Below are 56,069 nucleotides of genomic sequence, written 5' to 3' on the forward strand. Positions count from 1 at the left end.
GGCTTTGCAAGTTCATGTATCGGGTGGCCGAACCATACGATCTCGGAGATATCGAGGGCAATCCAATCGTCGTGCGCGGACTGAATCAGGACGACCTCGCGACCATGGTCGGGGTCACACGCACCTGGGTCACATTGATGCTCTCAACCTTCGAGGCCAATGGTCTCATCTGGCGGCGCCGGCACGAGATCGGCATTTACGACATGGATATGCTGAAGCGCTTTTGCGCCACACATCACAAAAAGACTGCCAAATCGCGACGCTGCCGGATGACAGGCTTCGAGCCGAAGCAGAATATCTCCATCCCGTCTTCGGCTCCTGCCCTCCGCGGCGCATGACTCACAGGACTTGATCAAGCCACGAAGGTGATCGTGGCCCGCGCTAGACGTAGACCGACGCCTTTACGTAAGTCCGCACTTCCTGCTCATTGAAGTTGAGCTCTTCGATCCTTGGCCGCAAATGATCCATCGCCTTGTCGAGGTCATCCAGCATGCGCAAAGTCTTGAACGGCTCGTCATATTCGAGGCCCATCGACTGGGCAAGAATCCCGAGATAGTGCTGGACCTCGACATCATAGGTCAGCTGATGCTTGCAATTCTGCCGATAGCATCCGTGATATGGCACGATGATGTCGGTCGCCCCCAGCGACTTGGCCTCCAGGAACATCGCCTGGGTGACATCGGGCTGCACCGTTCCCAATTGCACGACACAATGCCCGCCCAGACCGACTGATCGCGGCGCGTCTAGAATCTCCAGACCCGGCACGGCCGCCAGAAGCGCCTTCATATTCATGCCGTCCCTTTGGCGTGCTTCACCTTCGGGATGATAGTGCAGCGTCACCCGTCGCTCCACGCGATGCTTGAGCAATGGCTTCAGCTTCTCGATATTGGCTCCGAAGATTTCCAGGATGTTGGTATGATTGAAAGTGTGCTGAGCCGATTTGTGCCGGGCAAAGCTCGCGTCGCAATCCGGGCACGTCGATATGACCGTCACCGGCTTGACCTTGCGGAAATTGCTCATGGACAGCGTGGCGATCTGCTTTTCGTAGTCGTTCTCGCCCATGTGCCACTGGAACGAGCCGCAACAGTTTTCCGGGCCGCCAATGGTGGTGAAATCGATATCCAGCGCCTGCAAAATCTTCTGCGCCAGCACGGGAATGTGCGACACGGTCAGAGTCTGGCACGATACATGGAGAACGACTGAACTCGACGGCAGGCCACGCGGCAATTCCGTCAGATAGCTGAACTCGTCAGGCGCGAGGACCTTGCCCAAGATGCGCGGCGGTTCGTAGATAAACGATGCTGGAAATTTCTCGATCACGCTCAGCTCCTTGCGATCCGGCGGGGAACGTCAAACCATGACAAAAATTGTGCCATTTTCGATCTTCACATCTCGTGTTGCGAGTGGACGGTATCCGTGGATTTCCCGGCCATTGCAGTTGAGATCGAAACGCCAGCCATGTAACGGGCACGTCACGATCGAGCCTTCGATATCAGGGCGCTCCATCGCGACGCCGGCATGCGGACACTTGGCGACACAGGCACGCAATTCACCATCGATGCGGCCGACCAGAACATTTTCTTTGCCCGCCACGCGAAGGCTCAGCTCATCCGTCAGGCTGTCCGCTGAACCCACGTCATGCCAAATTCCAACCATCGTCCACTCACTGCTTCGGATTTCCATTCCTTTCAGGATTTTACGCATGCGGTCGATTTCGTCGGTCGACTACTTAACGCTCGAATATGGCGCGCCGGACGATGCTAGAGATCGAGGCCCAGGACTTTCGTCTTGCTGCCGGAGCAGCAGATCATGATCGTGGCTCCTGCCTCTCTTTCCGCTGCGGTCAACACATGATCCCGGTTGTCCGGCACGCCTTCCAGAACGGCGACCTCGCACGATCCGCAGGTTCCTTCGCCGCAGACGAAATCGGCCGGGATGCCCGCGTCCTGAAGCGCCTGCAGGATCGTCACGCCGACCGGCACTTCGATCTCCAGCGCGCTTTGGACCAGCCTGACTGTGAAGCCACCGATCGGACTGTCGTCGGACGATGCAGGCGGTGCAAAATACTCAAAATGGACGTGGGCTTCGGGCAGATGCGCGCAGGCCTCGCGAAATGCGCCGAGCATTCCCGCAGGGCCGCAGCAATACACATGTGTCCCAGCCGCCATGCTCGAGACCGGCCCGAAAATGCCAGCTCCCGCGTCGCGCGGCTCGTCATCGAACAAGAGATCGACGCGCCCACCCGATGTCGCCGCAAGCGCAACAATGGGCGCAACGAAGGCTGCGTTGGCGCGCGAGCGGGCGCCATAGACGAGATGCCAGGGTTTTCCCAGCTTCACGAGACGCTTGATCATCGCGTAAATCGGCGTGATGCCGATGCCCCCCGCAAACAGCAGCGACGCCTCCGCGGTCTCGATCAGCTCGAAATGATTGCGCGGTATGCCGACCTGAAGCCGGTCCCCTACTTTCAGAACGTCATGGATATAGCGGGACGCCCCACGGCTCTCGTCGGCACGGGCGACAGCCACCACGTAGCGCCCCGTTTCCGACTCGTTGATCAGCGAATAGCTGCGGACCAGACCTCCCGGCAGATACAGGTCGATATGCGCGCCGGCCGCGACTGGATGCAGCGTGGACCGATCAGGCAACGCAAGTTCGATCGTCTTGACGATCGCCGACTCGTCGGAAATCCGAACCACATCGACGGTGACAGACCCGTTTTCCGTCATCGGGCTTCTCCAGCGACCGGTGCAACCGGCTTGGCCTCGGGAGCCATTGAGCGCCTGACATTCAGGCGCACGGCAAGCTCACCGACGATCCCCCGCCGAAACATCAGCACCATGATCATAAAGATGATCCCCATGGCGGTTCCGGTCGATTCCGCCAGGACCTTGAGCTGATCGATGCCCGTCCACGCCGCGATGGCGGCCCCCATATCGCCCAGACGGTTCTCCAGCAACACGATCACGGCCGCGCCGACCACCGGCCCCAGCGCGGTTCCGATCCCGCCGACCAGGCACATCAGCACCACGACGCCCGACATGGTCCAGTGCATGTCCGGTAGCGTCGCCAGTCCGAGAACCAGCGTGCTTTTCATCGCCCCCGCCAGGCCGCTGAAGGCGGACGACAGCACGAATGCAAGAAGCTTGTACCGATTGACCTCGTAGCCCAGCGAGATCGCTCGCGGCTCGTTGTCCTTGATAGCTTTCAAGACATTCGCGAAGGGAGAGTTGATCAGCCGGTTGATCGCAACGAAGGATAGCGCAAACAATGCGAGGACGAGATAGTACATTTCAAGCGTCGTCGAGATCGGGATCACGCCGCCCAGTTTAGGGCGCGGGATGCCCTGCAGGCCATCCTCGCCGCCGGTGAACGGCGCTTGCAGCCAGACAAAATACATGAGCTGCGCGAGCGCCAGTGTCACCATCGTGAAGTAGACGCCGTCGCGCCGAATAGCGAGCGCGCCCATGACAAGGCCGATCAAGGCACCGGACAACAGCCCGATCAGCAGTACCATCTCGAGGCCGACGCCGTAGCGCATGACGCAATAGCCGCTGAGATAAGCCGCGCCCCCGAACATCGCAGCATGACCGAATGACATCAGGCGCGTATAGCCAGCGAGGATGTTGTAGGCGCACGCAAAGAGCGCGAAGCACAGAAATTTCATCAGCAAGCCAGGGTAGATCACGGCCGGCGCAATGATGAGCGCGAGCAGGCCCGCGGAATATTTTAGTGTCGAATGCATTGTTTGCGTCCTCATCGCTGCGTGCCGAACAGCCCCGCCGGACGCACCAGCAGGATGAGGCCCATGACCAGAAATACGACGGTGGTCACTGCTTCGGGATAGATGATCCGTGTCAGCCCTTCCACGACACCGAGCGCGAGGCCCGTCACGATCGCGCCCCCAATGGATCCCATGCCCGCGATCACGACCACCGCGAAAACGACGATAATCAGATTCATGCCCATCAGTGGTGAGAGCTGGACGATCGGCGCGGAGAGAACGCCGGCAAATGCAGCCAGGAAGACGCCGAAGCCGTAAGTGAGCGTGACCATGATCGGGACATTGATCCCGAACGCCTCGACCAGCCTCGGATTCTCTGTGGCGGCACGCAGATATGACCCGAGCCGCGTCTTCTCGATCAGCAACCAAGTGCCGATACAGACACCGAGCGATACGCACAACACCCACAACCGATAGCGCGGCATGAACATGAAGCCGAGATCGACGACACCCTCGAGTGCGGATGGCGCTGAAAAGGTCTTTCCGGACACGCCGTAGAAAGCGCGCATCATGCCTTCGAGAAACAGCGCAAAGCCAAATGTCAGAAGCATGCCGTAGAGCGGATCGATGCTGTAGAGCCGCCGCAACGCGAACCATTCGAGAGCCATGCCGATCACCGCAACGCCGACAGGACCGACGATGAGCATCCACCAGTAGTCGAAGCCGAAATAATTGAGCCCCATCCAGGCAGAAAATGCGCCCAGCATGTAGAACGCGCCATGGGCGAAATTCATGACGTGCAGGAGGCCGAAAATGATCGCAAGACCGAGCGATAGAACCGCATAGAAGGCGCCGTTGACGACGCCCAGCATCAGCTGGCTCAAGATGACGGATAACGGTAGGTTGAACAGAGACATGTGCTTCCTTCAGACGCCGAGACGCAGGCTGAGGTCATCCATCTTGGCGGGCAAGTCGGCGCTATCAAAGACATCGACGACCTGTCCATATTCCATGAGATAGAAGCGATCCGTGAGCGGAGCGACGAAGCGAAAGTTCTGTTCGACCAACACGAATGAGTAGCCTTTCTTCTGCAGGATCTGAACGATATCGCCCAATCGCTTGACGATGACAGGCGCCAGTCCTTCCGAAATCTCGTCGAGCAGAAGTAGCTTGGCGCCGGTGCGCAGGATGCGGGCGATGGCCAGCATCTGCTGCTCACCTCCGGACAGCCGGGACGCCGGGCTCGCGCGCCGTTCGTAAAGATTTGGAAATAGTTCGTAGATCTCTTCGACAGTCATCGCCTGACGATCGGAGATGACCGGCGGCAGGAGAAGGTTCTCCTCCGCGGACAAAGACGCGAACATTCCGCGCTCTTCCGGGCAATAGCCGATGCCGCGTCGCGCGATGCGATAAGTGCGGCCCGCGACGCATTCGACTCCATCGATCACCACCGAGCCCTTGCGTGCAACCTCCAAGCCGAGGATCGACTTCAGCGTCGTGGTTCGCCCCGAGCCGTTGCGTCCAATCAGTGTGACCGTCTCGCCTTCATGCACGGTCAGATTCACATCACGCAGGATGTGAGATTCGCCGTACCAGGCATTGAGGCCGGATAGTTTCAACAGACAGGACATTAGTGCTCCGGCAACACGCGTTCGGGAACAGTGGAGCCGATATAGGCCTCGGCCACGCGTTGATCGGCCGACACTTCGGCGAACGTGCCCTCAGCGATGATCGCACCGCGCTGAAGCACTGAAATCCGATCGCAGATGCGCGACACGACCTTCATATTGTGCTCGACCAGCAGGACCGTGCGTCCCTGCGCCACTGTCTTGATGAGATCGGTAATCTCGGCGACATCTTCATGGCCCATACCCTGGGTCGGCTCGTCCAGCAGCAGCAGTTCAGGCTCCATCGCGAGCGTCGTCGCGATTTCGAGCGCCCGCCGCCTACCATATGGAAGACTGCCCGCGACCTGATCCGCAAATTTCAGCAACCCCACTTCCTGCAGCAATTGCTCGGCCCGCGCACGATGATGGTCGAGACGCGAGGCCGGCTGCCAGAAGGCAAATGTGCCGCCGCCGAGACGCTGCAGCCCGACCACGACATTCTGCATGACGGTCAGGCTGCCGAATGTCGCCGAGATCTGAAACGACCTGACCATTCCCTGACGGGACAGCCGCGCGGGCGACTGCTTGGTGACATCGTTTCCATTGTAGAAGATCTGACCGGCCGACGGCGGGAGAAAGCGTGTCAGCAAGTTGAAGCACGTCGTCTTTCCCGCGCCGTTCGGTCCGATCAATGCGTGGATGTGTCCCCGACGAACTTTCAGATTCACGTTATCCACGGCAACGAAGTCCATGAACTTTCGACTGAGCTGTTTCGCCTCCAGCACGATTTCAGATGCGCTCATGACTTCCTCTTCTGGGGCGCGAGTTACCGGTCCGCGTTCAGAGCGCCTTGACGGCCGTGCACTCGATTTCGACGGAGAGCTGCGGCAACACCAGCTTCGAGATGATCAGTACGGTCATCGCAACCAGATGGCCCTCCAGCTTCTGATCGCGAATCTCGCGCATCGCAGCCAGGTCTTCGGCATTGGTGAGATAGAACGTCATCTTGACGATATCCGCCGGGCCCATTCCGCCCTCCTTCAGAACCGCAAGAACATTGTCCATCGCGAGCGCGAACTGGGGGGCGAACTGCTCCGGAATGGTGCCGTCCTTTGCGATGCCGCACTGGCCGGACATGTAGAGCGTCTGGGCATTTCCCTGAACGAGCATGCCCTGGGAGAAGCTCGGCGACGAATAGGTGGTGGCGGGGTTCAACTTCGTAATCATGCTTGTATTCCCTGCTTCGACTCTCGATCTATTTCCACAACGCGCATTTTGTTTCAGACTTTTGCGTGTAGGCCTGCTCTCCCGGAATGGAGCCGACCTTCTTCAGGTAGTCCCAGGAATATTTTGATTCCGATGGCGCCTTCGCTTCCCACACGCCCATATCCGCAATCATGCGGCCATCGGCACGGATGTAGCCGTCGGCCGCGAACATATCGCTGATCCGAGCGGTCTTGAGCTGCTTCATCACTGCATCCGATGCGTCGGAATCGATGTCCCGCACCGCTTTCATATAGGTGAGCGCGGCGGAGTAGTTTCCGGCCTGGGCCATGGTCGCATTCTTCTTCATCACGGCGAAGTAGCGCTTGGACCACGCCCGCGTGGCATCATTCTCGTCCCAGTAAAAATTGCTGGCGATGTTCAAACCCTGGGTGAGATCGAGACCCAGCACGTCGACTTCGGCGATGGACAGCAGCGGGCCGGCCAGCTTCATTGTTTTGTTGAGACCGAATTCGCGAACCGCTTTCAGCGTGTTGATCGCATCATGCCCGCTATTGGCGATGCCAAAGACCTGCGCTCCGGACGATTGCGCCTGCAAGATGAGCGGCGAGAAATCCGGATTGTTCATGGGATGGCGCGCCTCTCCCAGAACCTTGCCACCATTCGCGAGGATTGCCGTCTTCGTGTCCGCGGCGAGTTGCTGGCCGAAGGCGTAATCGACCAGGATCGTGTACCACGTCTTGCCACCTGCCTTGGTCACCCCGGCCCCGACCGAGCGCCCCAGGGCGACCGTATCGTACGCGTAGTGAATGGTGAATGGCGTGCACTCCTCGTTGGTGAAGCGCGCGCTCGAAACGCCGACGGCGAAGAAGACCTTCTTGCGCTCGGCGGCCGCCTGCGCCATCGGCAAAGCAGCGCTCGAGGCCCCGCCGCCGAGGATGACATCGACCCCATCCCTATCGAACCATTCCCGCGCCTTCGAGACAGCGACATCCGCCTTGTTCAAATGGTCGGCGATGACGACCTCGACGCGCTTCCCGTTGATGATCCCGCCCATGTCTTCAACGGCGAGCTTCACGGCTTCGACGCTGCCACGCCCGTCGGCATCCGAATAGACGCCGCTGAGGTCGGTCATCACGCCGATCCTGATGACATTGTCGGATATTTCGGCCTGTGCCTTGTCGATCGTGGCGAACGAATCCACCATCAAAGAGCTACATGCGAGTACGGCCGCCGATACATGCGAGAGCTTCAACATCCACGTTCTCCGACAATCGCGCATTTGCGCTTCCGGTATGAACGCTAACGTGGCCGACAACGCCGTTCCGTTTACTGATTAACCCTCGCATATGCCGCAAAGAGCGACGGGCCAAATCGTCCGGAAAATGCGGCAAATACCCGCTTGAGAAGCCACTTCCAGCTTCATCGCAATCGATCGCAACTTCAGCGTAGAGATGCGGGATTGACGGGCACACCGCCCTTTCGCAGAGCGTGTCCGGAGGTCAATACCAATACAATGACCGGCTCGACCGCGGCAAAGGCCGAGGCGCCTCATCGACAACAGGTCTGCCCGTCAAACCTCGCCCGAAGGGGCCAGCCAAACCCGGGCGAGCATCTCGTCCGGATCGTTTGCGGCCACCGGTGCATGGCAGAATGCCAGATCCAGACTTCTTTGAACCTGAGCCAGATATTGCGAGAAGTCCGTCACGCCGGCTTTCGCGCGACTCAGCATGGTCATCGTGCCACGCTCGAACGGCGTGCTCGACAGTCCCATTCCCTGCAACATCTGCCGCAAAGCGAGGTCCGCTGGAAATTCGCCGCGCAGCGGAAATGTGAGGCGTCCCATGATCACGCTGCCTTCATAGAACAGAACGACATGGGTGGCGTCTGTAAATGCCTTCAGCGCATGTTCAAGCGACTGTGCCGGGATATCCAGCAGCACCGGCATGCCGACATTCTCTGGTTATTGCGTGGCCGGCGGTGCCTCGATCGGCGATTGCGCAACAGCGAGTTCGGAGGACAACAACAGAGCAAAGCCGATCAGGATCACGCGACCGAACTTCATACCGGCCTCAGCCGACACAGGTGCTAGACGCGGGCCATCCAAACCGAGGCACCGCCGCGGCCGTCTGGTCTGGGTCACACCGAGGATTGTCGAAGGGCACATTGTAACGGTGCCATGTCGGACCAAGCTGGCTAATCCCGGACGCTCGCAGCGATGGCCCAGGATTTTCCAATCGAGGACAATGTCGCGGCCGACGGTGGCGAACCTATATTTTTCTTTTATTTCAGTGCCTTGTCCGCATTCAAAAACGCCTCCCCCTACCCATCTGGCCACAGCGGTCGACGCCGCCACACTTCGTCTTAATTTGGTTGAACTTCCCCGCGAGCCTGCGGACTCATACACGCGGCGGGATTCCCTGGCCCGGCTGGAACGATCGCCTGCCACAGGACTTTGAGCTCCATGGTCGAGATGACGACGAGCCATTTGCAGAACACGGCATTGCCGCCCATCGATGACGAAGCTCTCCCGCGCGCATCGCTGCGTCGGGGCAGATCGCCGTTGCAGGAGATCGGCCAGCAACCGATCTTGATCACGGCCGTCGCACTGGTGCTCGTGATTGTCGGCATCGGCAGCATCTTTGCCTGGCGGGCCTATAGCGGCAACACGCCGGAGCCGGAGCGCCTGACCGCATCGCGCCTGCAGCAAGCCCGCGTCGCGCAGGCCTCTGAACAGATCATCGAAAAGACCAAGGGCATCGAGGCGACGCAGCAGCAATCCATCGACCAGTTGCAAGTGGTCCAGGATCAGCTGCAGACCATGCAGCGCCTGCTCACGGCGCAACAGAACGACACCCGCAAACTGACCGAGCAGGTCGGCACCCTCACCACGACGCTGGACAATCTGCGCCAGTCCTTCGCGAGCACGACGGCTGGCGACGACAAGCCCGCCGCCCGTGAAGCGCCCCGTCGCTCGCGGTCGCGCGCCACGGTGAACAACCGCAACCGGACCAAGGCGGCTGCAGTGCAGCAGCGCAGGCGGAGTCGCTGATTTCTCACGGGTGGCGCTCCCTAGGGAATCGAACCTCCGGAGAGCGTGTCCGGCTATCCGCTGATCAACGACACATTTTCATTTGAGAGGACGCGCCCTCTCCACTAACTCTCCCTCATCCTGAGGAGCCGCGCGCTTGCGCGGCGTCTCGAAGGATGAGCGATACACGCATGGTTCGCGACGCGCGCCAATTGGCGCGCTCCTCACCGGGAGGACGGTGGTGATCTCAATTCAGCAAGCCTAGCGCCGCCGCGCCACCGCGACGCCGAGCAGGAAGGCCACCAGCAGCGACCCCAGCGGCGCCTCGCGGGCGACATTGGCCAGGATGCTGAGCGGCATGCCGGGCTTCTTGCCGGCCTCGAATGTATCGCTGACGCGATGCGCCGCGTCTTTCACGGTATCGACCACTTCGGACAAGGTTGATTTCTCCTCGGGTACGAGGGCAACGCCTTCATAGATGAAGGGTGGGGTGGGTGCGTCATCGGCCATGGTCGGGTCCCCGTCGTGGCAGTGTTTTCAGGTCAAATCGGCCGGGCGGCATTTGGTTCCAGTGTGCTCTCCTGTCGGCTCTGGTTTGACCGGGCTGCCCGGTCGAGCCGGGCACGACAACCGCGAGGTGCGACGGCACAACCCTTCCCCACCGCACCCGCGCCCTATACTTAATCCAGCATGGACGCCCTCGAATCGCTTCCCACCGTGATCGGCATCGCCGCTGTGGCACCCGCGCTGCTGGTGCTGTGGCTGGTCATTGCTGCCGATGAGCGACCGGGGCCGCCAGGTCTGGTCTGGATGTCGTTTCTGCTCGGCGCCGCCAGCATCTCGTTACTCGGTTTTGCGCGCGCGCTGTTTGCCGCCATTCCCGGCCTGACCGACGATCCGACCTGGGCGATGGTGCTGCACGCCATATTCGGCATCGCGGCCCCCGAGGAGATCGTGAAAATCCTCGTCATCCTCGCGGTGTCGACCCAGCGCGCCCGCACCGCCGATCCCATGGACACCGTCGTCTATGGCGCCGCTGCCGGTCTCGGCTTCGCCGCCTATGAGAACCTCGTCTATCTGCTCAGCTATCCCGAGATGTGGCGCACGCTGGCCGTGCTGCGCAGCGTCCTCACCGTGCCGTTCCATGGCGCGCTTGGCGTCATCGCCGGCGCCTATATCGCCATCGCCCGCTCCGGCCGCGCGCTGGGCGCACATCGGCGCGACAGTCTCGCCTTCATCCGCACGCCGCTGCTGATCGTGCTGGCGCCGATCACGCTGCATGCCTGTTACGACCTGCCGCTCTTGACCCTCCAGCAGCATCCGGAAATCGTCGGCCTCGGCCGTCGCGCGCTGGAAGGCGCCGGCATGCTGTTCGGCTTCGGCACCATCGCGCTGGCTGCACGTCTGGTGCGCCGGATCGGTGCGCATCATGCGCCGCATACGGATGTGTCGCGCGAACGCCTGGCACAGCTGCGCAGCATGTGGGCACTGACCTTCGCCGGTGGCGCCGCAGGCTTTGCCGGCACCGCCTTCCTGATCTCGTCGCTGCGGCATTGGTACAGCAATCCCGAGCGCACGGTGACCATGGTGCTGGTGCCGCTGGGTGTCACCTCGATCCTGATCGGCGTCGTATTGCTCGTACTGACAAGTGCGGCCTATTTCCTCGGCCGCAACCGCATGCGCACGGTGGCGCCTGCCATGCCGGTTCAGCAATAACGTCCAATAAATTATCGAAATACTGACCAAACTCGCGAAGCTTTCACTTCGCAGCTGTGTTGCAGCTATAGTCGTCGTCGCGCGCGGCCCGAGCCGCTTAGATCAGGAATACCCCATGACCATGCCCCCCGATTTCGCCGACCTGCAATCGAAGATGAGCGAGACCGTTCGCAATCACTGGAGGGCCTTCCTGATCGAAGGCATCGTGCTGGTGATCCTGGGCCTTGCCGCGATGATCGTGCCGCCGATCGCCAGCGTCGCCGTCACCGTGTTGCTCGGCTGGATGTTCTTCATCGCCGGCATCGCCGCTCTGCTGATGACCTTCTGGGCGCGCCAGGCACCGGGCTTCATCTGGTCGCTGATTTCGGCCGTGCTCGGCATCGCCGCCGGCATCATCCTGTTGACGCGGCCGGCCGAGAGCACGCTGACACTGACAGTGGTGGTGGGGATCTACTTCCTCGCCGAAGGCGTCGCCACCATCATGTATGCGCTTCAGCACCGCAAGGAATTGTCGGAGCGCTGGGGCTGGATGGCCTTTTCCGGCCTGATGGATATCGCGATCGCGTTCTTCATCATCTCCGGCCTGCCGGGCTCGGCCGCCTGGGCGATCGGCGTGCTGGTCGGCATCAACCTGCTGATCGGCGGCTCGTCACTGATCGGCATGGCGCTGGCGGCCCGCAAGAAGGCGTGAGATCTACGCCAGCCACTACGCCCCTCATGGTGAGGAGGCGCGTAGCGCCGCCTCGAACCATGAGCTGGCTTGGCACCATCCTTCGAGACGCCCGCTTCGCGGGCTCCTCAGGATGAGGGCTTGAGTAGATGGCTCAGCAGCCCTTGCAGATATTCTTGATCATGCGATCGAGCTCGCGATCCTGCGCATCGATCCGGCTCGGATCGTCCTTGCCGGTCTCCGGCGGCAGATCGCCGGGGCGCGGCTGACGATGGCCGACAGGAGCTGCCGGCACATTGCCGGCAGAGCCGGATTGCGTCGTCGGCTGCGACCGCAAATTCTTCGGCGGCAGATTGCGCTGCGAATCCTGCGCCAGCGCCAAAGAATGTCCGAGCACGAACAGGCTCGCCGTCATCACGAACAATGTTTTCATTTGCTGTCTCCGACACCGACCGCGTGGAAGCGGATGATCACGCTTTCGGTGGATAAATATGCACGTCGCCGCAGTAGTCCAGCACACGATAGCTTGATTCCGATGACGTGGCACCGGCCGCATCCACATTCGTCACGACATCTTGCGACAAATAGTCTGGCCCGATTGGCGCCTTGCCGTAACCGCCGGGAATATCGAGCACATAGTCAGGCTGGCAAAGTCCCGACACATGGCCGCGCAGCGCGCGCATCAGCGCCTGTCCCTCCGCAATGGTGGTGCGCAGATGCGCAGTCCCTGGCGCGAGATCGCCGTGATGCAGATAATAGGGTTTGATGCGGTTCTCGACGAAGCCGCGCATCAGAGCCGTCAGGGTCTTCGCATCATCATTGACGCCGCGCAGCAGCACCGACTGGCTGACCATGGGAATGCCCGCATCGATCATGCGTGCGCACGCAGCCTGCGCCGCGTCCGTAAACTCGCGCGGATGATTGGCGTGCAGCGCGACCCAGGTCGAGGCCCCCTTCACACGTAGCGCCGCGACCAGGTCGTCACTCACGCGCGCGGGATCGGCGACCGGCACGCGCGTATGCAGGCGAATGATCTTCACATGATCGATGGCGGCGAGATCATTCATGATCTCCGCAAGGCGCCGCGGCGACAACATCAGGGGATCACCGCCGGTGAGGATCACCTCCCAGATGTCATCATGCATGCGGATGTAGTCCAGCGCTGTCGCATAGGCCTCGCGCGACAGCGCCGTCTCCTTGCCCGGCCCCACCATCTCGCGGCGGAAACAGAACCGGCAATAGACCGCACAGACATGCACCAGCTTGAACAGCACGCGATCGGGATAGCGATGCACGATGCCATCGACCGGCGCATGGGCGTGATCGCCGATCGGATCGTCGCGCTCATTGGACTGCGCATCGAGTTCGCGCACATCGGGAATATATTGCCGCGCAATCGGATCGTCGGGATCACTGCTGTCGATGAGTTCAGCCACGGCCGGCGTGACTGCCACAGCGTAGCGCGCAGCCACGCGCTCGAGCTCGGCGAGCGCCTGTTCGGGTGCCAGCCCTTCGGCGACAAGTTCGCTCGCCTGCCGCAGCGTGGTCGGGATTTGCACGATCCTGTTCATGCCGGCGGTGTCCACACGACCTGATCGATCCTTGTCGCTCCCGCCGCCAGCATCACCAGCCGATCGAAGCCAAGCGCCACCCCCGATGCCGGTGGCATGGCCGCGACGGCGGCGAGAAATTCCTCGTCGATCGGATAGCGTTCGCCATAGCGACGCTCCTTCTCGTCCATGGATTCAACGAAGCGACGGCGCTGCTCGTCGGCATCCGTCAGTTCGCCAAATCCATTCGCGAGTTCGACACCACAGGCATAGACCTCGAAGCGTTCGGCGACACGGGGATCAGCTGCCTTGGTCCGCGCCAGCGCCGCTTCCGGTGACGGATATTCATATAGCACGGTCAGCCGCCCCTGCCCGAGATGCGGCTCGACATGCTCGACCAGAATCTTGCTGAAGATATCCGACCAGCTGTCGTCCTCGGCGACTCGGACACAGCCCTTGGCGGCCCCCGCCAGCGCATCGCGATCACCGCTGCTCTGCCACACTGTTGCCGCAAGATTCACGCCCGCGAAGCGCTCAAAAGCGTCAAAAACCGTGAGGAATTCCGGCGGCAAACTTGCGTCAGCTTTGTGGCCGCGGAAGCCGAATTCGCGTGTCCCCGCCGTCTCGGCGGCAAGCTGGATGATCGCGACGGTGTCGCGGATGACAGCGTCATAGTCCTCATTGGCCCGGTACCATTCCAGCATGGTGAATTCCGGCAGATGCCGATCGCCGCGCTCGCGGTCCCTGAACACCCGCGCCAGCTCGAAAATCCGCGTTTCACCTGCTGCCAGCAGCTTCTTGCAGGCAAATTCCGGCGATGTGCGCAGATACCGCTCGCGCTTTGCACCGTCATGATCGGTCAAATCCGCCCGCGGCGCGTGCAGATGGGTCTCGTTGCCCGGCGACACCACCAGTGCTCCGGTTTCGACCTCGGTAAACCCCTTGGCCTCGAACCAGGCGCGCACGGCGCGTGTGATCCGGCCCCGCGCCTGCAGGAAACCGCGGCGATCCTGGTGCCGGTTTGGGCTCCACCAAGGTGAAATCGGGTCGGTTCCGGGGGTCAAAGCACTGCCTTTTTCGGTTGCAAGGCGCTGGCATTCCGACCGCAAATCAGTATGTTGCCGGCTGAAATCGCTTCGCAGGCCGCGCGGCAATCGTGCCCCATCCGGCCTCGGCCGACAAATTCAGGAAAATTCGCTGTGAGAGTCATCGCCAGTTCTATTCGCAAGGGCAACGTCATTGAGCAAGAAGGCAAGCTCTACGTCGTTCTGTCCGCCGAGAACATCCATCCCGGCAAGGGCACCCCGGTCTCGCAGATCGAAATGCGCCGAATCAGCGACGGCGTGAAGATCTCGGAGCGCTACAAGACCACCGACCAAGTGGAAAAAGCGACCATCGAGGACCAGAATTTCTCGTTCCTTTATCAGGATGGCGACGGCTTCCACTTCATGAACCAGGAAAACTACGACCAGGTCCAGGTTCCGCCGGATGTCATCGGCACCGCCGCGCCCTATCTGCAGGAAAACATGGTCGTGAAGCTGTCGCTGCACGACATGGTGCCCGTCGCCATCGTGCTGCCGCAGCGCGTCACCCTCGAAGTCGTCGAAACCGAGCCGGTGACCAAGGGCCAGACCGCATCCTCGTCCTACAAGCCGGCAATCCTGTCCAACGGCGTCCGCTCGGCAGTCCCGCCGCATGTCGGCACCGGCACCCGCATCGTGGTGCTGACCGAAGACGGTTCCTACGTCGAGCGCGCCAAGGATTGATCCTTCGGCGGATGAACGAACATCAAGCCCCGGAAGCTCGACGCTTCCGGGGCTTTTGTTTGCTCTGCCTGCGTCCTGTTCCGCTGCGACAGCTTCGCCCTGCCGCCGCCCGCCATCCCGCGCTAGACTGAGCCTATGGCCCAGATCGATTCCCGCATCTCCCGCCGCACCCTTCTGCAATCCGCGCTCAGTACCAGTGCGCTGCTGGCCATGCCTGCAGGAGCCCTTGCCGCGCCCGCTGGCTTCGACCAGTGGCGCGATGGCTTCCGCTCCAAGGCGGCAGCCAAGGGCATCTCCAGCGCCACCTATGACCGCGTGATGGGGCGCCTGGAGCCGGACATGTCCGTATTCCAGAAAATGAAGAAGCAGCCGGAGTTTCACGAACAGGTCTGGCAATATGTGAACCGCCGCGCCTCCGACTGGCGCATCACCGCGGGCAAGGACGCGCTGCGCAAGAACAGCGGATTGTTCGATCGCATCGAGCGCGACTTCGGCGTCGAACGCGGCACGCTGCTGGCGCTGTGGGGTGTGGAGTCCGCCTATGGCGATCCGCTGGTGCAGACCAATCACATGCGGCCGGTCTTCCCGCAGCTCTCGGCGCTGGCGTGGAACGAGCCGCGCCGCCGTGCCTATTGGGAGACCGAACTCATCAACGCGCTGCGGGTGGTGCAGAACGGCTGGGGTACGCCGGAGGAAATGCGTGGCTCCTGGGCCGGCGCCATGGGGCATACGCAATGGATGCCCGAAGTCTGGCTCAATGTCGGCATAGACTACGACAAGGACGGCCGCGTCTCGCCCTTCGGCAAGCCGGACGATGCGCTCGGCTCCAGCGCGCGCTTCCTCGTCAATCGCGGCAAATATCCGCGCGGCGAACACTGGGGCTACGAGGTGCGAGCCAACGGCGCGACGGAATCCGATGCGAAGCGCTCATACGCCGCCTGGGCTGCTGCTGGCGTGACGCGCGCCGATGGCCAGGCGTTTCCGCAGCCGAATGCAACGGCAAAGCTCTGGACGCCGGTGGCGGGCGGCCCGAGCTTCCTGCTCGGACAGGGTTTTTACGCCGTGCGCAGCTACAATCCCTCGATGAACTACGCGTTGGCGATCTGCCATCTCGGCGATCGCATTCTGGGCGCGCCGCCTTTCATCCAGCCTTTCCCCGGCTCCGAGCGCATCCTGACGCTTGCCGAGGTACAGGAGCTGCAGACGCGACTGACACGCGCGGGGTTCGACACCGGCGGCACCGATGGCCGCGTGGGCAATGACACGATGCAGGCAGTGCGCAACTATCAGACAAAGATGAGTTTGCTGCCCGCGGATGGCTATGGCGGACTGAAGGTGCTTGCGCGGTTGAGGCAAGGTGGGTGATAGTTTTGGTATGATGGGTTGAGCGAAGCGAAAACCCATCATTCCGTCCATACGGCAAGCTCCGCTGATGGGTTTTCGCGAAGACGCTCAACCCATCCTACAAGAGAACATGTCATGCAGTTTTCACGACGTAAACGAACGCTCGGCCTTCTGATGCTGGCCATTGCGGCTGCCTCCGCTCCAACAACCGTCAGCGCCATCACGCTCGACGTCGCGCGGAAATGCGAGGCCGCCACGTCGAAAGCGTTTCCGCCGCGCGTGCCGGGCAATCCCGCGGCTGGCAGTGCGGCCGGATCGGGCGCAGACCAGCGCGCCTATTACAGCAAATGCGTCGCCGATGAAGAAGCGGCCCAGGGCGCCGGCAAGGCGGACAGCACGAACAAGCCGGCGGCACCCGCGAAGTGATGCTGGCGTAATCGCAGGAGAAGGCTACAACAGACCAGCCATTCGCCGTGGATCGACATGGCGATCGTATTCTTCGCCAGTCAGAACACCCAACGCGATCGCGGCTTGGCGTGGTGTCATCGCTTCATCCAGCGCCTTGGCCGTGATCATCGCCACCTTGTCGTAGCCGATCACCGGGTTGAGCGCTGTCGCCAGCAGCGGCGCGTTCGCCACATTGGCGGCAAGTTGGCGATGATCGACGTCGAGGTCGCGAACCAGACGTGATGCAAAGACATTCACGCCATCGGCAAGAATGCGGATCGATTGCAGCACATTGTAGATGATCACCGGCTTGGCGACATTGAGTTCGAAGTTGCCGGATGCACTCGCAGCCGTGACGACGGCATTATTGCCCATCACCTGAAAGCAGACCTGCGCCAGCATCTCGGCAATCGTCGGATTGCGCTTGCCGGGCATGATCGACGAGGTCAGCCCGTCATGCGGGATGACGAGCTCGCCGAAACCGCAGCGCGGGCCTGAGCCGAGGAAGCGGATATCGTTGGCAATCTTCAACAGGGTCACGGCGAGACCGTTCAGCGCTGCAGAGACTTCCACCAGCGCATCATGGGCTCCCATGCCTTCGAACTTGCTGGGATTCGGGACGAAGGCTTCGCCGGTCAGCGCGTTGAGGTGGTCGCAGAATGCGCTGTCGAAGCCCTTGGGCGCATTGAGGCCGGAGCCGACCGCCGTGCCGCCTTGCGGCAGCATGAAGAGGCGCGGAAATACCGCATCGATGCGATCGATGGCGTGAGCGGTCTGGCGCGCAAATGCATCGAAGGCCTGGCCCATGGTCATCGGCACGGCATCCATCAGATGCGTGCGGCCGATTTTCACGACAGCGGCGAAGGCGTCTGCCTTGATGCGGAGATCATCGCGTAACAGATTCAGCGCAGGCAGCAACGCGCTACGCAACTGCAGCGCCGTCGCCACATGCATCACGGTCGGAAAACTGTCATTCGACGACTGCGAACAATTAACGTGATCGTTGGGATGGACCAGCGACTTGCTGCCGAGCGGCTGCCCTAGCAACTCGTTGGCGCGATTGGCGATCACCTCGTTGGCATTCATGTTGGTCTGGGTGCCGGAGCCGGTCTGCCAGATCGGCAACGGGAAATGATCGTCGAAACGGCCCTGTTGCAGTTCGAGCGCGGCGGCCTCAATGGGCGTCGCAATCTCTGGCGCGATGACGCCGAGCTGCAGATTGGCACGCAATGCCGCGATCTTCTGCAAGGCAAAGGCGCGGATCAGCGCGACCGGAAAGCGCTCGTCGCTGACCTGGAACACCTCAAGGGCGCGCTGCGTCTGCGCGCCCCAATAACGGTCCTTCGGCACGGCGATGGTGCCGAAGGAATCTTTCTCAATGCGTGTCTCTGTCACGTCCCGCTCACTGTGCGCCGACGACACCGGCGTTCTTGATGATTGGCGTCCACTTGTCGATCTCGGATTTGAGATGCTTGGCCAGCGCATCGGGCGTGGCGCGCTCCGGCGCAACGGGCTGCGCGCCAAGAGCACCAAGGCGCGTCTTCACGGTCTCGTCCTTCAACGCGACGTTCAGCGCGGCATTGAGCTTGTCGAGCACCGGCTTCGGCGTGCCCTTCGGCGCGAACAACCCGTACCAGACGGTGTACTGGAAATCCTTCAGGCCCGCCTCAGCCGTGGTCGGCAGCTTCGGCAGCGCCGGCGCGCGTTCGGTGCTGGTGACGGCATAGCCCTTGATGGTGCCGCCATCGACATTGCCCACCACATTGACGATCTGGTCGCACATCACATCGACCTGCCCGCTCATCATGTCGTTCATGGCCGGTCCCGCGCCACGATAGGCGATCTGGGTTGGCTGCGTGCCGGTGGCCGCATTGAGCAACAGGCCGCAGAGATGCGAGGCCGAGCCAATGCCGGCATGGGCATAGTTGACCTTCTCCTTGGTGGTCTTCATCCAAGCGATCAATTCGGCGAGATCCTTGGCCGGCAGGTCTTTGCGCGCCACGAAGACCGATGGCAGATCGACGGCGAGACCGATCGGCTCATAGTCCTTGATCGGATCGAATTTGAGCTTTGGATACAGCGCGGGATTGGTCGCATGGCTGATATGGATCAGCAGCAGATTGTAACCATCCGGCGGCGACGCCGCGACCTTGGCGCTGCCGATGGAGCCACCGGCACCGGTGGTGTTCTCGACGATGACCTGCTGCTTCAGCGGGCCGCTCATGGCCTGCGCCAGAAGGCGCGCGATGGTGTCGCCGGGGCCTCCTGCGGAATACGGCATGTTCATGGTGATGGTGCGGCTGGGAAATTCCTGCGCCAATACTGGTGCGGTGATCAACGCCCCGGCGAGTACGCATGCGGTTTTCAAAATCATCTTGGTCATTGCAATCTCTCCCATGTTTTTCTGCTTACGAAGGACGGTAGGATGGGGTGAGCGTCGCGATACCCATCCTCCGAAGTCGCCGTTATTTGCTCAGGCTCAGCACGCGATCGACCATCGGGCCGCACAGGCCGAGATAGTTGGCGGGATCGCAATGTTTGCGGATCGCATCCTTGCCGCCGAGCGCTTCGACAATCTCCGGCACTTCGGCGAGAATATCGGCAAGCGTGCCGCCGCCTTCGATCGCCTTGCGGCAGGCGTCATAGACGACGTCATGCGCATGCTGACGGCCGAGCTTTGGCGCGGCCGCCATCATCACCGCTTCGGCGACGATGAGGCCGCGGGTAAGATCGAGATTGTCCAGCATGCGTTGCTCGTGGACAACGAGGCCGCCTAGCATGAATTTTGCGTTGGCCAGCGACGACGCCGTCAGCAGAAAACTTTCCGGCAAAGACACCCATTCGAGGTGCCACGGCCCCGTGGCGCGTTCGAGGTCATGGATCATGCCGTCGAGCATGGTGGCGACGTGCTGGCGCACCGCCTTGGCCGCGGCGAGCATCAGTTCGCTGGAAATCGCGTTCCGCTTTTGCGGCATCGTCGACGACGCGCCGCGACCGGGCACGAAAGGCTCGGCCACTTCGCCGAATTCGGACGACGACAACAACATCACGTCAGTGGCGATCTTGCCGAGGGTGCCGGTAATCAGGCCAAGCAACGTCACCGCTTCGGCAATGCCATCACGCGCGACATGCCAGGTGATCGACGGCTGATGCAGGCCGAGTTCTTCGCAGAACAGCTTTTGCATCTCGAGGCCGCCCTCGCCCACCGAGGCCAGCGTGCCGGCAGCGCCGGAGAATTCGCCCAGCAGGATGCGTGGCAGCGCCTGTTCCACGCGCTCGATATGGCGATCGATGGAGGACAGCCAGACCGCCGCCTTGTAGCCGAAGGTTACCGGCAGCGCCTGCTGCAGATGGGTGCGCCCGGCCATCGGCGTGTCGCGATACTTCTTGGCCATGGCTTTGAGGATGTCGCGGACCTCGCGAAGGTCGCGGGCGACGATCTCCAGCGCGGCGCGGATCTGCAGGACATTGGCGGTGTCCATGATGTCCTGGGTGGTGGCGCCCCAATGGACGAAGCCGCCGGCCTCGCCTGCGGCGGCCGAGAGCTGATGCACCAGCGGCAGAATAGGATAGCCGACGATCTCGGTCTCGTGGCGGAGCTTGTTGAAATCGATGGTGATGGACTTGCCGGCGGCTTCGATGGCCTTTGCAGCGTCCTTGGGAACGACGCCGAGACGGGCCTGGGCACGGGCCAGCGCAACCTCGGCCTCGATGTAGCGCCCGACCAGGGCTTCGTCAGAGAACACGGCCCGCATCTCGGCGGTGCCAAACATGTCCCGGAACAAGACCGAGTCGAATACCGTGCTGCCCAAGGCGTTTCCTCCGCTTTTATGTTCGTACATATTAAATTGTACGAACATAAAGCCTATGTCAACCTGCTTCCTTGACGGCATGGCGGCGGATCGGGCTTGCATGGACGGGAAAAGAGACTCAGGGGCGTAAGTGGCAACCGTCGAAAAACGATACGCACTGGTGGCACGGGCGCTGACCGAGGCGATTGCGGACGGCCGGCACCCGGTCGGCTCGGTGCTGCCGACGGAATTCGAATTGGCGGAGCAATTTGCCGTCAGCCGCTCGACCGTACGCGCGGCGATGCAGGAGCTTCAGGCCTCGGGGCTGGTGAGCCGCAAGCGCAATGCCGGTACGCGCGTGGAGGCCGCAGCGCCGACGCGCGGGGGCAACGGATTTACCCAGGCGCTGAACACGATCGAGGCCGTCCAGCAATTCGGCACCGAGACCGAGCGACACGTGCAGCGCGTTGCCGACGTCGTGGCGGATCGCGATCTCGCGGGGCAGCTCGGTTGCCAACCTGGCCGGCGCTGGCTGTGCATCTCAAGCCTGCGCATGATCCCCGGCGATACCACGCGGACGCCCATCTGCTGGACCGATGTCTATATCGACGGCGCCTTCGCCGACGAGGTCCGCGCGAAGATGGACGGACATCACGAGATCTTCGGCACGCTGGTGGAGAAGATTTCGGGACGGCGCTTCGTGGAGATCCGTCAGGACATTTCTGCAGTGGGTGTGTCAAAGGTGATGGCGGAGCCGCTCAAGACCGAGGTCGGCGCGCATGCCCTGTCGATCCGGAGACAGTATCTGTTTGCATCAAGCGAACTGGCAGAGGTGTCGCTCAGCGTGCATCCGGCGGACCGGTTTCGCTATTCCACGCGATTGACGCGCAGCTAGCGGGCGAAAATTGCAGGTCAGGCTCCGTCAAGCTCTGACTGCAACGCTTGGCTGCGTTTGATTCCCATCGGCAGCAGGCATGTTCGACACCCTTATTCTTCTGACCGGCCACGACGAATATTCAGTCTTCGCGCCGCGGCTCCGCGAATGCAATCCGGCCCTGACTGTGCTGCCTGCATTCACCCTCGACGATCTCAATGCCATCTCGCCGAGGCAGTTGCGCCGGTCACGCCTGATCGCCTTCACGACCGATGTGATCGTGCCCGGCGCGGTGCTCGATCAGTTGGGCCATGGCGCCTACAATTTTCATCCGGGACCACCGCACTATCCGGGCTGGGCACCGGCGCATTTCGCGACCTACGATCGGGCCACCGACTTCGGCTGCACCATGCATCGCATGGTGGAACGCGTCGATGCCGGGCCCATCGTCGCCGTCGAGATGTTTGCCATTCCGCCGGACATGACTGTCGGCGTGCTGGAGCATCTGGTCTATACGAAGCTGATCGAGATGTTGCTGACCATGGCGCGGACGCTGGCGACGCAGGCGTCGCCGCTGGCCGAGAGCGACATCCGATGGGGCAACAATCGCAAGACGCGCGCCGACTTCGCCGCCATCTGCCAGATCCCGCTCACCATTTCGCCGGAGGAGCTCACACACCGGATCGCAGTATTCGGCGACAGCGTGGGTGTTCTGCCGACGCTCGAACTGCATGGCTATCGATTTACCCTCGTGGCGCCCGAGGCCGGCACGCCCGTCGCCGCCGAAGTTGAAGGCGGCACGCGTATCGCCGCGTAGGCCCGCATCAGCGGATCATCCGCGGCTCCGACGATGGCAGCGCCACGTCGATGACGCGCATCTGCACCCGCTCCTGTCCCTGCCAGCGATCGACGGTGAGCGAACCGGCGACATGGACCTGCTGGCCGCGATATTCCTGCAGCGCGTTGCCGAGCTTCTGGCCGATGGAGCGGAAGGCGATGCCATTGACCATCGCGCCGTCGGGCGCTTTGAGCCGCAGCCGCAGATGCGCCTGGCCGACCTCATCCACATAGGCCAGTTGATGCGCCGGCAAGGCGACGACCGGCTCGGGATTGGCCTGGCCGAACGGGCCGGCGCGATTGAGGGTGTTGACGAGATCGACGGTGACGCCGCGCGCGGTGACGGCGCCGTCGATGAACAGCTCTTTTTCATTGCGGGATTTCGCGACGTCGGGCGCGAGGCGCTCTTCCAGAAACGCGCGGAATTCGCCGAGCTTTTCCTTGCGCAGCGTGACGCCGGCGGCCATTGCGTGGCCGCCGCCCTTCATCAGCAAGCCATCCGCCACGGCTTGCCGCACGGCCTTGCCGAGATCGACGCCGGAGATCGAGCGGCCGGAGCCCGTGCCGATGCCGCCGGGCTCCAATGCGATGGCGAAGCTTGGCCGCGCAAATTTCTCTTTCAGACGCGAGGCAACGAGGCCGACGACGCCGGGATGCCAGCCTTCGCTGGCTGTGACGATGACGCTGCCTTTATCTTCGAGGCCGAGCGATGCGAGCGCTTCCGCTTCGGCCTGCGCTTCAGCGGCCTGCTCGATAACGCGACGTTCGACATTGAGGCGATCGAGTTCGGCAGCGATGCGCGCGGCCTCGGACACATCGCCTTCGAGCAGCAGGCGCACACCGAGATCAGCGCGCCCGATGCGGCCGCCGGCATTGATGCGCGGCCCCAGCATGAAGCCGAGATGCCAGGCTTCCGGCGGGCCGTTGAGGCGCGCCACATCCATCAGGGCGACATGGCCGACATGATCGCGGCGGCGGAGCGCAATCAGGCCTTTTGCGACGAAGGCGCGGTTGAGACCGATCAGGGGGGCCACGTCGGCGACGGTGCCGAGCGCCACGTGATGCAGCATGTCGAGCAGGTTCGGCTCCGGCATTTCCGGCTTCCAGAAGCCGCGTGCGCGCAACTCGCGATTGACCGCGACCAGCGTGATCAGCACGAGGCCGACGGCCGCGAGATGACCGAGACCCGAGATGTCATCGAGACGATTGGGGTTCACGACGGCATCGACGTCGGGGAGTTCTTCATTGGCCTGATGGTGATCGATCACCACCACGGACATGCCGAGCTTCTTGGCTTCCGCCAGCGGCTCGAAACTGGTGGTGCCGCAATCGACCGTGACCAGCAGCGTATTGCCCTTCCCCGCCAGCGTGCGGATCGCATCGACATTGGGCCCGTAGCCTTCAAAGATGCGGTCGGGAATGTGGATGTCGGGATCGAGCCCGCAATGGCGCAAATGCCAGGCGAGCAGCGCCGAGGATGTCGCGCCGTCCACGTCGTAGTCGCCGAAGATCGCCACCTTCTCGCCCCGCTGGGCGGCATCGGCAATGCGTTTCGCGGCGGCTTCCATCTGGGTGACGGTGTATGGATCCGGCATCAGTTTTCGGATCGTCGGATCGAGAAAGTCCTCGACCGCATCGAGCTCGATGCCGCGGCCGGCGATGACGCGCGCCAGCATCTCCGGCAGCTTGAACCGCTGCACCATGGCCAGCGCCCGCGCGGCCCCGCGCTGATCGACGCGGTCACGCCAGATCCGCCCGGTGGCGGACTGGGTCACGCCGAGAAAGGCGGGATGGATCAGTTCGGGGATGTCGGTTTGCGGGGGCATGCGCGCACATAAGCATGATGCGCGCGGGAGGCAAATGGTGGGATCGGCGGCGCCCTCGTCCCCCTCATGGTGAGGAGGCGCGAAGCGCCGTCTCGAACCATGAGATGGCCAGGCTCGGAGGTTGCCACCATCCTTCGAGACGCCGCTGCGCGGCTCCTCAGGATGAGGGCGGAGTGCGATCCGAAATGACGGGATCGGCGGCGCCCACCTCCCCCTCATGGTGAGGAGGCGCGAAGCGCCGTTTCGAACCATGAGATGGCCAGACTCGGAGGTTGCCACCATCCTTCGAGACGCCGCTGCGCGGCTCCTCAGGATGAGGGTGGAGTGCGATCCGAAATGACGGCATCGGCGGCGCCCTCGTCCCCCTCATGGTGAGGAGGCGCGAAGCGCCGTCTCGAACCATGAGATGGCCAGGCTCGGAGGTTGCCACCATCCTTCGAGACGCCGCTGCGCGGCTCCCTCAGGATGAGGGCGGAGTGCGGTCCGAAATGACGGGATCGGCAGCGCCCTCCTCCTCCTTCATGGTGAGGAGGCGCGAAGCGCCGTCTCGAACCATGAGATGGCCAGACTCGGAGGTTGCCACCATCCTTCGAGACGCCGCTGCGCGGCTCCTCAGGATGAGGGTGGAGTGCGATCAGGCACTCAGCACCCCAGCCGTTTCGCCAGATCCTTGAAATCTTCGGCCACCACGTCCCAATCACCCTCTGCCTTGAAGTCGCGGTTCTGGTGCGGGCCGTATTCGGTGATACGCGGGACGAAGCCGGTCTTGAGACCGGACTTTTGTGCGGCGTCGAGGTCGTTGTTGTGGGCGGCGACCATCATCACTTCATGCGGCTTCAGGCTGAGCATCTCAGCCGCACCAAGATAGCTCTCGGGATCCGGCTTGTAATGCTTGAACAGTTCGGCACTCATGATGAGGTCCCATGGCAGGCCGCCGAACTTCGCCATGTTGGTGAGCAAGGCGACGTTGCCGTTCGACAGTGGGCTGATGATGTATTTCGTCTTCAGCCGCGTCAGGCCGGCCACCGAGTCCTTCCACGGATGCAGGCGATGCCAGCCAAGGGTGAGATGGTGCAGGTCGTCGTCGGTTAAGCCGGTGATGCCGAATTTCTCCACCAGGACTTCCAGCGATTGCCGATGCAGTTTGTCGAGCTTGACGAAGCCGCGCTCGGGATGATGCCGCACGGTGTCCATGGAAGGCATATAGGCTTGGCGCCACGCATCGACCAATGCAGTCCAGTCGGCGGTGACGCCGCGTGTCGCGCCCCATTTGCCGAGGTCGTTGATCAGGCTCGTGCGCCAATCGACGACGGTGCCGAAGACGTCGAAGATGAGCGCTTTGACGGCGGATGTATCGCTCATGGTCTCGCTCCCGTTTTGTTTTTTGTTCTTGATCGTCATTCCGGGGCGCACCGAAGGCGCGAACCCGGAATCCCGGAGTGTTTGGCTCTACGGTGTTTCAGCTATTCTAAGATTCCGGGTTCGCGCCTTCGGCGCGCCCCGGAATGACAAGCTAAAACACTTTCCGATACTGCATGAAGCCGGAATTGTCCGCGACCTGATCGTACAGAATCCGCGCCTGCGCATTCTCGTTCTGCGTCAGCCAGTGCACGCGGCTGCAGCCATCGGCTTTCGCCTTGGCATAGACGGCTTCAATCAATGCGCGGCCAACACCGAGGCCACGCGCGCTGTTATCGACGAACAGATCCTGCAAATAGCAATAGTCACCCGGCGTCCAGGACGAGCGGTGATACAGGAACTGCACGATGCCGGTGAGCTTGCCGTCAACATAAGCGCCGAGCAGGAACATCTGCTCGTTCGCATCATGAAAGCGCTTCCATGCCGTGTCGGTGGCGACCTGCGGCAGCGTCGCTTTGTAGAAGGTCAGATAGCCCTGCCACAGCGGCTCCCAGGCGGCCCGTTCATCGGGGCCGACCGGGCGGATTTCGACATTCTGGGCTTTGGGCATTTGCGCCTTGCTGACTTAATCGAGGTGGAATTTTTCGAGCTGACGATGCTCGCCCTTGATGATGCGGACGGTGCCGGTCACCGAGCGCATGACGATGGTCTCGGTCTCGATCACATTGCCGCGGAACTTGACGCCGGACAGTAGCGCGCCGTCTGTGACACCCGTTGCAGCGAACAGGCAGTCGCCCTTGGCCATGTCCTCGATGCGATAGATCATCTTCGGATCGTTGACGCCCATCTTCTTGGCGCGCTCGCGCTTCTCGTCGGTGTCGAGGATCAGGCGGGTCAGCATCTGGCCGCCGATGCAGCGCAGCGCCACGGCCGCCAGCACGCCTTCAGGCGCACCGCCGGTGCCCATATAGATATCGATGCCCGACTTGTCGGGATCGGTGGTGTGAATGACGCCGGCGACGTCGCCGTCCGGGATCAAACGCAGCGAGGCGCCGGTGGCGCGGATCGCGTTGATGAGAGGTTCATGACGCGGACGTTCCAGCACCAGCGCCGTGATCTCGGACACCGGCACGCCCTTGGCCTTGGCGAGGCGCTGGATGTTTTCGGCCGGCGGCGCGTCAAGGTCGAGCAGGTTCTTGTCGTAGCCGGGACCAATTGCCAGCTTTTCCATATAGACGTCGGGCGCATGCAGCAGCGTGCCGCCATCGGCCATCGCCAGCGTGGCGATCGAGCCCGGCATGTCCTTGGCGCACAGCGTGGTGCCTTCGAGCGGATCGACGGCGATGTCCACCTTGGGGCCGGCATTGATGCCGACCTTCTCGCCGATGAAGAGCATCGGTGCTTCGTCGCGCTCACCCTCGCCGATCACGATGGTGCCCTCGATCGGCAGCTTGTTGAGCTCGCGGCGCATCGCGTCCACCGCCGCCTGGTCGGCGGCCTTTTCCTTGCCATGGCCGCGCAGGCGCGCAGCGGAGACAGCGGCGCGCTCGGTGACGCGGACGATTTCCAGCGTCAGGATGCGCTCGAGGAGCTGCTGCGGCGGGACGGAAATAACGGTGGACATGGATTGGCTCCTTTAGTTCGGCGGGGACAGACACCCCGTTGGGGCGGCTGCCCCCGTATAACGCTGACGCGGGCGTTCAGTTCTTTTCGATACGAATGACCTGCGGCTTGCCGGAGATCACCTTGTCCTTCTGCACCGCCTGCAGCGCGCGGCGCATGGCGTCCTCGGAGGTGGCATAGGTGATCAGGATAACCGGCACGGGTGACGATTTCTTGGTGCCATCGATGGGTTCGAGGCCACCATTCGGATGTTTCTGCACGATGGATTCGAGCGAGATCTTCTGTTCGGCGAGACGCGTGGCGATGCGCGCGGCAGTGCCGGCGAGGTCACGGGCCATCAGGCGGATGTAATAACCGCCTTCGTGACGCTCCATCGGCGCCTTGGTGGTGGGTGTGAGCTTTGTCACCGGCTGCGCGAAGGGCAGCGCGCGGACGTTGCGGGCGACATCGGCGATATCGGCGAGCACGGCAGAGGCCGTCGCCGCGCCACCTGCGCCGGGACCGACCAGCGTGATCGGCGCGATACCAGCGCCGTCGATGGTGACCGCATTGGTGACGCCCATCACTTGCGCGATGGATGAGGTCAGCGGGACCATGGTCGGATGTACGCGCTGTTCGATACCCGTCTTGGTGCGCATGGCGACACCGAGCAGCTTGATGCGATAGCCGAGATCAGCGGCGGCCCGCAGATCTTCAGCCGCGATTGTGGAGATGCCTTCCACCGACACGGCGCTTTCGGCGAGTTTGGTGCCGAAAGCGAGGCTGGCCAGGATCGCGAGTTTTTGCGCGGTGTCATAGCCGTCCACGTCGAAGGACGGTTCGGCTTCGGCATAACCGAGGCGCTGCGCATCCTTGAGACATTCGGCGAAGGACAGGCCCTCCTGCTCCATCCGGGTCAGGATGTAATTGCAGGTGCCGTTGAGAATGCCATAGACGCGATTGATCGAGGTACCGGACAGGCCCTCACGGAGAGTCTTGATCACCGGGATGGCGCCGGCAACGGCGGCTTCATAGTTCAGCGCGCCGCCATGTTTCTCTGCGGATGCCGCGAGCTTGAGGCCATGCTTGGCGACCAGCGCCTTGTTGGCGGTAACGACCGACTTGCCGGATGCGAGGGCTGCGGAGATCGACGACAAAGCAGGATCGCCTGCGCCGCCCATCAGTTCGACGAAGCAATCAACTTCCGGATGGGTCGCGACCGCCAGCGGGTCCTTCATCCAGTCGATGCCGCGCAGATCGATGCCACGCTTCTTGGCCTTGTTGCGGGCGGTGACCGCCACAACCTTGATGCCACGACCACAGCGGGCCGCGAGGATGGACTGTTGCGCTTCGATGAGACGGACGACTTCGGCACCAACGGTGCCGAGACCCGCGATACCCACTTTGAGGGGTGCGACCATAAAACTGTAACCTGTCGGATTTTCTTCGTGAGCAGAGGTTTTGCGGAAGCCAGGCGGCTTCCGCAAAGGCCTTATCGCCGGGTGGCGAGCGGAACCACGTTGTGCAACGTTTCCAGCCCGCTTTCAAGGAAGCGGCGGACGCCGCGGGCAGCCTGGCGAATGCGCTGCTCGTTTTCGACCATGGCGATGCGGACATAGCCCTCACCGTGTTCGCCGAAACCGATGCCGGGCGCCACAACCACACCGGACTTTTCAACGAGAAGCGTTGCAAACTGCATGGAGCCGACTTCGCGGAATTTCTCGGGAAGTGGCGCCCAGGCGAACATCGACGATTCCGGTGACGGAATGGTCCAGCCGGCCCGGCCGAAGCTGTCCACCAACACGTCGCGGCGCTTGCGGTAGGTGTCGCGCATTTCCTTGATGCAGTCTTCCGGGCCGTTGAGCGCAGCCGTGGCCGCAACCTGCACCGGCGTAAAGGCACCGTAGTCCAGATAAGACTTCACGCGGCTTAACGCCGAAATGATGCGCTCATTGCCAACTGCAAAGCCCATGCGCCAACCGGCCATGGAGAAGGTCTTGGACATCGAGGTGAATTCGACGCAGACATCGATGGCGCCGGGCACCTGCAGCACCGACGGCGGCGGATTGGCATCGTTGAAATAGACCTCGGCATAAGCGAGGTCGGACAGGATGTAGATCTCGTGCTTCTTCGCGAAGGCCACGAGGTCCTTGTAGAAATCGAGGCTGGCGACCTTGGCGGTCGGATTCGACGGATAGCAGACCACCAGCGCGATCGGCTTCGGGATCGAATGCTGAATGGCGCGCTCGACCGCCGGGAAGAAGTCCGGCGTCGGGTCGGACGGCACCGAACGGATCACGCCGCCCGCCATCAGGAAGCCGAAGGCATGGATGGGATAGCTGGGATTCGGCACCAGCACGACATCGCCCGGCGCGGTGATGGCTTGCGCGACGTTCGCAAAGCCCTCCTTGGAGCCGAGCGTGGCAACGATCTGGGTGTCCGGGTTCAGTTTCACGCCGAAGCGGCGGGCATAGTAGCCAGCTTGGGCCTTGCGCAGGCCGGGGATGCCCTTCGACGACGAATAGCCATCGGTGCGTGGCTTGCCGAGCGTCTCTTTGAGCTTTTCAAGCACATGCGGCGGGGTCGGCAGGTCCGGATTGCCCATGCCCATATCGATGATATCGGCGCCCGAATTACGCGCGGCGGCTTTGGCCCGGTTGATCTGTTCGAACACATAGGGCGGCAGGCGGCGAATACGGTAAAACTCTTCCATGGGTCTCGGGCTCCGGGGGAACCGCCTTCAAGGTGCGGTTGAATCGCTTCTTTTTAGCATGGGGACCGGGTGACACCAGTCACGACCGGGTGGAATCGCTCAGCGGGTCGAGGTTTTTGCCGCTGGATCGGCCGGCGTCACCACGGCCTGGCGGTCGCGGGCCTTGATCAGGTCGGCCTCGAGCTTGGCCTGCTCGGCCGGAGCGAGCGTGGGACCGCTAATGCGGGTGGTCGGGATATCGTGCACTGGAAGGTATTCGCCGGGCTGGGCCGGCCGCTGCGGCAGGCCGGCGGGGGCGCCGACCACGGGCAGATCGGCGACGGTCGAGGCGCAGCCGCCCAGAACCACGCCAAGCGCCAGCAGCGCTGCCACAGTCCCTGCCCGGCTGCCTGCCAGTGTCCTGCCCATCGTTCCCGAACGCGTCACGCCACAACCTACCATCACTTTTCGCACGGCCTCATCCCGACCGCGCCGCACCATCTACGTGACAAATCTTTAACACCGTCAGAATGGTGCAGGCTTGGCTGCCTAATATGACCGAAGCAAGACGCATGACGCGCTGCAGCACATCGAATCCTGCGGCGATCTGCGAACTATGTCATCATGCTGCCGCGTGGTGACGTATCGTCACCGCATTGGAATGAAATCGAAGCCGCGCCATGACCGACGTTGCCGATACCCGACCTTCTCCCGGCCAAGCCAACGGTAAGGCTGACGATGGCGCCAAACCGTTCAATCCGGAGACCTTTGCGCTCAACATGGCCCGCGCCATGGAAAGCAGCGGCAAGGCGCTGGCAGCCTATCTGCAGCCGCGGCAGAACGGCGAAACCGTCGATAAGCCGCCGAATGAGCTGACCGAAATCATCAAGACCTTCAGCACGGTGGCGAATTACTGGCTGTCCGACGAGAAGCGCTCCACCGAGCTGCAGATGAAGCTCGGAAAAGCATACCTCGATCTCTGGGGCACGGCGATGCGCCGGATGACCGGCCAGGCGAGCGAGCCGTCATCGCAGCCGCCGCTCAAGGACAAGCGCTTCAGCGATCCCGAATGGAAGTCGAACCAGTTTTTCGATTTCGTGCTGCAGGCCTATCTGCTCGGCACCCAGTGGGCGCATGAGCTGGTGCGCAATGCCGAGGGACTGGATGCGCATACGCGCAAGAAGGCCGAATTCTATGTCACGCAAATCACCAATGCGATGTCACCGTCGAATTTTGTGCTGACCAATCCGGAAGTGCTGCGCGAGACCGTGGCGTCGAATGGCGGCAACCTGATGCGCGGCATGGGCATGCTGGCCGAGGATATCGAGGCCGGCCGCGGTGCACTGCGCATTCGCCAGTCCGATCCGAGCGGCCTTGCCGTCGGCGTCAATATGGCGACGACGCCGGGCAAGGTGATCTATCAGAACGAGGTGATGCAGCTGATCCAATACACGCCGGCAACGGAGAGCGTGCTGCGCACCCCGCTGCTGATCGTGCCGCCCTGGATCAACAAGTTCTACATCCTCGATCTGAAACCGGAGAAGTCGTTCATCAAGTGGTGCGTCGATCAGGGCCTCACGGTGTTCGTGATCTCGTGGGTCAATCCGGACAAGGCGCTCGGTGCCAAGACCTTTGAAGACTACATGAAGCAGGGCCCGCTGGCTGCCATGGATGTGATCGAGAAGGTCACGGGCGAACTCACGATGCACACGATCGGCTATTGCGTCGGCGGCACCCTGCTCGCGTCCACACTGGCCTGGCTCGCCGAGCATCGCCGCGTGCGTGCGGCGTCGGCGACCTTCATGGCGGCCCAGATCGACTTTACCCATGCCGGCGATCTCATGGTGTTCGTCGACGAGGATCAGATTGCAGCGCTGGAAAAGGACATGCAGACCGCCGGCGTGCTCGAAGGCAGCAAGATGGCCATGGCCTTCAACATGCTGCGCTCGAACGACCTGATCTGGTCCTATGTCGTGAACAACTATCTCAAGGGAAATCTGCCGAAGCCATTCGACCTGTTGCACTGGAATTCCGACGCGACACGGATGCCGGCGGCCAATCATTCGTTCTATCTGCGCAACTGCTATCTCGAGAACAAGCTCTCCACCGGCAATATGGTGCTCGACAATACGCGACTCGATCTCTCCAAGGTGAAAGTGCCGGTCTATAATCTGGCCACGCGCGAGGACCACATCGCCCCGGCGGAGTCGGTGCTCTATGGCTCGCAATTCTTCGGCGGGCCGGTGAAATATGTGCTGTCCGGTTCGGGCCATATCGCGGGCGTCGTCAACCCGCCAGCCTCGGGCAAATATCAGTACTGGACCAATGACAGCAATCACGCGGCCAATGTCGCCGACTGGATGAAGTCGGCGACGGAGCATGCGGGGTCGTGGTGGCCGAACTGGCGTGAATGGATCGGCAGCATCGACGGCGAGGAAGTGCCCGCGCGACAGGTGGGGACCGAGGCCTATCCGGCCATTGAGGATGCACCGGGGAGTTACGTTCGGGTGCAGGCATAGCGCGCTTGCGGCCATCCGCGAAAGCGGGTGGCCGAGTAAGCTCTCGTGTGGCGATTGTCGCGAATGGCGCCGGTTAGTGGATCGCCCGGTCAAGCCGGGCGACGACAGCAAAAGCACAAATTCCCTTCCCTTGGCGTTGTCACACCGACCGTCTATGCTGCGCCAACACGCAGGGCGGTCCGCCCTGCTCCCGATTTTGCATGACCATCTCCCCGCGTTTTCGCGGGAATTTCTGACAAGGAACCGACCATGACACGCGAGTTGTTCTGGCTGACGCTGACGGTGATTCTCACTGGCGTGATGTGGCTGCCCTATATCCTCAACCGCATCATGGTGCGCGGCGTCGGCGGATCGATGGCCAATCCCTCGCGCAACGACAAACCGCAGGCCGAATGGGCCAACCGGATGATGTTCGCCCACGACAATGCGGTCGAGAACCTGATCATCTTCGCGCCGCTGGTGATCATCCTCAATCTCGCCGACGTCTCGACCCCGGCCACCGTCATGGCCTGCATCGTCTATTTCTGGTCGCGCATCGCGCATCTGGTGGTCTACACGCTCGGCTTGCCGGTGCTGCGCACGGTGGCTTTCATCATCGGCTTCGTGGCCCAGGCAGTGCTGGCTGTCGCGATCCTGCGTATTCCGGTCTGAACCGGAATCCGCTAATTCACCGCAATGAGCAAAGCTGCGCCCGATCTCCAGACCGTTGTCACTGAAATTGCCGCAGAGATGGCGCAGCGGCCCGACCGCGGCGAAGTCGCGAGCTACATTCCCGAGCTCGCGGGCGTCGATCCCAATCAATTCGCGCTGGTCGTCGTGGACGGCGACGGCAATGTCGCCGCCGGCGGCGATGCCGATGTGCCGTTCTCGATCCAGAGCATCTCAAAAGTGTTCACGCTGACGCTGGCGCTCGGCATGGTCGGCGACCGGCTCTGGAAGCATGTGGGCCGCGAGCCGTCGGGTAACCCGTTCAACTCCATCGTCCAGCTCGAGCGCGAACGCGGCGTGCCGCGCAACCCCTTCATCAATGCCGGCGCCATCGCCGTCACCGATGTGATCCTGTCCGGCCATCAGCCGCGCGAGGCGATCGGCGAGATCCTGCGCTTCATGCAGTTTTTGTCGGGTGACAGCGGCATCGTGATCGACGAGACCGTGGCGGCCTCGGAGAAGCGTACGGGCTTCCGCAACACCGCGCTGGCGAATTACATGAAGTCGTTCGGCGTGATCAGCAATCCCGTGGACTTCACGCTCGGCGTCTATTTCCACCACTGCGCCATCGCGATGTCGTGCCGGCAGTTGGCCATGGCGACGCGGTTCCTCGCTTATTCCGGGCGCAATCCGAGCACCGGACTTTCGGTCGTCTCATCCGAGCGCGCGCGCCGCATCAATGCGCTGATGCTGATGTGCGGCCACTATGACGGCTCCGGCGAATTCGCCTATCGCGTCGGCCTCCCCGGCAAAAGCGGCGTCGGCGGCGGCATCATCGCAGTCGCGCCGGGGAAGGCCTCGATCGCCGTCTGGGCGCCAGGCCTCGATCACCACGGCAATTCGCATCTCGGGCGCATCGCGCTGGAAGAGCTGACACGGCGCCTCGGCTGGTCGATCTTCGGGACCTGAGGCGCCCACGAAAAAGGGCCGAAACATTGCTGTCTCGACCCTGGGCCTCCTACTTCACCCGACGCTCTCAATGCTCCACCTTCCGCTTGTCTTCGGCGATGGCATCGTCGTGATACCAGCCTGAGCCGAAATCGACGGCGGGATAGGCACTGAAGTCGATCGGCTTGATCTCGCCCGGACGTCGCTCAAGTGCTGCACGGCCGCCTACCGGGAACTGATAGATGGTCGCCGTCGGCTGCGGTGGACCGGAATGGTTGCTTATTCTCATCTCCTGGATCTCCTGCCTGACGTGTTTTTGTGTGCGTTTGGCTGTCAGGAAGCTCAAATGTAACAGGCCCGCCCTTGGTTTGTGCCGACTGCCTTCAAAAAAGCAGGCAATTGCCAACAATATGCGCAGACAAGCCGCATGCGCTTCGGGCACGCAATTTTTGGCCACCGCGGACAGGCTCCACACCGGCTGAATGAGCGTCCAGCAGGCAGAAAAGTTCCTCAGAAAATGACCGTGCTACGGATTTGAGCAGACGGTATTTTCGTAGGACACCCAAAACCCTGAGATTTCTGAAAGAATCCGCTCCGAATCTCGTCCATCGCCAGTCGTCGCAGGCGACCTGTGGATGGCACTGGAGGCGTGGCGATTTTTCCGTCACAAAACCGTTGCACCGCGACAAGTTGGCATACTACGTGCTTATAAAGCAGCGCCGCCGGGCATGGAACTTCCGATCCCGGCATTGTCCAGAGTTTACTCCTGCCGGGGTTCACTCCTTTCGCCAACTCGTGAGAGACCTGAATGACCAAGTATAAGCTCGAGTATATCTGGCTCGATGGTTACAAGCCGACGCAGAGCCTGCGTGGCAAGACCCAGCTCAAGGATTTCGATGCCTTCCCGACGCTCGAACAGCTGCCGCTGTGGGGCTTCGACGGCTCGTCCACCGAGCAGGCCGAAGGCCGTTCGTCGGATTGCGTGCTGAAGCCCGTCGCCGTGTTCCCGGACGCAGCCCGTGTCAACGGCGCGCTGGTGATGTGCGAAGTCATGATGCCTGATGGCGTCACCCCGCATCCGTCCAACCATCGCGCCACCATTCTCGACGATCCCGGCGCATGGTTCGGCTTCGAGCAGGAATACTTCTTCTACGAGAACGGCCGCCCGCTCGGCTTCCCGGCTGATGGCTTCCCCGCTCCGCAGGGCCCCTACTACACCGGCGTCGGCTTCAAGAATGTCGGCTCGGTCGCCCGCGAGATCGTCGAAGAACATCTCGACCTCTGCCTCGCCGCCGGCATCAACCACGAAGGCATCAATGCCGAAGTGGCCAAGGGCCAGTGGGAATTCCAGATCTTCGGCAAGGGCTCCAAGAAGGCCGCTGACGAAATGTGGATCGCGCGCTACCTGCTGCTCCGCCTGACGGAGAAATACGGCATCGATATCGAATTCCACTGCAAGCCGCTCGGCGATACCGACTGGAACGGCTCGGGCATGCACGCCAACTTCTCGACCGAATATATGCGCACGGTCGGCGGCAAGGCTTACTTCGAAGCCCTGATGGCCCAGTTCGACAAGAACCTGATGGACCACATCAATGTCTACGGTCCGGACAACCACATGCGCCTGACCGGCAAGCACGAAACCGCGCCGTGGAACAAGTTCTCCTACGGCGTTGCCGACCGCGGCGCCTCGATCCGCGTCCCGCATTCGTTCGTGAAGAACGACTACAAGGGCTATCTGGAAGACCGCCGCCCGAACTCCCAGGGCTGCCCCTACCAGATCGCTTCGCAGATCCTGAAGACGATCTCGGAAGTGGCAACCGACGCGAAGGCTGTCGCGTAAGCTGCGCACTGAACTGAATGCGAAGTGGCCCGGATGCAAATCCGGGCCGTTTTGTTTTGGCGCTTGCCTATATGTCGAGTCACGATCCGTCGGCTGTCTGGTAAGACGGCGACGCGCATGATGACGCGCGCATCTGTTTCAACCGACAGGACGGCGATGTCTTCCGAACCATCAGTGACACATCCAGTCGAATTCAACTGGTGTCACGACGCAACCGCGACCGACGCCGTTCTTGGCATCCTGCTCGCTTATGATGATCCCGCTTACATCTCTCATTCGGAGCTGCAATACGGCGTTGCTGACGACATCGGTCGATGGGCTTCGGACCGCGCGATCAAGGCGCGAAAATATCTCGAAGGCCTGCTCGCGAATGGGTCCGGCGATGAGGTGATGATCGCGACAGCGACGCAGGACGGCATGATCGTGGGCTTTGCTTTGGTCGAAATCTCACGGCTCAATCGGGAACGGCCTTTTGCGACCATCCACGACGTGCTGTTTTCGCCGACGGTTCGCGGCCATGGGCATGGCAGCGCGCTATTCGACTGGCTCGCGGAGCAATGCCGCACACGCGGCGTGACGCGCTTCTTCCTGGAGAGCGGCGTCGACAACCATCGCGCCCATCATTTCTTCGAACGGCATGGATTTCGGCAGACGTCGATCGTGATGATGCGGGATCTGTGAGGTTTTGATAATCTTCATAAAGAAACGGCCCGAATTGAAATCCGGGCCGTTTGTTTTTATGCCGTGCCTCACTCCACCCTCATCCTGAGGAGCGCCGCAGGCCGCGTCTCGAAGGATGGCCGCAGACACCAGAGCCAGGCCAACTCATGGTTCGAGACGGCGCTACGCGCCTCCTCACCATGAGGGGCGGAGTTACGGGAACATCGCCGGCTGATCGATACCCAGCGTCTCGGCAAAACCCAGCACAAGATTCATGTTCTGCACCGCCTGCCCCGACGCGCCCTTCGTCAAATTGTCCAACGTCGAGACGATGATCGCGCGGCCCGGGATACGGTCCGCGGCGACGCCGATGAAGGTCATGTTGGAGCCGCGCACATGCCGCGTATGAGGCGTCTTGCCGAATGGCAGTACATAGACGAACGGCTCTTTCTCATACTGCTTCACCAGGATCTCGTGCAGCTCCTCGGCGGTCTTGCCGCGCCGGCCGCGGACATAGATCGTCGAGAGGATGCCGCGGTTCTGCGGCAAGAGATGCGGCGTGAACGAGACGATGACCTCCTTGCCGGCAGCTTTCGAGAACTGCTCGTCGAGCTCGGCCATGTGCCGGTGCTTGCCGACGCCATAGGCGTTGAAGCCGTCGGAGACTTCGGAGAACAGCATCTCTTCTTTGGCCGAGCGGCCGGCGCCGGTCATGCCCGATTTGGCGTCGATGACGATCTCGTCTGTCTCGATCGCCTTGGCCTTGATCAGCGGGACCAGCGGCAGCTGGGCGCAGGACGTGTAGCAGCCGGGATTGGCGACGAGACGCGCCTTCTTGATGTCGCGCCGATACACTTCGACGAGGCCGTAGACGGCTTCCTTCTGCAGCTCCAGCGCATGATGCTCGTGGCCATACCATTTCGCATAGGCGGCGGGATCGCTCAGCCGGAAATCGGCCGAGAGATCGACGACCTTGATGTCCGGCGCCTTGGCCAGGACATCCTGCAGCACTTTTTGCGTGGTCGCATGCGGCAGCGCGCAGAATACGAGATCGATGCCGGCAGTGGTCCAATCGACGCTGTCGATGGTCACCAAAGTCGGCAGCTCATACGGCGCGAATTGCGGAAACACGTCGCCCATCTGCTGACCGGCGCGTCGGTCGGCCGTGAGAATGCTCAGTTCGACCTTCGGGTGGCGCAGCAGCAGCCGGACCAGTTCGGCGCCGGTGTAGCCAGAGGCGCCCAAAATGGCGATTTTCTTCTTGTTGCTCATCCCATAAATCCTTCCGCCTCGGCCATATCAGTCAAATGTGACGTCTCTTCCGCAAACAAATGCGGCCGTAATTTGCGCATCGCGCCCGAAATCTCCACGGCCGCCGGCTCCGGCCGCATGGCCAGCGCGCTCATGACAGCCAGATGATCGGCGTCGGACTTGTGCTGGTTGAGCTTGAAGCTGCCCTCCACCTCATCCACCGCCATCACCACGCCGACGATCGCCTTCTTCATCGCTTCCAGCCGCCCGGCCGCCATCTTGTCGGAGGTCCAGGGCGGCTTCGGCGCGAGCCAGCTTTCGAACCTGGCGCTCAGTGCGTCAAGATGCGGACCGAGCCTGTGATCCGGGAGAAGCCGCGCGGGGCCGGTGAGATGCACCGCCTGATAGAGCCAGGTGCCGACCTGATCGGGCGAGACGTACCAGTCGGGCGAGACATAGGCGTCGGCGCCGGTGACCGCCATGGCCCATGGCGTCACACCGTCGGCGAGCTTGAGCAGCGGGTTCTGCCGCGCCAGATGGAAGGCCAGATGCGGCGTGCCGTCCCGGCCGTATTCCAGATAGAACGGCACCGCGGAGCCGACCGGCTTGCGGCCGTCGAAGGCGCACACCGTCCCGAAGCCACGCGCGTCCGCGAACGCCAAGGCATCGCTGCGGTCGGTCTGGAATCTTGGCGGGGTATACATTTCAGGCTCCTTCGGGGGTGAAGGCCGCCGGATGGATCGCGCTGCTGTTCGGGGGAGAGACTGCCGCGGACCGTATCCGGCGGCAGTGAGGCGATCCTTAGAGACGAGCGCCTGCTGCCGCGGGAATGCGGCGACGGCGGGCGATGGCGCTGGTCACGAAATTGATCATGGCCGCGGACATAAGCCCGCGCCCATGATCCGTCAAGCTAAACCAATCAGACCGGGCTCCACGGCGCCGGCACGATGCGGTAGCCACTGCCGTCCTTGACCACGTGGCCATTGGCCGGGAACGGATAGTGGAAGCCCTGCACGCGCATCTTCTCGGCCACCAGCATTTCATAGACCTTGCGGCGGGTGGCTTCGGCCTGGGCCGGATCCTGGTCGAACATCAGGTGCCAGCCGGGATTGGTCGCGAACAGCGCCGGCTGATTGGTGATGTCGGACTGGATGAACAGCTTGTCGCTGCCCGACGACAGGATGAACGAGGTGTGACCCGGCGTGTGGCCGACGGCCTCCACGGCGAGCAGGCCTGGAGCGACGTCCTTGCCCCACTCATAGGGCGTGACCTTGCCCTTGAGACCGTCATTGAAGAGTTTGCGGTTGCTGGCGAACAGGCCCTTCATGCGATCGCTGGACGCCTTGACGAGTTCGCCGTCGTCGTTCCAGTACTTCCACTCCACGGCCGGCACCAAGATTTCAGCATTCGGGAAAGCCGGCGTGCCATCGGCCGCGAGAAGACCATTCACATGGTCGCCGTGGAAATGCGAGATCACCACAGTATCGACATTCTTCGCGTCGATGCCGGCGGCCGCGAGGTTACTGGCGAACTGGCCGACATTGCCCTTGGTGGCAGCGAATGCGCCCGGGCCGTTGCCGGTGTCGATCACCACCAGCTTGCCGCCGGTGTTGATGGCCAGCGGCGCGAAGTGGATGGTCATCTTGTCCTTCGGCAGGAAAGACTTTTCGAGCTGCGCGTTGACCTCGTCCTTCTTCGCATTCAGCACAAAGGTGTCGGCCAGCGGAAAGGTGTTGGCGCCGTCTGAGATCACGTTCACCTGGGCATCGCCGACCTTGTAGCGATAGAAGCTCGGCGCTTGCTTGTCGGCGAGCGGCGCAGCGGCCTTGGCGGGGATTGCTGAAACGAGCGGCGTTGCTGCAAGCGCAGCGGCGCCGGTGAGAGCCTGACGACGTGACAAGTCCATGATCCATCCCTCCAGTGAAACTGACCAGCATGATGCCGGGCAAATGTCGCAGCGATCTTTATCAGCGGTTTGACATTTCCGCGAGACAGCAGATCGCCTTGCGCCCGATCAACACCTGGACGAGACGATTATTCCGATAAGTTACTTGAGTTTGAGGGCCCATTCGGTGGCGACCGACAATGCATCGCCGCACATGATGAGCACGCCCGCCCAAACAAAGGCCGATGTAAAATTGGCGAGCTGGAAGCGCCAATATGGCATTTCAAAAATGCCGGCCACCAGCGGCACCGACGCACGCAGCGGACCGGAAAAGCGCCCGATGAAAATACTCGGGACGCCCCATTTCTGGATGAAGGCTTCGCCGCGCGGCAGCAGGTTGGGATATTTCGACAGCGGCCACATCTGGGCGACGCGATCCTTGTATTTGAAGCCGAACCAGTAAGACAGCCAGTCACCCAAGGCCGCACCAACGGCTCCGGCGATCAGCACCGGCCATATGCTGAGATCGCTGGCAGCGACCAGCGCGCCGATTGCGACCAGCGCGCCCCAGGCCGGGACCAGCAACGAAATGAATGCGAGTGACTCGCAGAAAGCAAGGATCAGGACGATGGGCGCAGCCCAAGCCTGATGCTCCCTCACGAATTCTGTGAGGCCGTGGAAAGCGTCTGCCATGGCGTGACGTCTTGCCAGAGCCGCCGGTCAAATGCCAGCCACAGGCCTGCGACATGATCATCACGGTTTGCGGAGGAAATAGTCATCGCCGCCCAGCGAACCGTAGACGAACGGCTCCTGGGTCTGCCCCGTGGCCGCCATGACGTCATCGCGAACCAGGCCAAAAAACTTGCGGATCTCGACGCCGGGCTTTTGCATGTTGCGGATCAGCGCAGTTGCAAAAGGACTATTCGCCTGCCCGGCCACACCATCCGATGCCACCTGCCCGGCCTTGGCCGCATAAGCCACGAGGGTCGCGCTCGCTTCCGGTTCGATCCGGGCAAGCCCGCGCCCCACGGAGCGGCTGGCGACCGTCTTGGCCATGTCGCGCAGGAACGGATTGTCGCGGCATGCGTCCAGAATGACCAGCCGCAACTTTCGCGCGCTTTCGACACTGGTCAGTACGGAGTCCAGAGGCACCGCCTCGAACTGGACGGAACGGTCGGTCTTCAGCTTCGCATCGATCGGGATGAGATAGTTGATGCCATTCACCTCGATCCCGTGCCCGGCATAATAGACGACGGCCCAGTCGGCCTGCGACGCCTCCGCCGAGAACGCATTCAGCTTCTCGCGCATCGCCGTGGCGGTGAGGTCATTGTCGAGATGCACCGTTTTGAAGCCGGCGGCGCTGAGCGAGTCCGCGACCGACCTGGCATCGCTGTTTGGATTTGGCAGTTTCGGCACCGAAGCGTAGGCGCCATTTCCGATCACCAGCGCCACGCGGGTCTCGCCACCCGGTGCGTCCTGCGCGATCACAGTTGGTGTGGGATCGGCAGCAGGTTTGGGCGCGGCCATGACAACCGGCGGTGCCGGCTTGGATGCGGTGGCGAGGCCCGTCGCGCGCTCGCGGGCCTCGGCCATTTCGCGCGGGGCGACGGATGATGGATCGACCCGGCCGGCCTGTGCGAAATCCGCTTTCGCTTTCTCGCTTTGCCCGATCTGCTCATAGGCCATGCCGCGCGCGACAAAGGTCTTGCCGGCGCGCGGGTCCATGCGTGCGGACTCGTTCAGGTTGGTGAAGGCACGCTCGACGTCGCCCTTGCCCTGATAGGCCACGCCGCAAACGCGATAGGCGACCGCATTGCGCGGGTTGACGCGAATGATCGCATTGCAATCATCGAGTGCCTTGTCGAATTCGCCGTTCTTCGAATAGGCCGAAGCACGATTGAGCACCGTGACGGTGTCGTTCTGGCCGAGACCGATCGCTTGCGTGTAGTCCTTGACCGCCTCGTCATATTTCTTGAGCTGGAAGTACACGGCACCGCGGGTGGAATAAGGAAGTGCGGCCTTGGGGTGACGCCGGATCAGGTCATCCAGCGCCGCCAGTGACCGCGCATAATCCCCCTTCTTGAACAGCGAAACCGCTGCATTGTTGGCACGTGCGACGGACGCGTTGTTTTCGGAGACGTTCCTGACGGTTTGAGCAAGCGCTGGCGATGTTGCGGTTACCACTGCAATTGCCAGTGCCATGCCCCATCGTCGAAAGCTCCGTCCCGTCATGCGCTCGTCCTTTCCCGACATTGCGGTGAGTGGCTACCACACAGTGTCCGATCCCCGAAAACCGGACATGACGTCCGATGGCGCATCCCGAACTTGTGACCGGTATCGATGAACCATCCTTGGGTTGCTTCGCCTAATGCGCTCTCCGCCGGCTTGCCGATAACGGCTCCCCGCCGGCCAATGATAATCCAAGAGGATGAGAAGATGATCGGATCGCTGATGATCTGCGTGAGCGCTGTCGTATTGCTGGTCGGGATGGTTGCCGGCATCGTCATGGGCATCAAACAGGACTTCCTGCTGTCTCCTGCACATGCCCACCTGAACCTGGTCGGTGGCGTGCTGCTGTTTCTGTTCGGGCTATATTATCGGGTGGTACCGACCGTTGGTCGCAGCCTGCTGGCCCGGGTTCAGGGCTGGCTGCATAGTGTCGGCGGGCTGATGTTCCCGATCGGGATCGGCATTACGCTTTTGGCCAATCACGCCTATATGGCGGTTCCAATCATCGGCTCGCTGATCATGCTCGCAGCCATGGTGCTTTTCGTGGTGATCGTGCTACGCACCGAGCGCTCCGCCGCCGTGGCCTGACCCCGGCGTCGCTGGCCGGTTAGCCCATGGACAGTCCAGTCGTGGCATAGTCATTCCAACGATTCGCCGCGACATGCCGCGGCGATACATCAGACAAGACTTCAAGACATATGGTCAAGGCACTGAAACCAAAAGACAAAGCCGACCTTTTTGGGTCGGCCGCCCCGAAATCCGCCACGCCCGCCAAGGCAGCCCCCAAGGCTGCTAATGCGGAAGCCGGCTACACTGCTGCCGACATCGAGGTGCTCGAAGGCCTCGAGCCGGTGCGTCGTCGGCCGGGTATGTATATCGGCGGAACCGACGAAAAGGCACTTCATCACCTGTTTGCGGAAGTGATCGACAACTCGATGGACGAGGCGCTGGCGGGCCATGCGACCTTCATCGAAGTCGAGCTCGCGGCCGACGGCTTCCTCACGGTGTCCGATAACGGCCGCGGCATTCCGGTCGACCCGCACCCAAAACATCCGAAGAAGTCGGCGCTCGAAGTCATCATGTGCACGCTGCATGCGGGCGGCAAGTTCGACTCCAAGGTCTACGAGACCTCAGGCGGCCTGCACGGCGTCGGCGTCTCGGTGGTCAACGCCCTCTCCTCGCTCTGCGAGGTCGAGGTCGCGCGCAACCAACAGCTCTACAAGATGACCTTTGCCCGCGGCATCCCGCAGGGCAAGTTGCAGGAGCTCGGCAAGGTCCATAACCGCCGCGGCACCCGCGTCCGCTTCAAGCCGGACACCGACATCTTCGGCGCCAAGGCGCATTTCAAGCCGCAGCGCCTGTTCAAGATGGCGCGCTCGAAGGCCTATCTGTTCGGCGGCGTCGAGATCCGCTGGAAGTGCGATCCCGAACTGCTCAAGGGCATCGAGGATACGCCACCGGAGGCAACCTTCCACTTCCCCGGCGGTCTCAAGGACTATCTGGCTGCTGCGATCCACGCCGATACGCTGGTGCATCCGGAGATCTTCTCCGGCAAGTCCGGCCGCAACGGCTCCCATGGCGCCTGCGAATGGGCCGTCGCCTGGACCGCCGATGCCGACGGCTTCATGGCGTCCTACACCAACACCGTGCCGACGCCGGATGGCGGCACCCATGAAAGCGGCATGCGCAGCGCCATGCTGCGCGGCCTGAAGGACCACGCCGAGCGCGTCGGCCAGGGCAAGCGCGCCGGCACCATCACGTCAGAAGACGTGATGGTCGGCGCCGCCGTGATGCTGTCGGTGTTCGTGCGCGAGCCCGAATTCCAGGGACAGACCAAGGACCGCCTGGCCACCGCCGAAGCCCAGAAGATCGTCGAGCAGGCTATCAAGGACCCGTTCGACCACTGGCTCTCGGGCAATCCGGTGCAGGCCAACAAGCTGCTCGAATTCGTACTGGAGCGTGCCGACGAGCGTCTGCGCCGCCGTGCCGAAAAGGAAACCTCGCGCAAGACGGCGGTGAAGAAGCTGCGCCTGCCCGGCAAGCTGGCCGACTGTACCAATACCGCGACCGAAGGCTCGGAACTGTTCATTGTCGAGGGTGACTCGGCCGGTGGCAGCGCCAAGCAGGCGCGCGACCGCAAGACGCAAGCCATTCTGCCCCTGCGCGGCAAGATCCTGAACGTCGCCTCGGCGACCAAGGACAAGCTGACGGCCAATACCCAGCTCGCCGACCTCATGCAGGCGATCGGCTGCGGCACCGGACCTCAGTATCGCGAAGAAGACTTGCGCTATTCGCGCGTGATCATCATGACCGACGCCGACGTCGATGGCGCGCATATCGCATCATTGCTGATCACCTTCTTCTATCGGCAGATGCCAAAACTGATCGACGAAGGGCATCTCTATCTCGCGGTGCCCCCGCTCTATCGCCTTACCCATGGCAGCAAGACGGTCTATGCCCGCAACGAGGCGCATCGCGATGCGCTCTTGAAGAGCGAGTTCAACGCCAATGCCAAGGTCGATATCGGCCGCTTCAAAGGTCTTGGCGAGATGATGCCGGCGCAGCTGAAGGAAACCACCATGGATCCGTCGCGCCGCACGCTGTTGCGCGTGCAATTGCTGCCGGACGACCGTGAAGGCACCGCCGACTCCGTCGAGCGGCTGATGGGGACCAAGGCCGAAGCGCGCTTTGCCTTCATCTCTGACAAGGCGGAATTCGCCAGCGACGAATTGCTGGACGTCTGAGGCTTTCGCCACGTCCCGTTGAAACTCAAACGGGGCGCGCGCGTAACCTTGTTATGCGTGTGCCCTTTTTGACTCTCGGAATATTCGCCTTCCTGATCGGCGTGCTGTGGATCGGTCAGGGCACGGGCATCGTGCCGTGGCCGCGAACGAGTTTCATGATCAACCAGATGCCGTGGGCCTATTATGGCGCCGCACTCGCTGCCGTCGGCGTTGGCCTGATCGGATTCGTCTTCTCTCGCCCCTCCGCGTAAATCCTCTTCCATCACGTCGTCGCTCTTGCGATGATCCCGGTCAGGCGCGCCAGAGAACGCGCCGGCAAAGAACGGGATGGATGATTTGACCAACCAGCTTTTTGATCTGTCGGGCCGCGTGGCCATCGTCACCGGTGGCAATGGCGGTATCGGGCTCGCAATGGCACGTGGACTTGCCGAAGCCGGCGCGGCGGTCACCATCGCCGATCGCAACGCCGACAACTCGGCAATCGCTAAAGCCTCGCTCGAACGCGCGGGTCATCAGGTTCTCGCTTGCGTGACCGACGTGACTGATCCCGACTCGGTGGCGGCGATGGTCGCAGCAACGCATGACCGCTTCGAGCGGATCGACATCCTGATCAACAATGCCGGAATTAGTGTATCCGCGCCGCTCGCGGAGATGGCACTTGCCGACTGGCAAAGGGTGATCGACGTCAACATGACCGCGCCCTTCATCTGCGCGCAGGCGGTCTATCCCACGATGAAAGCCGCAGGCGGCGGCAAGATCATCAACATTGCCTCGGTGCTGGCACAACTCGGTGCGGGAGGTGCTGCGAATTATGCATCCAGCAAAGGCGGCATCCTGCAATTTACCCGCTCGCTCGCAACCGCGTGGGCCGCGGACAACATCCAGAGCAATGCGATCCTGCCGGGCTGGATCGATACGGACCTCACCAGCCGCGCCAAGGAGCGCGTCCCCGAACTGCATGACCGAATCATATCGCGCGTGCCCGCCGCGCGCTGGGGCCGCCCGGACGATCTCGCTGGCGTCGCTATATTTCTTGCAAGCGCCGCATCCGACTTCGTCAATGGTGCAGCACTCACTGTCGATGGCGGGTTCTCCATTCAAGGCTGATTTCGTGAAGAGGACGACACGATGACCAAAGGACTGTTCGATCTCACCGGCCGTGTTGCCATTGTCACCGGTGGCAATGGCGGGATCGGCCTTGGCATGGCGCGCGCGCTTGCCGCGGCTGGCGCATCCATCGTCATCGCCGGACGCAATCAGGCGAAGTCGGAAGCGGCCGTCACCGAGCTTGCCACAAGCGGCTTGAAGGCGATCGCCTTGACTGTCGATGTCAATGACAGCGCCGCCGTGAAGGCCATGGTCGCCGATACGCTGCAGGCGTTCGGACGTGTCGATATCCTCATCAACAATGCCGGCATGAATGTGCGCAAGACACCGGACAAGCTCGCACTGGACGAATGGGACAGCGTCATCAAGACCAATCTCACCAGCGCTTTCGTGATCTCGCAGGCCGTCTATCCGGCCATGAAGGAAGCTGGCGGCGGCAAGATCATCAATATCGGTTCGATGATGTCGATCTTCGGCGCGAGCTTCTCGCCGGCCTATGGCGCCAGCAAAGGCGGCATCGTGCAATTCACACGCTCTTGCGCGATTGCCTGGGCACCCGACAACATCCAGTGCAATGCGGTTTTGCCTGGCTGGATCGATACGGAGCTGACGCAGAACGCACGGCGCGAGGTCGATGGCCTGCATGATCGCGTGCTCGCGCGTTCGCCTTCAGGCCGCTGGGGCGTGCCGGGTGATTTCGCGGGGATCGCCGTGTTCCTCGCATCGCGTGCGTCGGATTTCGTCACCGGCGCCGCCATTCCGGTGGATGGCGGCTACTCGGTGCAGGGCTGATCGCGGAGCGATTTACTTCTCCGCGAACAGCGCCCGCGCATTGCCGTGGGCGATCTTCTTCGCAATCGCCGGCGGCAGCTGCGCCAGCCAGGCGCGGTAGCTTGCCATGATGTCGTCATAGCTCGCCCAGCGCTCCGGCACCCAGGTGTCGGAGCCGACCAGGAAGCGATCAGAATAGGTCTCGAACAGTTTTCGCCATTCCGGCGTCAGCTTGCCGCCGCCATCGACGATGCCGCTGCGATAGGACAGCTCGCCCCACAGTTTTGGATATTTTGCCAGCATCGCCGCGACGCGGTCAGCGCCAAGGCTGAAGCCGGTATGCGCCCAGATGATCTGCGCTTTGGGATTATGGCGCATCAGGATTTCGACGGCCTCTGCATCCGCATGCGCATGCAGATAGAGGTTTTTCTCGACGGCGAAATCAACGGTCTTCTTCACCATCTCGGTATCGGCCGCCTTGCCGGTGAGATGGAACTCACCGACGCCGCGATAGTAGCCGCGCTTGTACTCTTCCTGCACGAGATCGAAGATCACGGGATCGTTGAACCACGAGCCGATATCGGCGCGGATGCGATAGGGCCGGATGAACGGCACGACCTGCAAGCCGCCGGCCTTCCCTTCCGCCTGCTTGTCCATCAGCGCATGCGTCCCGGTGTTCGGGCGACTGGTGGCGAGGATGCCGGTGACGCGGTTGCGCTTGAAGACCTCCAGCACTTCATCGGGCTGGTAATACGGCTTCGGCTCCCAGTTGTAGTGCATGTGGGCGTCGAAGATTTCGATCGGCTCATTGGCGCGCGCCGGCGCTACAAGGCAGATGGCCGCTATAACTGCTGCGCTGAACGCTTTCATCGAGATCATCTTCTTACTCCGCCGCAACGGCGCGTGGCCGGCCGTCGATCTCATCGTCCACGACCTGCGGCTGCAGCTTGCGCTTCAGCTTGAGGTCGATGCGATCAAGATAGATGTAGATTACCGGCGTGATGTACAGCGTCAGCAGCTGTGACAGGCAGAGACCGCCCACCACGGCGACGCCGAGCGGCTGGCGCAGCTCGGCGCCTGCACCGGCACCGATGGCGATCGGCAGCGTGCCGAAGATCGCCGCGAAGGTGGTCATCATGATCGGGCGGAAGCGCAGCAGCGCGGCTTCGCGGATGGCGTGTTCCGCCGACAGGCCGACGCGACGACGGTCCAGCGCGAAATCCACCATCATGATGGCGTTTTTCTTGACGATGCCGACCAGCATCACGATGCCGATCATCGCAATGACCGACATTTCCATCTTGAACAGCATCAGCGTGAGGATGGCGCCGATACCGGCTGACGGCAGGCCGGAAATGATCGTGATCGGATGGATGAAGCTCTCATAGAGAATGCCGAGGATCACGAAGGCCGCGAATACAGCGGCGAGGATCAGCACGCCCTGCCCGCGCAATGAATCCTGGAACACCTGTGCGGTGCCCGAGAAACCGGTTGCGATGGTCACGGGGAGCTTCGAGTCGCTTTCGATCTTGGTGATCTGGTCAACCGCATAGCCGAGCGAATAGCCGGGCTGCAGGTTGAACGAGATCGTCACCGCCGGCTGCTGGCCCTGATGATTGATCTGCAGCGGGCCGACCGTCGGCACCAGTTTTGCAACCGCACTGAGCGGAATGGTCTGGTTACCAGAGGTCTTCATATACAGCTTTGACAGATCGCTGGGATCGATGCGGAACTGCGGCTGCGCCTCAAGGATGATCTGATAATCGTTGGTCGGCGTGTAGATGGTGCCGATCTGTCGTGCGCCAAAAGCGTTGTAGAGCTGGTTGCGCACCTGGTCGACGGTGATGCCGTAGACTGCCGCTTTTTCACGATCGATGTCGACGGTCATCTGCGGGTTCTTGATGTAGAGATCCGTCGTGACATCGAGCAGGCCCGGCACCTTCGCGATCGCCTCGCGCATTTCCGGCGCGAGACGATAGAGCTGCTCGGTGTCGCTGCTCTGCAGGACGTATTGATACTGGCTCTTCGACGGACGCCCGCCAATGTTCAGATTCTGGATACTCTGGAAGAAGGCCTGCAGGCCCGGCACCGCCGTCGCCTTCTGACGCAGACGCGCCATCACGATCGGCGCCGCTTCACGCTCCTTCTTCGGCTTCAGCGCGACGAACAGACGGCCATAGTTCGCAGTCGCATTGGGGCCGCCGGAACCAACGGTGGAGTTGATGTAGTCGACCGCAGGATCGGATTTCAGTATATCGACCAATGCCGCCTGACGCACCCGCATGGCCTCGAACGAGGTGTCGGTAGCGGCTTCGGTGATGCCCGTGAGGAAGCCCGTGTCTTCCTGCGGGAAGAAGCCCTTGGGCACCACCATATAGAGCCAGATGGTGCCGCCGAGAGTCGCGAAGGTCACCATGAGCATCACGGCCTTGTAGGCCAGCACACGATCGAGGGTCCATTCATAGCCCCGCAGCCATGCCGCGAACATGCGTTCGAACAGGCGCAGGACGATGTTGTCCTTGTGGTTGGGATCATGCGCCTTCAGCACACGCGCACACAGCATCGGCGTCAGCGTCAGCGACACGAAGCCCGACACGATGATGGCGACCGAGATGGTGACCGCGAATTCGCGGAATACGCGACCGACGATGCCGCCCATCAGCAGCACTGGGATGAACACCGCGATCAGCGAGAAGGTGATCGAGATGATCGTGAAGCCGATTTCTCGCGCGCCTTTCAGTGCGGCCTCGAACGGTTTCATGCCGTGTTCGATATGGCGGACGATGTTCTCCAGCATGACGATGGCATCGTCCACGACAAAGCCGACCGACAGCGTCAGCGCCAGCAGCGTCATGTTGTTGATGGAGTAATCCAGCATGTACATGACCGCGCAGGTGCCGAGGATCGAGATCGGTACAGCCAGCGCGGGGATGAACGTGGCCGAGGCCGAGCGCAGGAACAGGAAGATGACGATGATCACCAGCACCACGGCGATCAGCAACGTCTCCTCGACATCGGCGACGGCTTCACGGACCGAGACCGAGCGGTCCATCATCATATTGACCTCGACCGAGGCCGGGATCTGGGCACGCAGCGCCGGCAGGCGCTCGCGGACGGCATCGACGACGGCGACGGTGTTGGCATCAGGCTGTTTCTGGATCGCCAGCACGATGGCGCGCTTGCCGTTCAGCCATGTGCCCGCCTTGTCGTTCTCGACGGCATCATAAATCTTCGCGACTTCGTTCAGCTTCACCGGCGAGCCGTTGCGCCAGGCGACGACAATCTGGCTGTAATCGGCGGCCTTGGTCATCTGGCCGGAGGCCTGCAGGGAGATGTCCTGCTTCGGACCGTTCAATGTGCCGACCGGCGTCGAGGAATTGGCGCGCGACACCGCGCTGCGAATGTCTTCCAGCGACAGGCCACGCGCGGCCGCTGCTTCCGGATCGGCCTGAACGCGGATGGCGAATTTCTGCGGACCGTAGATCAGCACCTGCGCCACGCCGGGAATCTGCGACAGCGCCTGGCCGATGGTGATGTCCCCGAACTCGTTGACCGCGGACAGCGGCAAGGTTTCCGACGTCAGCGCGATAAAGAGCACCGGGAAATCGCCCGGATTCACCTTCCGGAAGCTCGGCGGGATCGTCATCTCGATGGGCAGACGCCGCTGCGCGATGGTCAGCGCCGTCTGCACGTCGAGGGCTGCGGCATCGATGCTGCGATTGAGGTCGAACTGGATGGTGATCTGCGTCGTGCCCTGGGACGACGACGACGACATCGAGGAGATGCCGGCAATCGTCGAGAGCTGGCGCTCGATGACGCCGGCGACCGAGGCCGCCATCGTGTCGGCGCTGGCGCCCGGCAGCGTCGCCGTCACCGCAATGGTCGGGAAGTCAACTTTCGGCAGCGCCGAGACCGGCAGCAGGCGGAAGCCGAAAATGCCAAATGCGATGATCGTCGCCGTGATGAGCGTGGTCATCACAGGGCGACGGATGCAGATCTCCGAGAGGGTCATGGCTCAGGCCCCGGCCTTGCGTTTGCGCGCTTCGACCTGGGTGCCCTGGGTCAGCAGCAACTGGCCATCCACCACCACTTCCTCATTTCCGGACAGGCCGGTGGTGATCACCGACTGCCCCTGGAACGTGCGATCGACCTCGACCGGCTGGACCTGCGCCTTGCCGTCTTTCACCACGAAGACAAAGTTTCCGGTCTGGCTGCGCTGTACGGCGACCGTTGGCACCGTGACGCCGTCCTCTATCCGGATGATGAGTTTGGTCTGAACCAAAGTCCCCGGCCACAGGATCTCGCTGGCATTATCCATAATGCCGCGGACCGTGACCATACCGGTGGTGGAGTCCACGGTGTTCTCGATCATGGCGACCTTGCCGGCCTCTGAACGCTCACTGTTCGGGATCGTGGCGATCACCTTGGTGGTGCCGGCCGCAATGGCATCGCGCAGATCGGCAAGCAGGCGCTGCGGAATCGTGAAGGTCACATAGACCGGCGCCATCTGGTTGATGGTGGCGAGCGGCGCCGTATCGGCCGGCCGCACGAAATTGCCGATCTTCACATTGGCGGCGCTGATCCGGCCCGAGAACGGCGCCTTGATGATCGTGTAGCTCTTCTGGACCTTGAGATTGTCCAGCATCGACTGATCGGCCTTGATGGTGCCGGCCAGGATGTCGGTCTGGGTCTTGGCGTTGTCGACGCTGACCTGGGTGGTGGCGCCCTTGCCGATCAGATCGCTGAAGCGCCGAACATCGCGCTCGGCGCCGGCGAGTTGCGCCTGGTCACGGGCCAGCGTGCCTTCGGCCTGTTCGATCTGGGCGTCGATCTGGCGCGAATCGAGAGTGAAGAGAAGATCGCCCTGATTGACCTTGGCGCCATCTTCGAAATGGACGGAGGTGATGGTGGTCTCGAGCCGGGATTTGAGGGCCACCGAGGAGATCGGCGTCACCATGCCGATGGAGTCAACATCGATCGGCACCGGCTTGCGCTCGGCCTTTGCAAGCTCCACAGCGACGATGCGTGCGCGGGGCTGGGTTGGGGCCTTATCACCGGCCATCCACTGGGAACGTGTGGCATAGCCGGCGACGGCGACGCCTGCGAGGACGACAACAGCAGTCAGCGTGCGTTTCTTCATGTGGCCTTCGTCACCTGGTACAGTCTTTTGGTCGAAGTTCGGGTGTCGCCCCCCGTATCCGTCCCTGACTGTTTGTCTCGGCGCCTGTGCGCTTTAGGCTTAAAGCGTATCATGACGCCGCAGGGGATGGTATGCCACCGCGACGCAATTTTGCCATTGTTGTTACCGGAATCCCATCAGATGAGAATTGCCACCTGGAACGTGAACTCGGTCCGTCAGCGGCTGGATCATCTGCTGACCTGGCTCAAGGAATGCCAGCCGGACATCGTCTGCCTGCAAGAGATCAAATGCATGGACGACGCCTTCCCGCGCGAGCCCATCGAGGCGCTTGGCTACAACGTCGTCACCCACGGCCAGAAGACGTTCAACGGCGTCGCCCTGCTCTCCAAGTATCCTCTGGACGAGGCAACGCCCCGCCTTGCCGGCGACGATCTGGATGAACATGCCCGCTTTATCGAAGGCGTGGTGTCGCTGAAATCCGGCGTCGTGCGGGTTGCCTGCCTGTATCTGCCGAATGGCAATCCGGTGGACACCGAAAAGTATCCCTACAAGCTGCGCTGGATGGAGCGGCTGCGCGAATTCACCAAACTACGGCTGAAGACCGAAGAGCCGCTGATCCTGGCCGGCGACTTCAACGTCATCCCGGCGGCCCGCGACGTCCATAATCCCGCGGCCTGGATCAACGACGCCCTGTTCAAGCCCGAGACCCGCGAGAGCTTCCAGTCCCTGCTCGGCCTCGGCATGATCGATGCGCTGCGCGCGGTCACCGACGAGCCCGGCCAATACACGTTCTGGGACTATCAGGCCGGTGCCTGGCAGAAGAACTGGGGCATCCGCATCGATCACCTGCTGCTGTCGCCGCAGGCCAGCGACAAGCTCGTCGATGTCGGTATCGATAAATATGTTCGCGGCTGGGAGAAGCCGAGCGACCACGTGCCGGTGTGGATCGATCTGGATCTGGAAGCGGCGTGACGAGCTAATGCTATCATCGCCCGGCTCGACCGGGCGATCCAGTAAACGGTGCTGCAAATGTTGAGGATGCCAGCGCCAAACCGGTGTCTACTAGATCACCCGGTCAAGCCGGGTGATGACAATCGAAACTATTTCAATCCCGCTTGCCCTGCACCCAGTGCTCGAGCATCTGCAGCGCCATGGCGCGGTCGTCTTCGGACGCCTTGGCGATGGCCTTGGCGTAGCTGTCGCGGATCCAGGTGTCGTCCGGGCCGGCATTGTCGCGGGCCAGCGTCAGCCACATCAGGCCCCGGGCCATCTGGCGCGGCAAAGCCTCGCCGTTGAACAGCATCTGGCCGAGCAAGGCTTGCGCCTGGTGCTGGCCCTTCTGCGCGGCAAGGCCGAGCCAGCGCACGCCATACTTGGCGTCACGCGGAGTGCCGATGCCCTTCAGATACAGGCGGGCAAGATCGTATTGCGCGTCGGCATTGCCGAAATAGGACGCGGCATAAGAGAACATCTCGCGCGCGCGCTCGGTATCGGACTTGATTTTCGAATTCGGGATGCCGTCGAGATAATAGCGGCCGAGCGCCACGAAGGCGTTCGCGACGATCGCCGCCTGCGGCGCCGATGGCGAGTCTTCGGCATGGGCATTGGCGATGCGGCTGAAATATTCGAACGCGCGCAGATCGTCCTGGGCCACGCCATTGCCGTCGGCATACATCCGGCCGAGCTTCCACTGGGCGATCGGGTGGCCGCCTTCGGCGGCGTATTGCAGGGCGGTGAGTGAATTCTCGGCTTTGGCGGCCGGCTTCTTGGCGATCGGGGCCGGCACGCCGGGCATTGCCGGAAGCACGGATGGTGCAACATCGCTGCCGCCCACCGGCGAGCCGTCAAAGGCCAGCGCCGGCCCGGCCACAACGGCCGCGCTCCACGCCAACGCCACCAAAACGATACGCTCAAATATCCGCATAACTATGTTTCTCAAGGTCGCCGCCGGAAAGGCTGGCGCCCGCACTGGCAAATCGGTCTCGTTCAACGACGCTCGTATGTAGTCCCGACGCGGCATTGGTCGCGCAGGCAGTCCGTTTGGACTTGCGCGCATCCCATCCGCGATCGGTCAACTTTCCGTTAGAAATCCCTGCGCCGAACGAGGTCACGGTGAACAACACGTCTATGGCCTGATTCCCTGTCACCCCAACGACATCGCCGGACGCGGCGCTGTGTTCGTCGGCAGAACGCAAACCGTCCTGGTGGGAATGTGGGGTCACGGCCGCCGGGTTCTCCGCAATCATCCAGCACGCATCGGCAGACCCCTGCGGGGCCTCCGGATGGAGCGCTGTCATCGTCAACAACGGGATGCTGGCAATCTCTGCGATGTCTTTGACGACATCACGGCTGACTGGGTGCAAACCGGAGACAAACGGAGTCTTTTTGAAGATTTCGTGATGCCGGGACACATGATGGCTGGGCACATTGCCGGCCATGAACGGCCAATGCAGGCCAGCCGCCTTATGGCGACCCTGCAAACGCGGCTTGATGTTCGTCCCGACGTCCATCGCGAACCTGGTGTCTCGGGCCGCTCCAAGGATCCGGGACAATCCCACTGACATCCCGCCGATCTGGAGCACGCCCGCTTTACTGGCTGACGAGACATGATCTCACGAAGACGTGTGGCCAAATAGCGGCGGCCGCGCTCGCCACCGCTGGACAGGGTTAAATGCTGGGGAACTGTGGCGGGCGAGCAACAGGCGTTGCAGGCAGGCAACCATAATCGGGAGGCCGTAGGATGGGTTGAGCGCAGCGAAAACCCATCACCACCTGCGCGAAGGGAGATGGGTTTTCGCTGCGCTCAACCCATCCTACGCTTCCTACTTAACGGCCTCAGGTATTCAATACCCGGCCATAGGCATCGAGAACGGCTTCCTTCATCGTCTCCGAAATGGTCGGATGCGGGAAGATGGTGTGGAAGAGCTCTTCTTCCGTCGTCTCAAGGTTCATGGCGACCACGAAGCCCTGGATCATCTCGACGACCTCGGCACCGACCATGTGGGCGCCGAGCAACTGGCCGGTCTTCTTGTCGAAGATCACCTTCACCATGCCCTGGTCCTCGCCCTGGGCGATGGCCTTGCCATTGGCCACGAACGGGAAGCGGCCGACGCGGATCTCCTTGCCGGCTTCCTTGGCCTTGGCTTCGGTGAGGCCGACCGAGGCGATCTGAGGATGGCAATAGGTGCAGCCCGGGATCAGGGTCTTGTCCATGGCATGCGGGTTCAGGCCCTTGATGGCCTCGACGCAGATGACGCCCTCATGCTCGGCCTTGTGGGCCAGCATCGGCGGACCGGCGACGTCGCCGATGGCATAGATGCCAGGAACATTGGTCTTGCCGTATTTGTCGATGACGATGCAGCCGCGCTCGGTCTTCACGCCAAGCTTCTCAAGGCCGAAACCTTCGATATTGCCGACCACGCCGACCGCCGAAATGACGCGGTCGAATTCCTGCTGCACCGGCTTCTTGCCATCATCGATGGTGGCAACGACGCTGTCGGTCTTCTTGTCGAGTTTCGTCACCTTGGTGTTTGCGAGCACCTTGATGCCCTGCTTCTCGAACTGCTTGCGCGCAAAGGCGGCGATCTCGGCATCCTCCACCGGCAGGATCTGCGGCAGCACTTCCACCACGGTCACCTCGGCGCCGAAGGAGCGGTAGAACGAGGCGAATTCGATGCCGATGGCGCCGGAGCCGACCACCAGCAGCGACTTCGGCATCTTGTCCGGGTTCATCGCCTCAAAATAGGTCCAGACCAGCTTCTTGTCGGGCTCGAGACCCGGCAGCGCACGCGGGCGGGCGCCGGTGGCGACGATGATGTGTTTGGCGGTGTAGCTGCCCTCGCCCAGCGAACCTTTCGGCGCTTCGGCCTGGGATTTCTTCACCGAGAACTTGCCCGGCGCTTCCAACGTGGCTTCGCCCCAGATGATGGAGATCTTGTTCTTCTTCATCAGGAATTCGACGCCGCCGTTCAGGCGCTTCACCACGCCGCGCGAGCGCGCGATGACGGCCTTGATGTCGAAGGAAACGTTGTCGGCGGACAGGCCGTAATCCTTGGCGTGCTGGAAGGCGTGATACATTTCCGCCGAGCGCAGCAGCGCCTTGGTCGGGATACAGCCCCAATTGTTGCAGATGCCGCCGAGATAGGCCTTCTCGACGATCGCCGTCTTAAAGCCGAGCTGCGCAGCACGAATGGCCGTCACATAGCCGCCGGGACCGGAGCCGATGACGACGACGTCGAAGGAATTGTCGGACATGGGTTACTCG

The 56,069-nt window shown here is 62.2% G+C and carries 56 protein-coding genes; 20 read left to right on the forward strand and 36 right to left on the reverse strand.

The genetic code is table 11. The annotated features are described in order from the left end of the window. On the forward strand, positions 1–338 hold a 338-nt coding region (locus ACIQ2A_RS04865), incomplete at its 5' end, for a helix-turn-helix domain-containing protein (RefSeq protein WP_398476364.1). Positions 339–381: 43 nt separating this feature from the next. On the opposite strand, the gene ACIQ2A_RS04870 is transcribed toward ACIQ2A_RS04865, so the two are convergent. From ACIQ2A_RS04870 to ACIQ2A_RS04915, 10 genes are all read right to left on the reverse strand, one after another. Further along, positions 382–1,320, reverse strand: coding sequence for a heterodisulfide reductase-related iron-sulfur binding cluster (locus ACIQ2A_RS04870; protein ID WP_398476366.1), 939 nt, complete (start codon positions 1,318–1,320; stop codon positions 382–384). 30 nt (positions 1,321–1,350) lie between these two features. Next, the gene (locus ACIQ2A_RS04875; RefSeq protein WP_398476368.1) at positions 1,351–1,704 is read right to left on the reverse strand and encodes a Rieske (2Fe-2S) protein; all 354 of its coding nucleotides are present in this window, start codon (positions 1,702–1,704) and stop codon (positions 1,351–1,353) included. A 56-nt stretch (positions 1,705–1,760) separates the two neighbouring features. Beyond that, complete coding sequence (locus ACIQ2A_RS04880) at positions 1,761–2,729, reverse strand: PDR/VanB family oxidoreductase (protein ID WP_398476370.1); 969 nt, start codon at positions 2,727–2,729, stop codon at positions 1,761–1,763. Next, positions 2,726–3,760 (reverse strand): branched-chain amino acid ABC transporter permease, encoded by a 1,035-nt coding sequence (locus ACIQ2A_RS04885; protein WP_398476372.1) that lies wholly within the window; start codon positions 3,758–3,760, stop codon positions 2,726–2,728. Before ACIQ2A_RS04885 ends, ACIQ2A_RS04880 begins: the two co-directional genes overlap by 4 nt. Next, positions 3,757–4,641, reverse strand: coding sequence for a branched-chain amino acid ABC transporter permease (locus ACIQ2A_RS04890; RefSeq protein WP_398476374.1), 885 nt, complete (start codon positions 4,639–4,641; stop codon positions 3,757–3,759). Before ACIQ2A_RS04890 ends, ACIQ2A_RS04885 begins: the two co-directional genes overlap by 4 nt. A 9-nt stretch (positions 4,642–4,650) precedes the next feature. Beyond that, complete coding sequence (locus tag ACIQ2A_RS04895) at positions 4,651–5,355, reverse strand: ABC transporter ATP-binding protein (protein ID WP_398476376.1); 705 nt, start codon at positions 5,353–5,355, stop codon at positions 4,651–4,653. Next, positions 5,355–6,134, reverse strand: a complete 780-nt coding sequence (locus tag ACIQ2A_RS04900) for an ABC transporter ATP-binding protein (RefSeq protein ID WP_398476378.1) — start codon at positions 6,132–6,134, stop codon at positions 5,355–5,357. The genes ACIQ2A_RS04895 and ACIQ2A_RS04900 overlap by 1 nt, the downstream gene beginning before the upstream one ends. Before the next feature lie 37 nt (positions 6,135–6,171). After that, positions 6,172–6,558: a RidA family protein gene (locus ACIQ2A_RS04905; RefSeq protein WP_398476380.1), complete on the reverse strand. Its 387-nt coding sequence runs from the start codon at positions 6,556–6,558 to the stop codon at positions 6,172–6,174. Positions 6,559–6,586: 28 nt separating this feature from the next. Next, complete coding sequence (locus ACIQ2A_RS04910; protein WP_398476382.1) at positions 6,587–7,813, reverse strand: ABC transporter substrate-binding protein; 1,227 nt, start codon at positions 7,811–7,813, stop codon at positions 6,587–6,589. Between the two features lie 315 nt (positions 7,814–8,128). Beyond that, entirely contained in the window at positions 8,129–8,503 is a 375-nt protein-coding gene (locus tag ACIQ2A_RS04915) for a hypothetical protein (protein WP_398476384.1), read from the reverse strand. A 525-nt stretch (positions 8,504–9,028) separates the two neighbouring features. On the opposite strand from ACIQ2A_RS04915, the gene ACIQ2A_RS04920 reads away from it, so the two are divergent. Then, positions 9,029–9,607 (forward strand): hypothetical protein, encoded by a 579-nt coding sequence (locus ACIQ2A_RS04920; RefSeq protein WP_398476523.1) that lies wholly within the window; start codon positions 9,029–9,031, stop codon positions 9,605–9,607. A 240-nt stretch (positions 9,608–9,847) separates the two neighbouring features. Here ACIQ2A_RS04920 and ACIQ2A_RS04925 read toward each other — a convergent pair whose 3' ends face one another. Beyond that, positions 9,848–10,096, reverse strand: a complete 249-nt coding sequence (locus ACIQ2A_RS04925) for a hypothetical protein (RefSeq protein ID WP_211907960.1) — start codon at positions 10,094–10,096, stop codon at positions 9,848–9,850. A gap of 180 nt (positions 10,097–10,276) precedes the next feature. Here ACIQ2A_RS04925 and ACIQ2A_RS04930 point away from each other — a divergent pair, with 180 nt between their 5' ends. Both ACIQ2A_RS04930 and ACIQ2A_RS04935 read left to right on the forward strand, forming a co-directional pair. After that, positions 10,277–11,302 carry a PrsW family glutamic-type intramembrane protease gene (locus ACIQ2A_RS04930; RefSeq protein WP_398476387.1) on the forward strand — a complete coding sequence of 342 codons (1,026 nt, stop codon included), beginning with the start codon at positions 10,277–10,279 and terminating at the stop codon, positions 11,300–11,302. Positions 11,303–11,417: 115 nt separating this feature from the next. Then, entirely contained in the window at positions 11,418–11,993 is a 576-nt protein-coding gene (locus ACIQ2A_RS04935; protein WP_398476389.1) for an HdeD family acid-resistance protein, read from the forward strand. A 133-nt stretch (positions 11,994–12,126) separates the two neighbouring features. Here ACIQ2A_RS04935 and ACIQ2A_RS04940 read toward each other — a convergent pair whose 3' ends face one another. From ACIQ2A_RS04940 to epmA, 3 genes are read right to left on the reverse strand one after another with little or no spacing between them, the layout of a single operon-like run. Continuing rightward, a complete protein-coding gene (locus ACIQ2A_RS04940; RefSeq protein WP_398476391.1) occupies positions 12,127–12,405 on the reverse strand; it encodes a hypothetical protein in 279 nt (92 codons plus the stop codon). Positions 12,406–12,442: 37 nt separating this feature from the next. After that, positions 12,443–13,543, reverse strand: a complete 1,101-nt coding sequence (locus ACIQ2A_RS04945; protein WP_398476393.1) for a lysine-2,3-aminomutase-like protein — start codon at positions 13,541–13,543, stop codon at positions 12,443–12,445. After that, on the reverse strand, positions 13,540–14,586 hold the full coding sequence (epmA, locus tag ACIQ2A_RS04950; RefSeq protein ID WP_398476395.1) for an EF-P lysine aminoacylase EpmA: 1,047 nt from the start codon (positions 14,584–14,586) through the stop codon (positions 13,540–13,542). Before epmA ends, ACIQ2A_RS04945 begins: the two co-directional genes overlap by 4 nt. A gap of 135 nt (positions 14,587–14,721) precedes the next feature. Here epmA and efp point away from each other — a divergent pair, with 135 nt between their 5' ends. The 3 genes from efp to ACIQ2A_RS04965 all read left to right on the forward strand — a co-directional run bounded on the left by efp (position 14,722) and on the right by ACIQ2A_RS04965 (position 17,058). Next, positions 14,722–15,288: an elongation factor P gene (efp, locus tag ACIQ2A_RS04955; protein ID WP_398476397.1), complete on the forward strand. Its 567-nt coding sequence runs from the start codon at positions 14,722–14,724 to the stop codon at positions 15,286–15,288. 135 nt (positions 15,289–15,423) lie between these two features. After that, positions 15,424–16,653, forward strand: a complete 1,230-nt coding sequence (locus ACIQ2A_RS04960; RefSeq protein WP_398476399.1) for a lytic murein transglycosylase — start codon at positions 15,424–15,426, stop codon at positions 16,651–16,653. 114 nt (positions 16,654–16,767) lie between these two features. Continuing rightward, positions 16,768–17,058 carry a hypothetical protein gene (locus tag ACIQ2A_RS04965; protein WP_398476401.1) on the forward strand — a complete coding sequence of 97 codons (291 nt, stop codon included), beginning with the start codon at positions 16,768–16,770 and terminating at the stop codon, positions 17,056–17,058. 24 nt (positions 17,059–17,082) lie between these two features. Here ACIQ2A_RS04965 and ACIQ2A_RS04970 read toward each other — a convergent pair whose 3' ends face one another. The 3 genes from ACIQ2A_RS04970 to ACIQ2A_RS04980 all read right to left on the reverse strand — a co-directional run bounded on the left by ACIQ2A_RS04970 (position 17,083) and on the right by ACIQ2A_RS04980 (position 20,852). Next, complete coding sequence (locus ACIQ2A_RS04970) at positions 17,083–18,474, reverse strand: class II fumarate hydratase (protein WP_398476403.1); 1,392 nt, start codon at positions 18,472–18,474, stop codon at positions 17,083–17,085. Between the two features lie 7 nt (positions 18,475–18,481). After that, complete coding sequence (locus tag ACIQ2A_RS04975; RefSeq protein ID WP_398476405.1) at positions 18,482–19,462, reverse strand: tripartite tricarboxylate transporter substrate-binding protein; 981 nt, start codon at positions 19,460–19,462, stop codon at positions 18,482–18,484. An 82-nt stretch (positions 19,463–19,544) separates the two neighbouring features. Continuing rightward, on the reverse strand, positions 19,545–20,852 hold the full coding sequence (locus ACIQ2A_RS04980; RefSeq protein WP_398476525.1) for an adenylosuccinate lyase family protein: 1,308 nt from the start codon (positions 20,850–20,852) through the stop codon (positions 19,545–19,547). Positions 20,853–21,021: 169 nt separating this feature from the next. Here ACIQ2A_RS04980 and ACIQ2A_RS04985 point away from each other — a divergent pair, with 169 nt between their 5' ends. Together ACIQ2A_RS04985 and ACIQ2A_RS04990 are read left to right on the forward strand one after the other, a co-directional pair. Continuing rightward, on the forward strand, positions 21,022–21,765 hold the full coding sequence (locus ACIQ2A_RS04985; protein ID WP_398476407.1) for a GntR family transcriptional regulator: 744 nt from the start codon (positions 21,022–21,024) through the stop codon (positions 21,763–21,765). Between the two features lie 79 nt (positions 21,766–21,844). Next, the gene (locus tag ACIQ2A_RS04990; RefSeq protein WP_398476409.1) at positions 21,845–22,561 is read left to right on the forward strand and encodes a formyltransferase family protein; all 717 of its coding nucleotides are present in this window, start codon (positions 21,845–21,847) and stop codon (positions 22,559–22,561) included. A 7-nt stretch (positions 22,562–22,568) separates the two neighbouring features. On the opposite strand, the gene recJ is transcribed toward ACIQ2A_RS04990, so the two are convergent. The 7 genes from recJ to ACIQ2A_RS05025 all read right to left on the reverse strand — a co-directional run bounded on the left by recJ (position 22,569) and on the right by ACIQ2A_RS05025 (position 30,534). Then, positions 22,569–24,407, reverse strand: a complete 1,839-nt coding sequence (recJ, locus tag ACIQ2A_RS04995; RefSeq protein WP_398476412.1) for a single-stranded-DNA-specific exonuclease RecJ — start codon at positions 24,405–24,407, stop codon at positions 22,569–22,571. 642 nt (positions 24,408–25,049) lie between these two features. Beyond that, positions 25,050–25,769, reverse strand: a complete 720-nt coding sequence (locus ACIQ2A_RS05000; RefSeq protein ID WP_398476414.1) for a haloacid dehalogenase type II — start codon at positions 25,767–25,769, stop codon at positions 25,050–25,052. A gap of 151 nt (positions 25,770–25,920) precedes the next feature. Continuing rightward, positions 25,921–26,376: a GNAT family N-acetyltransferase gene (locus tag ACIQ2A_RS05005; RefSeq protein WP_398476416.1), complete on the reverse strand. Its 456-nt coding sequence runs from the start codon at positions 26,374–26,376 to the stop codon at positions 25,921–25,923. Between the two features lie 15 nt (positions 26,377–26,391). Continuing rightward, positions 26,392–27,390: a class II fructose-bisphosphatase gene (gene glpX, locus ACIQ2A_RS05010; RefSeq protein ID WP_398476418.1), complete on the reverse strand. Its 999-nt coding sequence runs from the start codon at positions 27,388–27,390 to the stop codon at positions 26,392–26,394. 76 nt (positions 27,391–27,466) lie between these two features. Next, positions 27,467–28,789, reverse strand: a complete 1,323-nt coding sequence (locus ACIQ2A_RS05015) for a homoserine dehydrogenase (protein ID WP_398476420.1) — start codon at positions 28,787–28,789, stop codon at positions 27,467–27,469. 71 nt (positions 28,790–28,860) lie between these two features. Beyond that, positions 28,861–30,081, reverse strand: coding sequence for an LL-diaminopimelate aminotransferase (locus tag ACIQ2A_RS05020; RefSeq protein WP_398476422.1), 1,221 nt, complete (start codon positions 30,079–30,081; stop codon positions 28,861–28,863). A gap of 99 nt (positions 30,082–30,180) precedes the next feature. Then, entirely contained in the window at positions 30,181–30,534 is a 354-nt protein-coding gene (locus tag ACIQ2A_RS05025; RefSeq protein ID WP_398476424.1) for a hypothetical protein, read from the reverse strand. Between the two features lie 206 nt (positions 30,535–30,740). Here ACIQ2A_RS05025 and ACIQ2A_RS05030 point away from each other — a divergent pair, with 206 nt between their 5' ends. The 3 genes from ACIQ2A_RS05030 to ACIQ2A_RS05040 all read left to right on the forward strand — a co-directional run bounded on the left by ACIQ2A_RS05030 (position 30,741) and on the right by ACIQ2A_RS05040 (position 34,196). Continuing rightward, the gene (locus tag ACIQ2A_RS05030; RefSeq protein ID WP_398476426.1) at positions 30,741–32,579 is read left to right on the forward strand and encodes a PHA/PHB synthase family protein; all 1,839 of its coding nucleotides are present in this window, start codon (positions 30,741–30,743) and stop codon (positions 32,577–32,579) included. 249 nt (positions 32,580–32,828) lie between these two features. Further along, positions 32,829–33,230, forward strand: coding sequence for an MAPEG family protein (locus tag ACIQ2A_RS05035; protein WP_398476428.1), 402 nt, complete (start codon positions 32,829–32,831; stop codon positions 33,228–33,230). A 24-nt stretch (positions 33,231–33,254) separates the two neighbouring features. Beyond that, entirely contained in the window at positions 33,255–34,196 is a 942-nt protein-coding gene (locus ACIQ2A_RS05040) for a glutaminase (RefSeq protein WP_398476430.1), read from the forward strand. Positions 34,197–34,263: 67 nt separating this feature from the next. Here ACIQ2A_RS05040 and ACIQ2A_RS05045 read toward each other — a convergent pair whose 3' ends face one another. Then, entirely contained in the window at positions 34,264–34,464 is a 201-nt protein-coding gene (locus ACIQ2A_RS05045) for a DUF2735 domain-containing protein (RefSeq protein ID WP_398476432.1), read from the reverse strand. A gap of 519 nt (positions 34,465–34,983) precedes the next feature. On the opposite strand from ACIQ2A_RS05045, the gene ACIQ2A_RS05050 reads away from it, so the two are divergent. Next, the gene (locus tag ACIQ2A_RS05050; RefSeq protein WP_398476434.1) at positions 34,984–36,018 is read left to right on the forward strand and encodes a glutamine synthetase beta-grasp domain-containing protein; all 1,035 of its coding nucleotides are present in this window, start codon (positions 34,984–34,986) and stop codon (positions 36,016–36,018) included. 174 nt (positions 36,019–36,192) lie between these two features. Beyond that, a complete protein-coding gene (locus ACIQ2A_RS05055) occupies positions 36,193–36,699 on the forward strand; it encodes a GNAT family N-acetyltransferase (protein ID WP_398476436.1) in 507 nt (168 codons plus the stop codon). Positions 36,700–36,891: 192 nt separating this feature from the next. On the opposite strand, the gene argC is transcribed toward ACIQ2A_RS05055, so the two are convergent. The 5 genes from argC to ACIQ2A_RS05080 all read right to left on the reverse strand — a co-directional run bounded on the left by argC (position 36,892) and on the right by ACIQ2A_RS05080 (position 42,016). After that, a complete protein-coding gene (argC, locus tag ACIQ2A_RS05060) occupies positions 36,892–37,950 on the reverse strand; it encodes an N-acetyl-gamma-glutamyl-phosphate reductase (RefSeq protein ID WP_398476437.1) in 1,059 nt (352 codons plus the stop codon). Further along, entirely contained in the window at positions 37,947–38,633 is a 687-nt protein-coding gene (locus ACIQ2A_RS05065; protein WP_398476438.1) for an FMN-binding negative transcriptional regulator, read from the reverse strand. The genes argC and ACIQ2A_RS05065 overlap by 4 nt, the downstream gene beginning before the upstream one ends. Before the next feature lie 215 nt (positions 38,634–38,848). Then, on the reverse strand, positions 38,849–39,835 hold the full coding sequence (locus tag ACIQ2A_RS05070; RefSeq protein WP_398476440.1) for an MBL fold metallo-hydrolase: 987 nt from the start codon (positions 39,833–39,835) through the stop codon (positions 38,849–38,851). A gap of 141 nt (positions 39,836–39,976) precedes the next feature. Then, a complete protein-coding gene (locus ACIQ2A_RS05075) occupies positions 39,977–40,507 on the reverse strand; it encodes a DedA family protein (protein ID WP_398476442.1) in 531 nt (176 codons plus the stop codon). A 60-nt stretch (positions 40,508–40,567) separates the two neighbouring features. Then, entirely contained in the window at positions 40,568–42,016 is a 1,449-nt protein-coding gene (locus tag ACIQ2A_RS05080; RefSeq protein ID WP_398476444.1) for a caspase family protein, read from the reverse strand. Positions 42,017–42,250: 234 nt separating this feature from the next. Here ACIQ2A_RS05080 and ACIQ2A_RS05085 point away from each other — a divergent pair, with 234 nt between their 5' ends. From ACIQ2A_RS05085 to ACIQ2A_RS05105, 5 genes are all read left to right on the forward strand, one after another. Continuing rightward, a complete protein-coding gene (locus ACIQ2A_RS05085; RefSeq protein ID WP_398476446.1) occupies positions 42,251–42,631 on the forward strand; it encodes a hypothetical protein in 381 nt (126 codons plus the stop codon). 110 nt (positions 42,632–42,741) lie between these two features. After that, entirely contained in the window at positions 42,742–44,787 is a 2,046-nt protein-coding gene (gene parE, locus ACIQ2A_RS05090) for a DNA topoisomerase IV subunit B (protein ID WP_398476448.1), read from the forward strand. Between the two features lie 59 nt (positions 44,788–44,846). Continuing rightward, positions 44,847–45,038, forward strand: a complete 192-nt coding sequence (locus ACIQ2A_RS05095; RefSeq protein ID WP_398476450.1) for a hypothetical protein — start codon at positions 44,847–44,849, stop codon at positions 45,036–45,038. Positions 45,039–45,123: 85 nt separating this feature from the next. Further along, positions 45,124–45,894: an SDR family NAD(P)-dependent oxidoreductase gene (locus tag ACIQ2A_RS05100; protein ID WP_398476452.1), complete on the forward strand. Its 771-nt coding sequence runs from the start codon at positions 45,124–45,126 to the stop codon at positions 45,892–45,894. Positions 45,895–45,915: 21 nt separating this feature from the next. Continuing rightward, positions 45,916–46,686, forward strand: a complete 771-nt coding sequence (locus ACIQ2A_RS05105) for an SDR family NAD(P)-dependent oxidoreductase (RefSeq protein WP_398476454.1) — start codon at positions 45,916–45,918, stop codon at positions 46,684–46,686. Between the two features lie 12 nt (positions 46,687–46,698). Here ACIQ2A_RS05105 and ACIQ2A_RS05110 read toward each other — a convergent pair whose 3' ends face one another. From ACIQ2A_RS05110 to ACIQ2A_RS05120, 3 genes are read right to left on the reverse strand one after another with little or no spacing between them, the layout of a single operon-like run. Beyond that, entirely contained in the window at positions 46,699–47,544 is an 846-nt protein-coding gene (locus ACIQ2A_RS05110) for an amidohydrolase family protein (protein ID WP_398476457.1), read from the reverse strand. Positions 47,545–47,548: 4 nt separating this feature from the next. Then, the gene (locus ACIQ2A_RS05115; protein WP_398476459.1) at positions 47,549–50,677 is read right to left on the reverse strand and encodes an efflux RND transporter permease subunit; all 3,129 of its coding nucleotides are present in this window, start codon (positions 50,675–50,677) and stop codon (positions 47,549–47,551) included. Between the two features lie 3 nt (positions 50,678–50,680). Continuing rightward, the gene (locus ACIQ2A_RS05120) at positions 50,681–51,805 is read right to left on the reverse strand and encodes an efflux RND transporter periplasmic adaptor subunit (protein ID WP_398476461.1); all 1,125 of its coding nucleotides are present in this window, start codon (positions 51,803–51,805) and stop codon (positions 50,681–50,683) included. A gap of 180 nt (positions 51,806–51,985) precedes the next feature. Here ACIQ2A_RS05120 and xth point away from each other — a divergent pair, with 180 nt between their 5' ends. Next, complete coding sequence (gene xth / locus ACIQ2A_RS05125; protein WP_398476463.1) at positions 51,986–52,777, forward strand: exodeoxyribonuclease III; 792 nt, start codon at positions 51,986–51,988, stop codon at positions 52,775–52,777. Positions 52,778–52,910: 133 nt separating this feature from the next. On the opposite strand, the gene ACIQ2A_RS05130 is transcribed toward xth, so the two are convergent. The 3 genes from ACIQ2A_RS05130 to lpdA all read right to left on the reverse strand — a co-directional run bounded on the left by ACIQ2A_RS05130 (position 52,911) and on the right by lpdA (position 56,059). Then, entirely contained in the window at positions 52,911–53,729 is an 819-nt protein-coding gene (locus ACIQ2A_RS05130) for a tetratricopeptide repeat protein (protein WP_398476465.1), read from the reverse strand. Further along, positions 53,716–54,315: a hypothetical protein gene (locus ACIQ2A_RS05135; protein ID WP_398476467.1), complete on the reverse strand. Its 600-nt coding sequence runs from the start codon at positions 54,313–54,315 to the stop codon at positions 53,716–53,718. Before ACIQ2A_RS05135 ends, ACIQ2A_RS05130 begins: the two co-directional genes overlap by 14 nt. 325 nt (positions 54,316–54,640) lie before the next feature. After that, positions 54,641–56,059: a dihydrolipoyl dehydrogenase gene (gene lpdA, locus ACIQ2A_RS05140; protein ID WP_398476469.1), complete on the reverse strand. Its 1,419-nt coding sequence runs from the start codon at positions 56,057–56,059 to the stop codon at positions 54,641–54,643. Between the last annotated feature and the right edge of the window lie 10 nt (positions 56,060–56,069).

It is taken from the genome of Tardiphaga sp., from assembly GCF_044336785.1.
Lineage (GTDB): Bacteria > Pseudomonadota > Alphaproteobacteria > Rhizobiales > Xanthobacteraceae > Tardiphaga.

Coding starts and splice junctions, on each gene's coding strand:
- ACIQ2A_RS04990 (WP_398476409.1), top strand. CDS start 21,845: ATGTTCGACACCCTTATTCTTCTGACCGGCCACGACGAATATTCAGTC.
- xth (WP_398476463.1), top strand. CDS start 51,986: ATGAGAATTGCCACCTGGAACGTGAACTCGGTCCGTCAGCGGCTGGAT.
- ACIQ2A_RS04910 (WP_398476382.1), bottom strand. CDS start 7,813: ATGTTGAAGCTCTCGCATGTATCGGCGGCCGTACTCGCATGTAGCTCT.
- ACIQ2A_RS05070 (WP_398476440.1), bottom strand. CDS start 39,835: ATGGACTTGTCACGTCGTCAGGCTCTCACCGGCGCCGCTGCGCTTGCA.
- ACIQ2A_RS05120 (WP_398476461.1), bottom strand. CDS start 51,805: ATGAAGAAACGCACGCTGACTGCTGTTGTCGTCCTCGCAGGCGTCGCC.
- ACIQ2A_RS05050 (WP_398476434.1), top strand. CDS start 34,984: ATGACCAAGTATAAGCTCGAGTATATCTGGCTCGATGGTTACAAGCCG.
- ACIQ2A_RS04965 (WP_398476401.1), top strand. CDS start 16,768: ATGCAGTTTTCACGACGTAAACGAACGCTCGGCCTTCTGATGCTGGCC.
- glpX (WP_398476418.1), bottom strand. CDS start 27,390: ATGTCCACCGTTATTTCCGTCCCGCCGCAGCAGCTCCTCGAGCGCATC.
- ACIQ2A_RS04890 (WP_398476374.1), bottom strand. CDS start 4,641: ATGTCTCTGTTCAACCTACCGTTATCCGTCATCTTGAGCCAGCTGATG.
- ACIQ2A_RS05115 (WP_398476459.1), bottom strand. CDS start 50,677: ATGACCCTCTCGGAGATCTGCATCCGTCGCCCTGTGATGACCACGCTC.
- ACIQ2A_RS05045 (WP_398476432.1), bottom strand. CDS start 34,464: ATGAGAATAAGCAACCATTCCGGTCCACCGCAGCCGACGGCGACCATC.
- ACIQ2A_RS04900 (WP_398476378.1), bottom strand. CDS start 6,134: ATGAGCGCATCTGAAATCGTGCTGGAGGCGAAACAGCTCAGTCGAAAG.
- ACIQ2A_RS05015 (WP_398476420.1), bottom strand. CDS start 28,789: ATGGTCGCACCCCTCAAAGTGGGTATCGCGGGTCTCGGCACCGTTGGT.
- ACIQ2A_RS04960 (WP_398476399.1), top strand. CDS start 15,424: ATGGCCCAGATCGATTCCCGCATCTCCCGCCGCACCCTTCTGCAATCC.
- ACIQ2A_RS05105 (WP_398476454.1), top strand. CDS start 45,916: ATGACCAAAGGACTGTTCGATCTCACCGGCCGTGTTGCCATTGTCACC.
- ACIQ2A_RS04880 (WP_398476370.1), bottom strand. CDS start 2,729: ATGACGGAAAACGGGTCTGTCACCGTCGATGTGGTTCGGATTTCCGAC.
- ACIQ2A_RS05110 (WP_398476457.1), bottom strand. CDS start 47,544: ATGATCTCGATGAAAGCGTTCAGCGCAGCAGTTATAGCGGCCATCTGC.
- ACIQ2A_RS05000 (WP_398476414.1), bottom strand. CDS start 25,769: ATGAGCGATACATCCGCCGTCAAAGCGCTCATCTTCGACGTCTTCGGC.
- ACIQ2A_RS04920 (WP_398476523.1), top strand. CDS start 9,029: ATGACGACGAGCCATTTGCAGAACACGGCATTGCCGCCCATCGATGAC.
- ACIQ2A_RS05005 (WP_398476416.1), bottom strand. CDS start 26,376: ATGCCCAAAGCCCAGAATGTCGAAATCCGCCCGGTCGGCCCCGATGAA.
- ACIQ2A_RS05065 (WP_398476438.1), bottom strand. CDS start 38,633: ATGTATACCCCGCCAAGATTCCAGACCGACCGCAGCGATGCCTTGGCG.
- ACIQ2A_RS05085 (WP_398476446.1), top strand. CDS start 42,251: ATGATCGGATCGCTGATGATCTGCGTGAGCGCTGTCGTATTGCTGGTC.
- ACIQ2A_RS05130 (WP_398476465.1), bottom strand. CDS start 53,729: ATGCGGATATTTGAGCGTATCGTTTTGGTGGCGTTGGCGTGGAGCGCG.
- ACIQ2A_RS04925 (WP_211907960.1), bottom strand. CDS start 10,096: ATGGCCGATGACGCACCCACCCCACCCTTCATCTATGAAGGCGTTGCC.
- ACIQ2A_RS04980 (WP_398476525.1), bottom strand. CDS start 20,852: ATGTTTGGCACCGCCGAGATGCGGGCCGTGTTCTCTGACGAAGCCCTG.
- argC (WP_398476437.1), bottom strand. CDS start 37,950: ATGAGCAACAAGAAGAAAATCGCCATTTTGGGCGCCTCTGGCTACACC.
- ACIQ2A_RS05075 (WP_398476442.1), bottom strand. CDS start 40,507: ATGGCAGACGCTTTCCACGGCCTCACAGAATTCGTGAGGGAGCATCAG.
- ACIQ2A_RS05080 (WP_398476444.1), bottom strand. CDS start 42,016: ATGGCACTGGCAATTGCAGTGGTAACCGCAACATCGCCAGCGCTTGCT.
- ACIQ2A_RS05020 (WP_398476422.1), bottom strand. CDS start 30,081: ATGGAAGAGTTTTACCGTATTCGCCGCCTGCCGCCCTATGTGTTCGAA.
- ACIQ2A_RS04905 (WP_398476380.1), bottom strand. CDS start 6,558: ATGATTACGAAGTTGAACCCCGCCACCACCTATTCGTCGCCGAGCTTC.
- ACIQ2A_RS04930 (WP_398476387.1), top strand. CDS start 10,277: ATGGACGCCCTCGAATCGCTTCCCACCGTGATCGGCATCGCCGCTGTG.
- recJ (WP_398476412.1), bottom strand. CDS start 24,407: ATGCCCCCGCAAACCGACATCCCCGAACTGATCCATCCCGCCTTTCTC.
- ACIQ2A_RS04935 (WP_398476389.1), top strand. CDS start 11,418: ATGACCATGCCCCCCGATTTCGCCGACCTGCAATCGAAGATGAGCGAG.
- ACIQ2A_RS04875 (WP_398476368.1), bottom strand. CDS start 1,704: ATGCGTAAAATCCTGAAAGGAATGGAAATCCGAAGCAGTGAGTGGACG.
- ACIQ2A_RS04885 (WP_398476372.1), bottom strand. CDS start 3,760: ATGAGGACGCAAACAATGCATTCGACACTAAAATATTCCGCGGGCCTG.
- parE (WP_398476448.1), top strand. CDS start 42,742: ATGGTCAAGGCACTGAAACCAAAAGACAAAGCCGACCTTTTTGGGTCG.
- ACIQ2A_RS04940 (WP_398476391.1), bottom strand. CDS start 12,405: ATGAAAACATTGTTCGTGATGACGGCGAGCCTGTTCGTGCTCGGACAT.
- ACIQ2A_RS04945 (WP_398476393.1), bottom strand. CDS start 13,543: ATGAACAGGATCGTGCAAATCCCGACCACGCTGCGGCAGGCGAGCGAA.
- lpdA (WP_398476469.1), bottom strand. CDS start 56,059: ATGTCCGACAATTCCTTCGACGTCGTCGTCATCGGCTCCGGTCCCGGC.
- ACIQ2A_RS05135 (WP_398476467.1), bottom strand. CDS start 54,315: ATGGACGTCGGGACGAACATCAAGCCGCGTTTGCAGGGTCGCCATAAG.
- ACIQ2A_RS05040 (WP_398476430.1), top strand. CDS start 33,255: ATGAGCAAAGCTGCGCCCGATCTCCAGACCGTTGTCACTGAAATTGCC.
- ACIQ2A_RS04895 (WP_398476376.1), bottom strand. CDS start 5,355: ATGTCCTGTCTGTTGAAACTATCCGGCCTCAATGCCTGGTACGGCGAA.
- ACIQ2A_RS05030 (WP_398476426.1), top strand. CDS start 30,741: ATGACCGACGTTGCCGATACCCGACCTTCTCCCGGCCAAGCCAACGGT.
- ACIQ2A_RS04915 (WP_398476384.1), bottom strand. CDS start 8,503: ATGCCGGTGCTGCTGGATATCCCGGCACAGTCGCTTGAACATGCGCTG.
- ACIQ2A_RS05035 (WP_398476428.1), top strand. CDS start 32,829: ATGACACGCGAGTTGTTCTGGCTGACGCTGACGGTGATTCTCACTGGC.
- ACIQ2A_RS04975 (WP_398476405.1), bottom strand. CDS start 19,462: ATGACCAAGATGATTTTGAAAACCGCATGCGTACTCGCCGGGGCGTTG.